Source organism: Psychrobacter sp. PAMC 21119 (assembly GCF_000247495.1).
Taxonomy (GTDB): Bacteria; Pseudomonadota; Gammaproteobacteria; order Pseudomonadales; family Moraxellaceae; genus Psychrobacter; species Psychrobacter glaciei.
Window position 1 is genome coordinate 1 of the sequence record NZ_AHVZ01000038.1, and the last position, 57,671, is coordinate 57,671.

The following is a 57,671-nucleotide window of genomic DNA, read 5'->3' on the forward strand; positions in this document are numbered from 1 at the left end:
AAGGTAATAAAAAATTAAAGTTTATATAGGGCGTGTTGAACATTCGACCATGGCACTGACAGAGACTATTTTTTAGACAGTTCGACGTTAAAAACAGTAAGTTTAGTCATTCTAAGCGTCTACTTTTAACCATGAAATGGCAAAAAATGACCTGTCTCTTCGAGCTGATTCGAAAACTGCCCTATGCTGCGTTGTAAACCTAGTTAAGGCATGAGCATTACCGTCGTTTTACGCCTTGTCTAGAACAGTTTTCGCAATCAGCAGTGCCTATTTGTGAATGTTCAACACGCCCTAATATAGTCAGTGAAAAGTAATATCGATACATCACGCACTACTGATATCAATTTTTCTTGCTTGCTGTGCCTTTGCAGACAGAGGCTACAAAAAACTGATATCAGCAGTATCGTAGCGTTTTTGGAATATTTTGACTATATTTCAAGATTAACTTCTAAAAATGAATAACCGTACGAATACTCTCCCCTTTATGCATCAAGTCAAACGCTTCGTTGATGTCTTCTAATGGCATGGTATGGGTAATGAAGTCTTGTAGTGGGATTTCGCCCGCTAGATAGCGCTCAACATAACCTGGCAATTCCGTACGACCTTTCACGCCGCCAAATGCTGAACCTTTCCAGACTCGACCAGTCACTAACTGGAACGGACGGGTTGAAATTTCTTTACCTGCACCAGCCACGCCGATAATAACCGACTCGCCCCAGCCTTTATGGCAGCACTCTAGCGCGGAACGCATCACATCGACGTTACCGATACATTCAAACGAATAATCAACGCCGCCATCGGTTAGCTCAACGATGACTTCCTGAATTGGTTTGTCATAATCTTTTGGATTAATGCAGTCAGTTGCGCCCAGTTTTTTGGCCAGCTCAAATTTGCTCTCGTTGATATCAACCGCAATGATACGGCTGGCTTTTGCCATCGCAGCACCAATCACTGCTGACAGACCAATACCGCCCATGCCAAAGATAGCGACCGTAGCACCTTCTTCGACTTTTGCAGTGTTCATGACCGCGCCCATACCAGTGGTGACGCCACAGCCAAACAAGCAAACTTCTTCTAATGGCGCTTCTTTATTGACTTTAGCCAATGAAATCTCTGGCAAGACCGTATATTCAGAAAAAGTTGAGCAACCCATATAATGGTAAATTGGCTGACCATCTTTATAAAAACGCGTTGTGCCGTCTGGCATAAGACCTTTACCTTGAGTCTCGCGCACTGCTGAGCATAGGTTGGTTTTACCCGAAAGGCAGAATTTACATTCACCACATTCTGCGGTGTATAGAGGAATGACATGGTCGCCAACTTGGACACTGGTGACGCCTTCACCAATTTGCTCAACAATACCACCACCTTCATGACCCAAAATCGCTGGGAATACACCTTCTGGGTCTTCACCAGATAAGGTAAAGGCATCGGTATGACAAACGCCACTAGCAATGATTTTCACTAGCACTTCACCTTTGCGCGGCAACATCACATCCACTTCTTCGATAGATAGCGGCTGATTTGGCCCCCAAGCAATGGCGGCTTTCGATTTGATAAATTTATCTGACATAAGAGTCTCTCTTTTTAATTAATTTTATCGCTTATTCAGCGCAGACCTATTCAGGTTATAGTGCGTGCCTAATAGAGGCAAGCTACAGTTGTAGCAGTCTGTAAAACATTTCATGCTATGTCGATAATTATAGTTGTTTCTGAGGTAATAACAATATGCTATATTTGCAAATATCTTTTACACAGTGGTAACAATCATGCGCTGGGATGGTATTAGCGAATTCGTTTGTGTGGCAGAATATGAGAGCTTCACGCGCGCCGCAAAAGAATTGAGCATCTCGACTGCGCAAGTCAGTCGGCAGATCAGCGCGTTAGAAAAGCGCTTGAATATAAAATTGCTATATCGAACCACGCGCAAGGTCTCACTCACCGAAGAAGGCCGCGTGTTTTATCAGCATTGCCGCGGTGTGCTTGATGGCTTGGATGCCGCTGAACAAGCAGTGAGCCACCTACAGTCAAAGCCACAAGGCAGGATTAAACTGACCGCTCCTGTCACTTATGGCGAGCAGCAATTATTACCACTGGTCAATGATTTTATGGTGCGATACAGCGATATCGAAGTAACGGCTTTTTTGAGCAATCAAAAAATGGACTTGATCGACGGTGGCTATGATTTGGCGATTCGTATTGGCAAATTAAGCGATTCAACCATGATGGCAAAAAAACTCAGCCGTCGTACGAATTTCGTCTGTGCCGCGCCAGCTTATCTTGAGAAACACGGTACACCGCACTCTTTGAGTGAGCTGAGTCAACATAATTGTCTGCTAGGCACACGTGACTATTGGCACTTTATAGAAGATAGCAAAATAGATTCTGGAAAAAATACTGACAAAGAAAAAAATCTACGTGTTTCTGGCAGCGTTCAATATAACAGTGGTCATAGCCTAGTTGATGCTGCGCTAAAAGGTTTGGGTATCGTGCAGCTACCGGATTATTATGTGCAGCAGTATTTAGCATCAGGTGAGCTGGTCAGCTTGTTGGATGACTATAGAGAGCCTGAAGAAAGTATCTGGGCTATCTATCCGCACAACCGTCATTTATCGCCAAAGATTCGATTACTGGTAGATTATCTATCGGAGCATTTAGCATGAACATATAAAGCCACTATTCGGTTTTACTTAAAATTCGGTTTTACTTAAAATGAATATTATCCACTATCATTAAGAAATATCTGTAATATTAGAAGAAGATCGCTTAACAAAACCAAGCATCACTCGCTAAATAAATTACCATAATAAAAGGAATTTTTATGATTAAGATTGTCTCTATCACTGCCTTAGCTTTGGCCATGTCCTCGTGTGCCAGCGTTGAAAATATTTTAAACGCACCGGATAAAATGCCATCAATGCCAGAAACGATGACTGCTATCAATGCTGAAAAGGGTTTGGTTACGATGCAAAGTAATCATTCCGTGCAAGATACTGCTGATAAGCTGGCAGCGATTATTGAAAGTAAAGGCATGAAAGTATTTGCGCGCGTCGATCATCAAAAAAATGCGCAAGGTGCCAATTTAACATTGAGACCAACGCAGGTAATTATGTTTGGTAACCCAAAAGCGGGTACGCCATTGATGAATTGCGAGCAAAGCGTCGCCATCGACTTACCACAAAAAATCCTTATCAGTGAAGATGCGGATAAAAAAGTCTGGTTGTCGTACAATAATCCTGAATATTTGAAAGACCGTCATAACATCAAAGGTTGTGATACCGAGATAGCTAACATCGCAAAAGCGCTTGATGGTGTCAGTAAGGCAGCTATTGCAAAATAAGCTATAGATGGAAATATGAACACAAAAAAGGTGGGATGCAAAAGCATAACCCACCTTTTTTATATCTTTAAAAGATTAACTTATTAGCCATTCTTAGACTGTGCGATTTGCTCGTGTAGCTCTATTTTTAACTTCTTAGCACATTCGATAATCTTTTTTCGACCGGCAGGGATAGCGCCATATTCAATCGCTGTCGCACGCATTTGTACCGTAACATCATAATGCGGGTAACTGGCATGACGGTGGAATAAGCGCTGATCTACTTCTATCAATAAGGCAAATTCATGCAGCTCTTGCAGCGTATCAGCCAACATATGACACCATTTATAGCCTTTAAATTCTATCTGCACAAAATCCACATATATTGCCATAGAGCCGCCTCCTTTATTACCCTTAACATCTTATCATGCGCTAAACCACGCTTTCACAAACAGTCATCAAAATAACTCACCGACATTTTTTTTGAGCTGTTTAAGCACTATTTGATATTCTTTATCACTGATTTCAAGTGCACTGAGACGCCCATAGCGTAGCTGACGATAGTCTTGTTGAATCTGCATGATTTTGGCTTGGACAATTTCTGAGTGACCGCTGTCTGTTAAACGGCTATCAGTACCACCTTCGGCATTTGAATCAATAGCCAGTGCCACGCGCTCAAGCCATGCCAGTTGGCCTTCACTGTCATCACGAGCCAGTGATTTATCCACTTTACCAATACGTCTTGATAGCTGTGCAAGCGGCAGATCGGCTAGATGCCAGCGTTTGCGGCGACGTTGCCAGATGACAAAGATTAAAATAGCCATGACGGTAATAGCACTCACTGCCAACCAAATAATTTGCTGCATAACTGAGCGGATGTTGAACCATTTGAGTAGCGAATCAGCTTGCTTATCCTGATCGTAACCGACGACGTCTTTTTGCCAATAGTAGCTGGCTTGATCTGAGAGGCGGCGCAAGGTTTGTAGCATTTGATATTGCTGATAGCTGATTTGTGCACTAGCACCATCACCGAACATCGCCGCTCCCTGCGACTGCGTCAGCGCATCCATCCCTTGCTCGACGCGCTCAGGCGCAACAAAAGCTGTCGGATCGACACGTACCCAGCCTTGACCCTCAAGCCAAACTTCCGTCCAAGCGTGCGCATCTTTCTGCCGAACTTCCCAAACATTCCCACTGCGGCTTAGCTCGCCACCTTGATAGCCTGCCACGACCCGTGCAGGTATGCCAGCTGCCCGCATCATAAACGTAAAGCTTGAAGAATAATGCTCACAAAATCCCGCTTTAGTCTCAAATAAAAACTCGTCAATACGGTTATTATTTAATCGTGGTGGCGATAAAGTATAACGAAATTCTGTTTGATTAATCCAGCGTTCAATAGCCGCTATATAGCGTGTAGGGTCTGAGCCAGATTGCGCAAATAATCGCTTTGCCAGTGCGCGTGCTTGTGGGTTGCCATCAGCTGGCAGAGCAAGATTCAGACGCCGCAACGCTTCAGACAGAACAGGGTCAATGCGCATCGGTGCAAATTGCAATACGTCATAACGGAACTGCTGAGTAACTGGCTGGTCTTTTAATAAGGTAAAGTTTGAAGTAATACTGATGTCTTGGCGCTGGGCAAAAGGATAATCGAGTCCAAATAGCCAGTTTTGTTGTGTGGGTTCTAGAATAACCTCATAGCTAGTAGGCGCAACTTTCACTTCATCGGGGATAGTAGCAAAGGCGTTCTCAATCCAAACAGGCATTTGCGGTGCAGGCCGCCATTGTTGTTGCTGAGGGCTAGGACGCCATGTAACCCCATCAAAATCGCTAAATACCAAGCCGCGCCAATACAGTTGCTGCTGCGGTGGGCGCTTATCTGCAAACTCTACCCGAAAAGCCAGCTCAGTCGATTGTCCCAAATTAGCAAAGTCACCGGGCGACATACTATCAGAGACGCCAGTGGTTGCTTGCTGACCCGATAGCTGCACTGACCATAGCGGTGGTAAGCGCGGGAAGAATAAAAACAATACAACCAATAATGGCAGTGCCCCAAGACCTAATACACCCAAAGTGCGCAGACGACCATCACCGCGAGTATTGCCATCGTCATTGAGTGCAATAAATGCCAACAAGATAATGACAGCACCGATGATTACTTCTAAAGTCGTAACAAGACCTTGATCCATCAAAAACAGCGCGGCAAGCACAAACAGTGATAAATTTAAGACCACATAAGCATCGCGCCGCTTATACAATTCCCACAGCTTACTGATGAGACATAGCACTAAAAATGCCACACCCATATCTAGTCCAAACGCTGTATTGTACGTCAGCCATAGACCGACAAGACCCAGCAAGAAGCCGAGCATTTGCATGCCTTGATAGACACGTTTTAGATGACGTAATTTTTTGAACTTAGCTTTGATGCGTGGTAGTTGGGCGGCGATACTAACCACAGCAAAGCCAATCAGCCATAAAGGCAAATGCGCGGCATGAGGTAAAATGACGATGATTTGGGCGATTAATACCCAATAATACGCTGGCAAGGCAAATAGCTTGCGAGTCCATTTAGCATCGCTAGCCTGCTCAGTATGAGAAGTGATATTTTGACCCAATGCCAACTGCTCAAAGCTTGCAGAATTTATAAAGTCTGATTTAGAAGAGCCAGTAAATACTTCTACCGGTTTCTTTGAGTCATCTATTTTAGAGATATTGGTCATGGCGTTTTTGCCAACCTTAGCAAGCACGCTTGCGCAAAACTATCACCTTCTCCCATCGGGGCAGCAGCAGAGGCATCACTCGGCAAACACATCTTAAACGGCACACCCAGCTCACCCAGCCTCATCGCCCCATACGTCATCTGAGCCAGCCTCTGCTCATGATGCGCCGCTGGCATATCGGCATAATCTAAGCTTTGTTCATGACCGACTGGATCAGCAAAGTGCTTGGTAAACATACCTTGACCGCGCGCCACATGACCCCAAGAAACCCGTGCCAGCGACTCACCTTCGATATAATTATCCAGCCGCTCAAAGTCATCTTGACCTTGCCGATATTGCCCGCCTGTTGGTAGATCCTCCTGACTTGCAACTGCATATTGCGCCTGCCAGTCAAATGCTTCAGGTTTTGGATAGACCCACGCCGTACGCGCAAAATAGACATAAGACCATGCCCGCATAATGCCCAAAGGATAAACGGTTTTTATTTTTAATCGTGGTAATTCAAACTGCCCACGACTATGCGTCTGTACTGGCAAACGAATAATCTGCTCACCTTGTAGCCGTGTGACGAGCACAGAATTTTGACTATCTACGTTAGGTTTGATTTTCTTACTGGATTTTTTATCCGTCTCTTTATCAACCTGCTCAAAGCCAAATAACAACTGCCGTCTTGGTTGGCGGCTCTCACTGCGCAGCTGCAAAGTCACCCAAACAGGCGCACCCGCTTCTGCCATGGTCGCTTCTATTAATTGTACTTTTAGACCTGAAATATGCGCAAAGGTCACATGAAAGCTGATCAGCCAGACACTGACCAAATAAAAACATAAGCCCAATACTAAGTTGTTGCCATAGTTGATGCCAGCAATAAAGGTAATGACCAATAAGACAGCAAATAGCATACCTTCACGGCTAAAAAAGATATAGACATTACGCAAATTAAGCGTAGCACTATCACTTTTAGGCGCACGCGAGGCAAACCAACGGCTTAATGCTGAAGTAGCTGGTACGGTTAAGGCTTTTGGCAAAAAGCTCATGACTACCCTATCCTTACCATAAAATTAATACTCTCATTCACAATTGAATAGCAGTTTTGGACATAAACGCACGCTATGAAAAATCAAACGGTTAAACAATAACAGCCACGTCTGCCAATATGCGTTGCGCGATGGTTTGTGTCGCCTGCCCTCCCGTCACGTACGCGGGCACAAAACGCTGACCGAGACGATGATCAGTGACCGCAGCGAACACCGCTTGAATATCTTCAGGCGTCATCTCCATATGCCCCGATACATAGGCATAAGCTTGTGCAGCACGCTGTAGTGACAGCACACCACGCGGTGATAAGCCATGATACTCTTGGCTTGCTCGTGTTTTTGCCACCAGTCTTTGTAGATAATCCAAAACCACGTCCGCGACATGAACTTGCTTGACCCCTTGCTGGGCTACTAAAACAGCGTCCGTATCTAGCACGGCATCCAACTCTTTTAATAGCTCGCGGCGATCCTGACCTTTTAAGAGCTCACGCTCTGCCGCAGGTGATGGGTAACCGAGTGACAAACATAGTAAGAATCGATCTAGCTGCGACTCAGGGAGTGGATAGACACCTGCTTGCTGCAAAGGATTTTGGGTTGCAATCACAAAAAACGGCTGCGGCAAAGGATAGGTTTTCCCATCTTGGGTGACTTGCCGCTCTTCCATCGCTTCTAATAATGCGCTTTGCGTCTTGGGGCTGGAGCGATTGATTTCATCTGCCAGTAACAGCTGAGTAAAGATAGGCCCAGAGCGAAACTCAAACTGCTGTTTACTTTGGTCATAGATACTCATGCCTAAAATATCTGCTGGCAGCATGTCGTTAGTAAACTGCACACGGCTAAAGCTCAAGCCCAATAACTGTGCCAATCCCTGCGCCAAGGTCGTCTTGCCCATACCCGGTATATCTTGCAGTAATAAATGACCACCTGCCAATATACCACTGAGCGCCAACTTAACGGCTTGAGGTTTGTCCAACACAATTTGGTTTAACTGTGCCATAAGCTGGGCGATTTTTTGCTGGTTATGGCGATAGTCGCTAGCACTAGGCGCAGATTGACTGAGTATCTCTGACGTTGACTGGCGTGTAGAGGAAAGGGACATGTCGATGGCTGTATGGGTCATAGTAATTATTGGCTCGTTTTTGGATAATGAGTATAAATCAGGAATTACTTTGCCTCATCTTCCACTAGGGGCGCGGCGGCACGAAGCGTTGACAGATAAGCGATCACATCCGCACGCTCTTTAGCATCAGGCATAGGGTTTGATAGCATCTTTGAATCTAGCATGGCTTTTTCCGCATCCGCAATATAAGGATCGAGCGTTTTTGCATCCCATATCCAACCTGATGATTTTAGGCCATCACTATAGGTGTAATCTTCTAGCTCTGCGGCGGGCGCACCATATATATTCATTAACTGCGGGCCTTTTTTATTGAGACCGGCATTGAGCTGATGACACTGACCACAAGCCTCTTTATAAATTAGGGCACCATTGGCAGCGTTACCTCCAGTATATAGTGGCAGCGTGACAGGCGCGCGATGATCAGGTGGTATACTTTCCCCGCAGGCGGTGAGCAGTAGAACAGCAGTAAAAATACCGCTCAATGATGACTTACTGATAATAGACATTTTTGACAATCTTTAGTTGAGGAGCACCAGCTATATAAGACGATATCGATAATAATGCGATGCGAAATCAGGCAAAATCGGTCGGTGCGCATAGATAGCTGTTTAAAAATAGAGCGTTATTTATCGGCATCTAAACCAATAAATAACGCTTAAGAAACGTCTAGGGTTATACCTGTATGGTCACACAAGATTAGGTGCTCTTATGTGCCACTAGCCACTTTTATTGTACTGCTTGGCTCTTCCAAATAATACCCTTGCAGATAGCGCGCACCCACACTCCAAGCAACAGACATGGTTGCCGCCTCTTCAATGTAAGGCATCAATACATCAATATTAACTGCGTTAGTACGCACGATAAGAGACTTAACGGCTTCTAAATTATCCGCAGAATCGATATCTTGCACGTAACTACGAGCCAAACGTACGATATCTGGCTGGACAACGCTGGCAATCTCAACAGACTTAGTAGACGAGCCAAAGTTAGTAATACCAAGCTGACAGCCCACTTGGTCAAGTGCTTCAAATTGAGACTTGGCAACCGTTAAATGATCAGCGATATCTTGTTCATTAAATTGTAGCGTCAATGCTCCTGCAGCACCGCCAACGGCATTAATTAGCTGACTGGCAACGTTTGGCAGCTTTTTATCAACCAGCGAAGCACTGGTCAATTGTATCAATAGTCGCGCTTCGGGATGGATCTTACGGACGTCATTTATCTTTTTACAGGCATTAATCAGTACCCAACGATCTATTTTTTCTAGCAATTGATGCGCTTTAGCAACCGCCATAAATTGTTGAGGCGTCAATACGGTATTGTCAGCATCTGCCAATGGCAGCCGCAGATAGACTTCAAAAAAGTCACTACGGTCATTATTGATGTCGTATATCGCCTGAAACGATAGCTCAAAGCGGTTATTGGCAATGGCATCGACTAGAGACTCAGCGAGCGCATGGTCATCACTATTGGCATGCTCACTGGGATCATACAAATGATAGGTGCCACCTTTATTGGAGGTCTCAGTCATAATCTGAGCAATGGCATCCATCGCTCGCTCTAATACAATCTTAGGCTCAGCGGTATTTTTTTCGATTTTGACAATACCAATACTAACGGTGGTGCTTGTCGTACGCTTATCGACTTCAATGAGCATCCCACTAATACGCGAGACAATATGCTCGGCAAGCTTTTCGAGATCGGCGGTTGTCTGATTCTCTACTAGTATCGCAAATGCTGTGTCACTAAAGCGGCTTACATAGCCTTCTGGCACCAGCTCGTCTAGGGTATAAGCTACCTGCTTGACCGTCGTATCAACACCTTGCAAACCCAAACTACTTCTAATTTTACCAATATTATCGAGCTGAATATACATTAGCCCAGCAGTCAGTTCGCCCGCGAGCGCTTGCTGGTGTAATGTCGTCAACTGCTCTTCAAAACCATGGCGGTTGTTGATTCCTGTCAAGCTGTCCTTGCGCTCAGCTTCTGCCAAGCGCTTGGCAACCTCAGCGCTATTACTGTTGTTTTGTTGAATAATAATCTGGGTAACCGGCTCACTATCCAAGGTGGCTGCTGCCAGCTGTAGTTTTGCCTCAAAGGTACTACCATCCGTACGTAGGCTTTCGAATTTGAACTCGACCTCTTCACGGCTACCCTTATCAAACTGTCGCAAAAACTGCTTAAAGGCTTTGACATTGTCGCCGCCTGCGATCAAATCAATAACGGGTACACCAATGATATCGTTCATTGATTCAAAACCAAATAGCTGAAGATAAGGGTCATTGGCAAAGATATGAATACCTTGGTCAAGATAGGCAACCGCACTTTTGGAGTTTTTGATTAAAATATTAGCGCGCTGCTCTGCTTCAGACAATACATGATGCAGAGCTTTTAACTGGCGGCGGCTACGCAAATTATCATGCTGTAAGCAAATCGCCATCACCACTGCTGTCTCTTGGTCTGCCCTAAGCGCCTTAACCATCGTACCATTCATTACAGAAGGCAAACCGTCTTCATTATGAGCAGTCACGGCCGTCTCTGTGCTCATCAGACAAATCATCGGCAGATCAATGCTCTGCTCTTGCACGATGCCCACCATGTCGGTAAAGCTCATATCATAGGCTTCGCCAAAAACTAAGACATCCCACGGCTGGCGGAGCGATTTGAGCAACTCTTCCTTGTCATCCAAAAAGCCTAGATTGATGCTGTCATAATAAGAATCTAGCAAATCCACCAGACGCTCAGCATAGAGCTGATCGGCATCGATAACTAGTAGATTTAAGACGGACTGAGTACGCATAGGAGGCCTTTTGAATCTTATGATCGTATTTATTTTTATCGCTTAATTTCGATACCTTGCTGCTTTTCCTAACATCAAAATAGCACGGCAAGTAAGCAAGCACTACAAGTATTAGGCTCAGCGGGTATTCAAAATACTGGTTTATTAATGCGGTCTAGGATGACTGACTTGGTAGATAGGTATTTCTAGACCATAAAAATGTAAGTCGCAGCATCTCTCATTATAGACAATAATTTAACCGACTGCAGATTAACTTAACTAGGACATGCTGAAGTATGGCAAATAGTAGACTTAGAGAGGCTGCCTATAGCACTATCCAAGTAAATACTTGCGCAGACTACAGTTGTACCACTTCATACTGGCTAAACTCATCGGTCACCAATAAGGGATGTAATAAACGTAACAATTTCTGTTTATTATGCAAGCGCATGATCACTCTATCATTGGTCTGAAAATGAAAGGTCGGCACTATTAAGCTGCAAGTCGTCTGTAGCTGATCATCGCCAGCAACAATAAAGGCTGGCACAAAATGCTGACTGCGTGACTTCCTATCCTCTAGACGCAGCCCGCAAGTGATTAACTTGTGACCAAGGACTTGCCACTCTACCTCTGGATTATGAGTATCAAGATTGAGCCAGCGTACAACCCCAATCGACCAGTCAGCGGTGGTCGTCTCAGAACGGCACAATAAAGAAAGACTCATTATTTGTAACGGTGGCGGAGCGGTAATGGTAGGACGGATATCAACATCAACAGGATTTACCATCAGCTGCAACGTGCGAAAAGGCGAAAGGGCTTTTTTACTGTCAAAAGTTTCAACGATTGATAAGTTACTGTTCACGGGTTTTTTTGGTACGGTATCATAACGAGGTCGCTCCCCATCCGGCAGCTCTTTGGTGCCGATCAAGCTTATCAATCCTTGCGCATGACTAGCATGATAATGAATGTCGTTAAATCCAATCACCATTGTGGCATCTTGCTTAGCGCTATACTTAGTCGGTACGGTTAATTGCGGCTGCATATAGCGATAGGTTATTGCCATTGCTATCTTATTCAGCAAGCAGCACTCAACGCCTTCGCTACCCTCATTGATTAATGCTTGCTGGCGTGATTTTAGATGCTCGATCACTGATGCCAGCTCAATGAAGAGACAGTCGTACTGGCTCTCATAGGGATTGATGCTAGAGTGGGCGGTCAAATAAGTAGGTGGATTCTCACTATGCAAGTTGACAAAGACGCGTGTCTCAGTTTGCGGCTCTATGGTCGCAACGATTGGTTCAGCCCACTCCGGTAATAAGCGATGGACCAGCAAGATATTAGAACGACGCAATCCGCGCACATTGAGCAAGCTGTGCAAACATATTTGACAATACAATCGATGTATACTGTCCGCGCGGTTGGTAACGACGTAAACACTTAAGTCAAGCGTTGCAGCATAGCGCTGACAGGCAAGATAATACAATCGGTTCAGTGCAGCCCAGACATATGATGGTGGCTTTTGATAACAAATGGCCTCTTCCATCAATAGTTTTTGGTACGTTAACATCGTCTGGTAAATAACGATAGCTAACGTTATTGGCGCAGATTTTTCGCCCGTAAAACGGCGCTGCCAGCCGCTACTTGCCAGCGTTTTTTGACTGTCTAACAATGATATTTCGCGGCGTATCACACCATCACAGACCAAAATAACAAGATAATATAAAGATTTTACTTGAGCAACACAGTCCAACTGAGCGTCACTCAGCGCCCCCGTCTCATGGACGTAAGACTGACGTAAAGCAGCAATCAGTCGATCGGCAGCATCAAGGACGATACGAATTAATTTGAAACGTTGCTGATCATCTACGTCAGCCACTCTCAACTCTGTGAGTACTTTTTCCAATTGCTCCGCTTGCTGCGCTTCTGTTTGCGATGGCAAAAGTGCCACCCACTTGCGCAAATGCTGCTCTTGACCATTGGTCGAGTGGCTAGAAGCAGGCAACAACGGCTCTGTCGAAGCCAGATGCTCTTGAAAATCCGATAAAGTTATCATTACTATCCTTAGTCATTACGCAGTGATAGCTGCACAAACTATTAGCAAGCGGGTAAGCGTTAGCTATCGATAGAAGGTCGTAATAACAGCTGCTTATGCACTTATTGGTCATTATTTGTCCATAAATAATATTGCTTCGTCATAATGCAACTTTTAAGCCCCATTGTAAATGTCAATCGGCACCTTAAACGGTCTATCTGGCAGCTCCCTGACCAGCTTAGGTACCAGATAACCGGGTAGTGCTGCCAATAATGACCAATAAAACGCGACTGCTGACCGCTCGTCGCTATCGAAATGCGCAGCTCCTGCCACTTTATCCAACACGTGCAGATAATAAGGCAATACGCCAGCGGCAAATAAGCGTTGGCTTAAAGCGATTTGAGCAGCAACGCTGTCATTAATGCCTTTTAAAAGTACGGCCTGATTTAATAAAGTCATGCCAGCTGCTCGCGCCCGCTGCAAATACTCTGCTGTGAGCACATCAATCTCATTAGCATGATTACAATGAATGACCATGACGATATGACAGCGACTTTGTGCCAGCCTCTCTAATAATGGCGCATCCAAACGTGCTGGAATCACTATTGGCAAACGAGTATGTAGCCGTATGGTGGTCAGTTGTGGGATGGCTTCCAAGGTATCTAACCAAGCAAACAACCGTCTATTGGTCACGTTTAAAGGATCACCGCCACTCAAGATCACCTCATTGATCTCAGGATGGGCAGTAATATAGTCGATAATGCTTTGTTTGGCATCGGCAGTGGGCATATTGGCACTGTAATCAAAATGCTGACGGAAACAGTAACGGCAATGAATCGCACAAGCACCTGTAATCGTTAACAGCACTCTTGATTGATATTTGTGCAACAAGCCTTTGGTCGGGTTATGGTCGTTTTCGGCTAAAGGATCTGCCACGTAGCCCGTCACTGTGGCTTGCTCTTGCTGGTCAGGTAGCACTTGCTTTAATAAAGGATCATGGCTATCGCCAACGGTCATTTTTGCGACAAAAGCACGTGGCACTCTTAGCTCAAAATGCTCAGGCACATAAACGTCAGCACGCAAGGATTCTAGTTTTAGGATACTAAGCAGCTCATCAATGCTGGTAATGCCTTCGGATAATTGCGTTTGCCAGTTTTTTTGTGTGATTAAATGGTTTATCATGACAACCTAGTACCTGTGCCTAAAAGGCGTCATTATACGCCCTTAGTGAGTACCCTATCAAAGCATACCAGTCATCCATGAATAGTTGGCGTGACGACAGCGCTTAGCACAGTTATCTCCACACCCAAATACTGATCATATATTCGCAACCTTTAGGAGTTTCTTGTGGCAAGTTTTTCTACTAATGAATTTAAAGCCGGTCTAAAAGTCATGCTCGATGGCAATCCTTGTGCCATTCTTGAAAATGAGTTTGTCAAACCTGGTAAAGGTCAAGCCTTTAACCGTGTCAAGTTGCGCAATCTTCGTAGTGGTAAAGTATTGGAGCAAACTTTCAAGTCAGGTGATAGCTTAGAGGCGGCTGATGTCATGGACACTGAAATGAACTATCTATACAACGATGGCGAGTTTTGGCATTTTATGCATCCTGAAAGCTTTGAGCAAATCCAAGCTGACAAAACAGCAATGGGCGACTCAGTACAATGGCTAAAAGAGAACAGCAATGCCATATGTACCATCACTCTATTTAATGGAAGTCCATTGTCGATCACGCCGCCCAACTTCGTTGAGTTACAAATCACGGAGACAGATCCTGGCGTACGTGGTGATACTTCAGGTGGTGGCGGCAAACCTGCTAAGTTAGAGACAGGCGCGGTTGTGCGTGTGCCATTGTTTGTTCAACAAGGTGAAGTTGTCCGTGTCGATACCCGTACTGGTGACTACCAAACTCGTGTTAACTAATCGCTCGACTTGATTTAGGGGGTGTCCTCATTTCAAAAATGGCGATAAAAATGAGATAAATTGCCGTCAAACGAGGAAAATAGCGCAGATAATATTGAGATATTGATAAGCTATTTGACGATGTTTGGCAAAATTTAGCCATTTTTAGCGCATTTAGAGAATGCTCGATTGAATTGAGGACACGCCCTAGTAACGCATAAAAAAAGCTTAACCATTATTAAATGGTTAAGCTTTTTTTATTACTTGTCAGAAAGTCATCGAAAAAACATCATAAACAAGCACTAAAACGGTTTTAACAATCAGCACAATAAAGAATGTATTTGTGAGATTTAGTAGATCTATAGTCAAAGAATTTTAGAATCACCACAAGGCGACCAACCGCAGATAGTACGCTACGTACATCTAGGATGGGTAACACCGTAGCGGTTTAAAAGTGCTCTGACTATATCTTGGCAAATTAGGTCTGCCTTACTCTCTTAATCAGCTGACGATTGCTTATGCATTAGCCAATATTGTACCAAGGCGTTTAGCTGCTCTTGTTTAAAGGGCTTGGTGCAATAATCCTGCATGCCCACATTGAGGTATTTTTCGCGCTCGCCATCCATTGCATTAGCGGTCAAAGCGATAATCGGTGGCAGCACTTGAGGATCATACAGTTCGTGTAACTTAATAGTTGCCTGTACGCCATCCATAATCGGCATATGATGGTCCATCAAAATGAGGTCATAACGCTCAGGGTACAACGCAAAAGTCTCAATCGCTTGCTGCCCATCCGTGACATGCGTGACCGTATGACCACTATTATTCAGAGCTTTTTTGGCTATCGTCGCGTTGACACTGTCATCTTCAACTAACAATATATGACCAGAACGCTCCTGAGTAGGCACTATCATAGTAAAGTCGTTTGAATCTTGCCAGCTCTCGTACTGCTCCTCACCGATAGTAGGTAGCGGCAACAATACCGTGAAGGTAGTCCCGACCCCGACCACACTATCTACATTAATGCACCCACCCATTAAATCCACCAGAGATTTACACACAGACAGTCCAAGACCTGTACCACCATACAGACGATGGGTCGATTTATCAGCTTGATTGTAAGCATCAAATATCGCGTCAACTGATTCAGGCTTGATACCGACGCCTGTATCGGTGACCTCAATATATAAGGTCATGTTTTCTTGGCTAGTGCTCTCTTCAATAATACTGTCACCACTAATGGTCTCATCAGTCAAAGCATTATCAGATTCATCATTTCTAGACTTGTCATTTTTGGACTTGTCATTGATATAGCAACAATTGGGCACGTGCTTAACATCGATACTCACTCGCCCACCTTCACGGGTGAATTTGATGGCATTATTGACAAGGTTGACCATGATTTGTTTGAGACGTACCGGATCCCCTTGCACATAAGGCGATAGCGATTCCATATAATGGTAGTCTAAAATCAAGCCGCGCTGTCGAGCTTTAATAGCAAAGAGACTGACCACTTCATTACATAAGGTGGACAAGTTCATCGGGATGGCATCAATGGTCATTTTGCCAGACTCAACTTTCGATAAATCCAAAATACCATTGATAATCGCTAGCAAGTGCTCATTTGAGACTTTTATATTGTCCACATACTCTTGTTGTTCTTGGCTGAGCTTGGTCTCGCTAAGCATCTCTACCATGCCGATAATGCCATTCATTGGTGTCCGTATTTCATGGCTCATGTTGGCCAAAAAGTCCGATTTCATCTCATTAGCATGCTTGGCGACACGTTGTTTATCTTGTAGTTGTAAAGCATCGGCAGCCATCATCGCGAACTGGGCCAATAATTTTTCTTGCTTAGCATCAAAGCCATGATAAGGCTCTGTATCCATCAGACAGAAAGAGCCTAGACGATACGTCTTATTGTCTTCATGCATGATAATGGGCGCACCCGCATAAAAGCGTAGATGGGTAGACTCTGTCACCAATGGGTTTTGATCAAAGCGACTGTCTTTTGACAAATCTGCGACCACAAACACCCCATCCGACAGCAAGGTATAGTTACAGATAGCCACTTCACGCGCCGTCGTACATGTATCAACAAGCCCATGCACAGATTTTAGATACTGAGTCTCCTCGTCCATAAAGGTAATAGTGACAACTGGCATGTTAAAAAACAACTTAGCAAGTTCAGTCAGACGAGAAAAAGCAGGCTCCTCATTATTGTTGAGCACCTGATATTTTTTGAGCTTGCTAATACGATCTACTTCATCTGCGGCGACTGGGTAGCTGCGCTTAGGTGAGTTGGGTATCGTCAAGGTGGACTCCATTCATTAGAATCAGACGTTCGTCTGCTTTATCAACAATTGTAACGCTTCACTCACCATCAGCATTGCCACGACCGATGTCACCACTACTGCTGAACCATAACCACCGCAATGTAAACCGCCCTTTTGACAGCTTTTGTCAACGCGTGGTGGTTCTGTAGAATAAACGCACTTGATGGCAAACTTTTCTTTTAGATCGCTGTTAATGCCTTTTTCGTGACGTAATTTGTTGCGAAGCTTGGCCAGTAGTGGATCTTGATAGCTATCACGCAAGTCACTCACCGTAATTTTACTAGGGTCTATCTTACCACCCGCACCGCCTGCACAGACCAATTTTAATTTATTGAAACGACAATGTAGGACGATAGCAAGTTTGGCCTGCATATCATCGACACAATCTAAAACGACAATAGGATGACCTTGGTCAATGGCAGCCTTTGCTTCTTCACGGCTCGGCAGGAGTGCGGCAACATTATCGACTGTCAGGAAGTCATCAATTAAGTTGATGGTGACCTTGGGGTTAATCTCAGCAATGCGCTGCCCCATCGCCGCAATTTTGCTTTGCCCAAAGGTACTGTCTAACGCTGGCAATTGCCGATTGACATTAGAAGCCACCAATATATCCAAATCAATCAGAGTAATAGTGCCAACTGCGGTACGAGCCAAGGCTTCTGCTGCCCAAGAACCAACGCCCCCGACGCCAATCACATACACATGCGCTGCCGCAAAAGTATCAACGGCTGAGCGGCCATAGAGGGTTTGCGTTCCTTGGAAACGCCGCTCATATTGCTCGCTTACTTCAGCGCTATCACTGTCATCATGAACGACAGAAAGCCCAACGGTATTAGGATCGGCAAGCGACTGGTCAAATAATTGTGCTTCACTCATAACAGATTAAACGCTCTTTTTAAAGGTGATAACTTAAGTTACTTTTACTTTATTCTCTATCACGTTACTTTTTACTGTTAGTAGCCATTACCCTTTTGACGGTATAGGATACTGCCAGTCAGTACGTAGGGCATCACAACTGTTTTGCCATAGTTGCTCGGCAAGGCGATGTGACGGTACATCGAGTAACTCACTTAGACTCAGCAGCACCCATGGCAAATTGGCGGGAACATTTCTATTATGAGCGGAAGTATCATCCCCTTCATTGTCTGAATTTTGCCCAAGCGCTGACTGACTATTGTTTAAATGCTGACACATAATGGGTGTCATGTCCGGACAGTCAGTTTCAATGACCAAGCACTCAAGACCATAACTATCAACGGCTGCTTGAATCGCGCGACGCAGTTTTTTAGCATTTGGATTGGTGACTTGTCCAGTAACGCCGAGCTTAAATCCTAGTTTTACAAAAGCCTTTGCCTCTTGCTCACCACCACTAAAACTATGCGCGACCCCGCCCAAATTATGCGCATTATAATCATGTGCTTTCAATATGGCTAACGCTTCAGCATGGGCTTTACGGATATGCAGCATCACCGGTAGCTGATGGGTCACTGCCATATCCAATTGTGCCTTAAAAAAATACTCTTGCTTAGCTAGCATATTAGGCTGTTTCATCTCATCTGTAAAAGTATCTAAGCCAATCTCACCGATTGCTAATGGACGCTCGTCAGCGATCATCTTTGCCATACTATCTAGATGTGCTTCTGTATGCTGCTTGATATAAAAAGGATGCAAACCCAGCGCAATATAAGCATCTAGAGACGAGTTGTTCTGATTAGCAACCTTAATTATCGATGATTGCACTATAGTTGCTTGCGCTGTAATCGATTGAAAATCTTCATTAATTAGGCGTTTAGTCTCATACAGACGATCGAAATGCTCATACAAATAGCCCACCAGCATAAGATGGCGCACCCCTTGCTCATGAGCGGCCTCGACTTGCACTGCTCTATCTGCATCAAAAATTGGCGCATCAAAATGCGTATGCGTGTCAATCAATGGCAAAGCAGACGATGAATGCGGCGCGATATATGGTGAGTCAAGAGCAGTCATTAACAGGTTCCAAACTTAATCGTTGTTAGGGCATGTCCTCAATCTGAACGAAAGTGCCTAAATAGGCAAAATCACCATGAGAAAAATCCACATTTAACATCTGAATGATCATGATGCGTTTTGTTTTTTAATCCCGCTTTGTGGGTGACTGTCTGTTTGTCGAATTTTACCTGTTTGGCGGCTGCTACGACGCGGTATTAGTAATAAAGCCGTACCAACTGCGCCTAACATAAGCCATTTTTTTTTGCTAATACGATGCGCCATTACCTCCACCCCCTTACAGCCTGTTTGTCTTTTAGAGTGTACTAAAACATCATTTTATCAATATTCGGTGTATTTAAATTACTTAGTATACTGGGATATAGTAATGGCTGTGTTTATCTGTGTTATGAATACGCAAACTTATGTACGGTGTCATATTTTCAATAAAACCGTACGAGACGATAGCTTGATTGAGCTGGTGTTTAACGCTTGAGAGGATAAGTCGTGATACCACTACTTGGACTATCTACTTTAGTAAAACCTTGTGACGTAGCTTTTGGTGTTTGATCGCGCTTAGGCACGAGCGGATTGAGTGGCATCAATTCGTAATCTGCATCGACATTGCCATCCCAGCCTTCTGTCCCACTTAAGGGCAACTGTTTAATCGTACCGTTTTTATCAATAACCAATTGCAGTACACGCATCTGATTGAACTTGCGTTCAGTCACACTCGCTACTGCGCCGCCATCACGCAAGATGGTTGGTTGTAAAAATATGATCAAGTTGCTCTTTTGCGTATTGTCATTGTCAGAACGGAACAATCGACCGATAAAGGGCACATTACCCAGACCTGGTACTTTTTGTTGACTGGTGGTGCTGTTGTCACGCATCAAGCCACCTAGGGCGATGGTTTGCTGATCGTCTGCTAGAATCGTCGTATTAATGAGGCTTTTATTAGTGATCAAGCCGTTTACACCGCTACTAGTAGGTGCAATGCTAGAAACTTCTTGTGATACTTCCAAGCGTACCGTGCCATTATCACCAATGTGAGGGATGACATTGAGATTAATACCGATATCTTGGCGATCAATCGTTTGAAATGGATTGTTTGAATTGTTGCCACTGGTAGTAAAGGAACCAGTCACAAAAGGCACGTTTTGACCAACCAAAATACTGGCTTTTTCATTATCCAATGTCAAAATAGACGGCATGGACAATAGATTGGCACTAGTAGATTTATCAAGCGCCTGCAAAATAGCGCCATAAAATTCCGTATTACCCTGACTGTCTTTTCGGCTATCACCAATCCCAACCAATGCACCAACGATAGAGCTGGCCGCCTGACTAAGCGCTGTTGCACCCGCGACACCGCTACCTGCTAATGCAGCACCTGCCAAGGTTGTCGCACTAGCACCAACATTGTTAAAGTTTACTACCCCATAACCACTGTTGGCATTACCCAGCGCCCACTGCACACCCAGCTGGGTCGCATCATCACCTGATACTTCGACAATAGCGGCTTGAATCAATACTTGTGCACGGCGACTGTCTAATTGGCTGACCGCGTCTTCAATCTCAAACATCAGCTCGGGTGCGGCATTGACGATCACTGCATTTTGCGTTTCATCAGCGATGATACTGAACGGCCGACCGCCCACTCCCGTACTTGTTCCACTTGCGCTGCTAGCAGGCACTAATGCTGTACCGCTATTACCAATGCTATCACTGGCTGCACCATTAATCGATGCACCTGTCGTACTTGCATCATTTAAAGAGGCGGACTCTAATGTCGAGGTTGCACCCGCGCTATTAATCGATTGATTGGCTAGCAATCCACGTAGCATATCTGCAATATGACCAGCACTGGCATACTTCAATCGAAAAACCCGTAACCCACTCAGGCGTCTTGTAGGTGTGGTATCCAGCTGATTGACCATTTCTTGTACTTTGGCGATCATTTCAGGACTGCCTTTGACCAGCAGCCTATCACTGGACGTATCGGCAATGACTTTCAGCTGATTATTGCCCCCTTGTGCTTGCCCACTACCGGCACTTGCCACCAAAGCACTGATCAACTCCATCATGCGCTCTGCATCGACATGTCGTAGTGGTATCACTTGCAAACTGTCATTAACGTTGCTGTCCAAATCGCGGATGAGCGCGGTTAATTGATTCAAGCTATCCGCGCGATCCGACAATACTAACGCATTAACACCAGGCACAGCAGCAGCATGGGCAGACTGTGGCATGAGTGGTCGTATGACTCCCAATACCTCTGCCGCTTGAGTATTGGTTAAATAAATGACCCGAGTTGCCAGTGCTTCACCGACACTATCGCCGCGCAAATCGACGGCCACACCAGACTGTTTGGCGACATTATCCGGCACCAGTTTAACAGTTGTACCTGAGTCAATCGCGGCAATACCATTGACTTGCATCACACTCAAAAACAGCTGATAAATCTCATCACGAGACAAAGCCTTATTGGAGATGACCGTCACATTGCCATTGATACGTGGATCAAGGACAAAGTTTTGATCGGTAATGGTCGCCACTTCATTAATAAAGGCTTTGATATCAGCATCTTGCAAGTTGACTTTCCAACTCTCGGCACTAACAAGACCTGTACTGGCCGCCCATAGCGGTACTGCTAGGCAAAGAGGACGGCATAGGCGCATCAAGCGCTGTAAGGTATGGTGCAAAGGCGTGACTGAAAATTTATGAGAACGTACCATATTGATAATTACCTACAGTGATGTCGCTTAGTATGTACTGAATATTGTCAGCTGGCGTGTTGCTACCATAGCCCCAACCAGATGGTCATTATTGACTTAAAACAGCCTAATAAGAAAGAGCTTACTAAAAAATTTCTTGCCTAAAATTGCTGGCGAATCGTAATCACTTGCTCGCCACGTTTGACTTCTATTTGTGCTTCGCCTGCTTGCTGTACTTGTTGCAGGATACCAGCATCTTGGCTAGGATTATTGCCCACACTTTGACCATTAACGGTCAAGACTTGATCACCCGGCTCTAATCCTAGACGATTGCGGAGTTTTGAAGGCATCGCTGCCGTCACCTGATAGTTTTCGCCTGAGGCCATGACACCCATCCTGCTCAGATAACTGGCTGGATTTTCTTTTAGCGCCGTGATGGCTTCATCAATAGCAGATTGCGGACTGCTCTCAGGATTCGTCTCTGCTGTGGACTCAGTGTTATCTTGTGCTGGCACTGGGGCACTGGGCAATGCGTTGCTGTTTGGCAAACGCTGATTGCTGACGGCACCTGCTAGCATATCGCTTTGGTCGAGTGGCATCGCCTCTGCCATTCTAATGACCGTTTGCTGATCACGGGCATCGGCGATGATGACGGCATTCCAGTCGACAGCGATCAGAGTATAGTCACTGTCTTTTAGACTGTCACCGATGCGATAGTTTTTGACCTCGCCATTGACGTCTAATAATGCAGACGACATGCTCTCTGGCACGGCTAGCAAAACCCCTTTTAAGCCAATATTAGGGGGTGGCTGTACCGCCGCGGCGACAGGATCGGGGTCAGCAAAAATGGCAAATAGACCACTGTAATCATCGCCAGATGTATTAGCGTTTTGTAGAGGAGCTAGCGGTAAAGCTGGTGCCAAAGGCGCAGCTAGCAACAACCACAATAGCCGTGCCGCCGTCCAGCACAGCCAAGCAATTGCTAATAGTAGCAGCCAACCAGCGCAGCGATTGAGAACATTGATGATGGGTTTTAAGGTAGCAGTAGACATCTAGCGCGCCCCCAAACCGGCTAACAATGGCTGGCGCACACTGACAACGGGCGTATCTTGCGGGGCTTGTCCTTTGTATTCAGGCATATTCTCTAATAAACGCTGGGTCAAGCTAACATCTAGCATATTATCGCCATCGACATACAGATCCCCTAAGCGCTTATCTTGATTATTTAATAAATTGACGTGCAGCAGATTTTTATCATTTTTTTGTTCCGTACTAAGCTCGGCACGCATCGCTGGCATAGTGATATAAAAAACCTTACCACCACTCGGATAACCTACTTCACCGCCAACCCAAGTCAACTGACCATCAGCTTCACTGAAACCAGAGGACTTTTTATTGGAGTCATTATCCGAACCGGTCTGCCGTTTTAACGATACAGCATTGACTTGAATCGGTGTGTTGGGCAGCTGCCAATCGACCACACTGGCCAATGTTTCCGGCGCAATCTTGCCGCTCATATCATCAATCTGCCATGCGCTGGTGCCCAGCTTTATTTGACCGTTCAATCTGGTCTGCTCTGTCGTGATATCGACTTCTGCACCTAACTTACCCAAAAATAATTGCCACGGCTGCCACGACCAATTCGCCGCACCTGTCAATGGCGTTGCTGACAAAGGCAGTTGCCAAATCGCTGAGCCTTGCCATAAGTTGCCCGACACGTGCTGCACATAAGGATTATTAGGTGCATATTTTTCAAGTAGCCACGACGCGGGCATTTGCAATAAGGCAAATAGCGCAAATAATATAAACCCAAATAGCCACCACAGCTTACGGGGACGCTTATGAGACGACGCAGAGACTTGGGCCACGGTTACACAACTCTTATATAAGGTAAAAACGTCATTATCATAACAAACAATAGCATACAGATGACAGAAAAAAAGCCAGTATCTTTTTACCAAAATATTGGCAATAAAGATACTGACTTCTGTCTACTAATGCACTTTTGACTCAATCGTTATGAAAGTCATAAGGACAAAGTAATGCCTAGCATTGCTATTCGAATCTTAACAGATTAAATAGCGAAATCTTCAATGTCACGACCTGCTGCTAGCGCATCAACCAACCATAGTGGCTTGCGACCGCGACCCGTCCACGTCTCTTCATTATTATCGGTGTTGCGATATTTGATGTTACGCTTTTTCTCTAACGTCTCACCAGCCTTTAAAATCTCTTCGATGGTGCTATTACTCTCTTCGGCAATCTTTTCAAACTGCATATAAGCATCATATAAACGCTGATGTTGCTTTTTAGCAATTAACTGTTGGGCGTTTTCAGTGATGGCACGTAGCTCATCGACGTTTAAGCTGTCTAAATCAAGGGCAGTACTGTTGTTCATAATAAATTCAACTTTTATATAAGGGATATAAACTTAATAAATATAATATTATCTATTAAGCGCTCAAGAGTGCCAATTCACAAATAACAAGTAGTAATACGAAATTTAATAGTCAATTTCATTTATTGCTTATCAAAACGTTATTATTAGTGACGTTGATAAGCTATTACCAGTGGCATTAATAAGTAGGGACAATATAAACAAAAACAGTATTCATAACAATAGGGAATTAATGAACTTTGTAGTCAATATGCAACAATATCAATATAATAAAACCAATCATGAGTTATATGACAATGCAGTCACCAAAATAACCATCGTAATAATTTTAGAGTGATCGGGCTATATCATACAAGATAACCAATAATGATCCCAATTTAATACTGTATCTTTTATCCACTTAAAAAACCTTTATCTGGGCCAATTTATGGATAAAGCCGATAAATAACAATATTATAAAAAACAATAATTAAACAACATTAGTCAATCCACTCAATACAGGTAAGCGCATTAATGCTATAAACAATAAACCTTCAGATAGTCGCTTCTGTTCAAATTGAGGACACGACTTAGGAAGGCGAAAAAAATTTATATGAGCAAAACGCCATTTTTAATGTCCCTCTTTTATTTTGAACTGCTTAAGTGTCATATTACTTAAGTACCATACTGCTTATTATTCGATGTTAATTCAACAGACTAAGCCCGTTGTGCACTAAGCTCAGTCATCAAATCAAGAGCGGATTCGGCATTTAATAAATACGGATTGAAATCAACTGTCGTAGAGTATTTGAGATAAATCGCGGCGTTAGATTCGGTTGGAGAAGCATAGTTCATTGACCATTTTGCCCATTTTCTATGCTTGAGCTCGCGTGTTTCAATCACCTGTAAATCGTGATGACGCTGATCGGCAATGAGAGCGTACAATAAACGATTAATCTGTGCTCTAGGTCCTTCAACCGTTTGCAAAAAATAGTCTTTATTAAAGGTCAACATACCCGTGATGCCATTTGCCGCATTATTGGCTTGGGCTTGCTGCAAAATCTCATTAAAGTCTTTCGCTGATACATCTGGGTTTGCACGGCTCACGTACGTCATACTCATTAAAATATGCGCATCTGAAGTTGATGATGTCATCTCTGGTCTCTTATGCAATGTGATAGGGTGTTGGCACCTTTATAAACGTCAATTAACTGATAGCAAACCAAGACTTCTTCTTGGTAGAAGCCTCTTTTTCTTCTTGCTCTTGAAGTTCTGACAATGTATCAATCAGCATCATGATTTGGTTGGCGCTCATCAGATAAGGATTGAACTGAGTGCTTGTCGAAAATTTAAGCGCCAGTCCTTTATTCTCATCACTTGGGATGAGATATTTCATCGACCACTTATTCCAGTGGCGCTGCTCAATCTCGCGACATTCAATAATCTGTAGGGAAAAATGCCGCTCGTCTTTTACAAGCTTGCGTAATAGCTCATTAATGACAGGTCTCGCTCCTTCAATGCTTTGAAGAAAGTAATTGTGATTGAATACCAATGCACCTGTAATGCCATTATGCTCATTATTCTGCTGCGCTTGCGCTAGGATACGCGTGACCTCCCCATTAGGGTTGTCTTTGTTATAACGGCTAATATAGGTCAAACGTGTAATAATATGCTCGCCATGTAGCATATTTGACTGGTTCTTTTCTGACAGCTCAGCGACGTCCATAACGCACTCCGATAAATTATTTAGATTTTCTTGTAAGCAATAGCCAAATGCATCGCTACGATGAGTGAGTAAAATTTAGAGTTTGATTCTTTTGGAAAACTCACCCACACCCTGCGATAAACCACCACTGGTAGAGCACTGGATCTTTTGTATGAGAGCCAATAATTGCGGGGCATCGGTACACTGCTCCAGATTTAGCAGGTAACCCCATACATCTTCAGATGGTGCATTTTTTTCGATATAAGTCGCCAATTCTGACTTTAATGTCTCAAAGTTAACATCAGCGGCTTTGCGCTTAAAATAGCCAGTAAAAGAAACTGCCTTTTTTGGCTTATCGTTGAAGGTAGCATCAAACTCAGCGGCACTATTGCTTTGCGATTGAATGGATTGGGGCTGAAGTGCTTTGCTGTCTTCGTTTGCTCGCGTCGTGGTCTGTATTTCAGCCACTTGCTGCTCAGTGACAGTACGTGGTGCCGCTGGTTGCGGGGTTACATACGATTGACTTGCAACGCTGGCATTATCATCTGCTATCAACTCAATACACTGAAACTCTTGTAACAACTCAAACAGAGGTGCTATCCCGCCAAACTCAGCGAACATCTTACTGTTATCAAGCGAATCAAGATATTGTTGATAAGTCTTTTTGCCATCAATCATGATTAACAATGTTCTCGCCTCTCGCGGCAACACACCTAGACTTTGCGTCTTAATTTCTTCTCGACCCAAGTCGCTTTTTCGAAATACATCGCTATTATTCATCTGATAAACCTAACGCTGATACTTAAGCAAACACGACCACAATACGGTGCTGCCTAAATAATTTTTGATACTTTGGGCTATAAATCCACCCTACCTTGAACTTTTATAAATTCTTTCAAAACCATTTCTTTTAAAAGATTTAAGGTGTAATTTTTGCTAAATCATTGGCGACTTTTGATTATATCAATACATTTAATGAAGCGTTAGTATTAGCAAAATCTAATAGAATGAACGGTTCATATAGCATATAAGTGGTCATTTGAATAAGTTCTAGCGAAAAAAATATAAAAATAGCCATGAATAATTTCGTTTATAGATATGGCTGATAGGATAAACAAGAAGATAAATAGCTAACAGAAATGAGGAGTTTTTCTTACTCTATCGTATTTCAAATTCACTTTTTTATGCTGTATAACATTATCTAAAGCAATAAAGTAATTGCAAAAATTATAAGCATTTTCTTCATTAACTATTTACGCTTACTTTATTACCTCCATAAAAAAAGGGCCTATTTACATAGGCCCTATCTAGCTTAATCAACACTACTTAATTATGTATAAATTAGAATGGAATATCATCATCGACAGGACCATCTGGCATTGCTGTCGGCTTTGATTGTGCAGGCTTTTGAGCAGGTTGATTAAACTGATTCTGTTGAGCAGGTGCACCTTGATTATTGTTAAAGCTGTTTTGACCACCGCTAGATTGGTTGTAACCACCTTGCTGAGCAGGTTGATTGTTTGCTTGCTGACCAAAATTATTCTGGTTACTTTGACCGCCTTGGTTGCCGTAGCCTTGATTTTGGCCACCTTGGTTATTATTACTGAAGCCGCCATTATCCTGACCACCCGTTGCGCCATCCAGCATTTGCATTTGCTCAGCGCGAATCTCGGTAATATAGCGGTCTTGACCATTGGGATCTTGATATTTGCGGGTACGCAAACTGCCTTCGATATAGACCTTACTGCCTTTACGCAGATACTGCGCGGCGATTTCGCCTAGACGATTAAAGAGTGAAATGCGATGCCATTCGGTGGCTTCTTTCTTTTCACCGCTTTGCTTGTCTGTCCACTGCTCTGACGTCGCAACCGAGATATTGGTCACGCTACCGCCGTTACTAAATTGACGTGCCTCAGGGTCTGCTCCAAGGTTACCGATGATGATAACTTTATTAACTCCGCGCATAGTTCCGTCCTCTTACTTATGAATAATTTAATTACGAGCTTTAATCGAGTCTTTAATATAAACCATTAATTCTATCAGTAATATGGCTTTACTTTAACTATTTTCTTTTAAAATATCTAGTCACTGTATACAGCAAACGACATGCTACGTCGTGCAGTGTTGAGGCTTTATCTTTATCACTATTAAAAATCAGCTTCCCTCTGTGCAATACTATTCATTATTTTGAAGTATCAACATCTTAGCGAGGATTATAAATAGAAAGGACTCCTTAGAGACCTGAAAAACACCATAAAATATCAGTAATGCCAACGATTATTTATTATTACGATGCATACTGAGAGTGACGCTACCCAGCTCTACACCAAACTTTTTCATGACTGAACGATTGAGCATGACATCGTCATTAATAAGATACATCCAATCATCAAAATTCACTTTGTACGTCTTGTCTTCAACGGGCAACTCTAATACGTAATTCCAATGCAAGGTATTGCCAACCACTTCCCCTGTCGCCTCGCCAATGACATCGCCTGCCGTACCTTTCCAACTGCCATCCATTTGCTTGGTCAGTCGCCATATACGCTGCGATTTTGTGCCATCTGCCCAGTCAAACTTCTCATCCAATACAATGACATTATCGCCTTCATGAGTGGCATCAATATCGACGTAAAAGCGTTTTTTGACCTCGCCATTGCGACCTTGAAACATGCCCCAGCCATCAATCTGACCGGAGAAAAATTCATGCATATCAAGCGTTGGTGTGCTGTTTTGATAAGCCTGAATATTTTGGGTGGCGCAGCCAGAGGTCAAAAGCGTGGCAGATAGCCCAAAACCTATCGCCAGCTTGACCATTGCTCGGGGAGCAACATCTTTACCAAAAAAAGCACCATTCAACAGCATTTTAAACTGACTCATATTAATTCCTTTTAAACAGAGATGAATTTTTAGTTTTCACTTATTAGGGTCTGTCTACGCGGTTATTGTCTACTCAGTTTTGCCCATTTAGGCTTATTTCTATAACCTTTAGATTGTTGCATAGTTAATCTATTAAAGATCTAATGGACTTTGCGCCAAGCTCGATAGCTGCTGCCGTGAATCCTCTGTCAACTGGGTCTTATCCAGCTTTAAATAAGCCACTTGTTCTTTTGCCATAACCACCAGTTCATCAACGCCGTCGACTGCTAGCACTTGCCGCGACCAATCTTGTATGTTGATATTTTTGGGAATCGTAACGGTCGTACTTGATAAATACGGTGGATCAGCAATTGGGATAATAAGCAGCAACGAAATGCCCATAATGATAGCCAATATCCCCCACGCCAGCAGATTAGGCTGACTCAGTAACAAGCCACCCATTGCCCCGCCCACAAATGCACCAAAGAACTGACTGGAAGAATTCAGCCCCATAGCCGTGGCTTTATTGGCGACTGGTGCGCGCTTGGATATCCACGAAGGAATTGTTGCTTCAAGCAAGTTAAAGCCCATAAAGTACAGCAGCAATCCTAAAATAATACCGACGCCGACCTGACTACCCAATGCTAGCACTGCTAAGGCGACGGTCATCAAGGCAATCGCACCCAAGAATACTTGGCGCATTTTGCGTTTCTTTTCGGCAACGATAATAAAAGGAATCGCGACGGCAAAACCGATAAATAGCAAAGGCAAATAAACCAAACCCTGCTGACGTACCGATAGACCCATCACCTCATTGAGCTGATGCGGCAATATGACAAATATCGCCGTCATGGTCAGATGAAGGGCAAAGATACCGATATGCAAGCGGTTTAAATCGCCGATTTTTAGTACCGTCGCTAACTGCTGACCAATCGATTTATTATCTAAGTTATGCTTGAGCACTCGTAGCGGCGTCGGTACGAAAAAAAGCAGCAGCATCGCTAGAATAGCAAACCCTGAGGTCAACCAAAATAACCCAGAAATACCAAGCGAACCGACCAATAGCGGACCGAAAGCAAAAGCAAGCATGATGGAAGTCGCAATGGTTAAACCCATCGTGGCCATCGCTTTGGTGCGCATCTCTTCGCGCGTCACATCAGCGAGTAGCGCCATCAATACCGCAGAGACCGCGCCACTACCTGCCAGCGCCCGACCGATAATGACTTCATAAATATCCGTGGCATTGGCGGCGATGATACCGCCAAGAGCAAATAGCACCAGACCCAAAAAGATAATCGGTTTACGCGGAAACTTATCAGCAGCAAGACTCATCGGTATCTGAAAGATCGCCTGCCCTAGCCCATAAATACCGACCGCTAAGCCAATTAGAAATGGTGTCGCATGCGCATAATTGTCGCCATACACAGAAAACACGGGCACAATCATAAACAAACCAATCATCCGCAAGGCAAATATACCACCGACCCCGAGAATTGCCCGTTTTTCTACGCTATTCATACTTGCCTCACTGGTTCGTCATTGCTGATTTATCACTACTGCGCTGCTTATACTATTGTGACTCTATCAAGGCTTTAGCTATAAATTAAGCCCACTAGTATAAGACATTCGCCATCAGGTTGCCGAGACTTTTGTCTTTTTACGCTTCCTTTGACCATTCCTGCGCTCACCTGTAGGAGTGACACCATAATTTTGTTACCAAGTGCATCTGATGGGTCACCATACCTTGAATAATCCCTCCATCATGACAATAAAGCAAGGCAGCGCAGACATTGTTGCCTAAACAGCACTTATGACGCATGTCCTTATAAAAAGGCATATCCTAAAGTGACACAGCTTGAACTGATACAGCTTGGATAAATTTATAACAAACCCTCCCTATTAGTTAACACTGATTTGATTTAGATTTGCTTATTAAAGTCAAAACAAAGCACAAAATAAAAACAGTTATTCATATTGTTCGATACAACGCTTAACTTTTATCAAACGATATGCATTTGAGAACTATCCACGCTTTTGTTTAACCCATAAACTCACCTTAAATTACCCATAGTCATTAGTTACTCATATTAGTTACTCATATTATTATTGAACGACGACCATCTTTTTTAAATACCATTTTAGCAAATAGGAAACCTATCACCGATGGCACATGACCATATCGCAATACGCGGCGCACGTACTCATAATTTAAAAAATGTCGACTTAGACATTCCACGAGATAAATTCGTGGTCATTACTGGCTTATCAGGTTCTGGTAAATCTTCATTGGCATTCGATACCTTGTATGCCGAAGGGCAACGTCGTTATGTCGAGAGCTTGTCGGCGTATGCGCGTCAGTTCCTCTCGCAAATGGAGAAGCCTGACGTCGATAGTATCGAGGGTCTATCCCCTGCGATTGCTATCGAGCAAAAATCAACCAACCATAACCCGCGCTCTACGGTCGGTACGATTACTGAAATTTATGACTATCTGCGCCTGCTGTATGCGCGTATTGGTACGCCGTTTTGCCCTGAGCATGGCGAGCCAATGGTCGCGCAGTCGGTGACTGAGATGGTTGATCAAGTCATGGCACTACCAGATGACACCAAGATTATGATTTTGGCACCCGTCATACGTGAGCGTAAAGGTGAGCATACGGTCTTACTTGAGCAGCTCATTGGCCAAGGCTTTGTCCGTGTGCGCGTCGACGGTGATGTTTATGACACCGATGAGCTACCAACACTCGATAAGAAGAAAAAACACACCATCGAAGTGGTGGTTGACCGCTTTAAAGTTCGTGATGATTTGGGCAACCGCGTCGCTGAAAGTTTGGAGACTGCTCTACGCTTAGGCCAAGGTTTGGTGACGCTACACTTTATGGATGGCAATCCAAAAGAAGGCGGCGATGAAAACCAAGTCATGTCAGCCAAGCATTCTTGCCCTGTTTGTGATCGTGCCGTGTCTGAGCTTGAGCCGCGCATGTTCAGTTTTAACAATCCGTATGGTGCTTGCCCAAGCTGTGATGGTCTTGGTAAACGTCAGTATTTCTCTGCTGAGAAACTGATTACCCATCATGAAAAATCGCTTAATCAAGGTGCCATCAATGGTTGGGATAAGCGTCACGCTTATTACTTTGGTTTGCTCTCTACTGTCTGCAAGCACTTTAAAATTGACATGGATGCACCGTGGCAAGATCTGCCCAACGCGCAGCAAGACCTTATTATGAATGGCTCTGGTAAAGAAAAGCTGACCTTTAACTTTACCGATGAGCGCGGTCGCAAGACTAACAAGACCGTACCATTTGAAGGTGTACTGCCTTATCTGGAGCGTCGTTATGCTAAAACGCAAAGTAATCTCGTCCGTGACGAGCTAGCCAAATATTTGGCTGATACCACTTGTAACGTCTGTGATGGTGCGCGTCTCAATGAGATTTCACGCAATGTCCGTGTCGATGAGCACACCATTGCTGAAATCGTCAAAATGTCTATCGGTGATGCGGCTGATTATTATAAAACACTAAAAATTGGTGGTCATAAAGGTGAAGTCGCGGAAAAAATCTTTAAAGAGATTAATGAGCGTCTAAACTTCCTCGTCAGTGTCGGACTTGATTATCTATCCCTTGCCCGCTCTGCTGAAACGCTATCGGGCGGTGAAGCACAGCGTATTCGTCTTGCTAGCCAAATTGGCGCAGGTCTGATGGGCGTGATGTATGTGCTTGATGAGCCATCAATCGGTCTGCATCAACGTGATAATGATCGTCTATTAAAAACCTTAACGCGCTTGCGTGATTTGGGTAATACGGTATTGGTCGTTGAGCACGATGAAGACGCCATTCGCCAAGCGGATCACGTTATCGATATCGGTGTCGGTGCAGGCGTACATGGCGGTCATATCATCGCTCAAGGTACGGTCGATGACATCATGGCCAATAAAGAATCACTGACTGGACAATATATGTCTGGTAAGAAAAGAATCGAGATTCCAGCGATTCGTCACAAAGCCAAAACGATAGAGGTTGAGGAAAAAGGTAAAGCCAAACCGAAAAAAGTACCGATGACCATTGAACTAAAAGGTGCGTCTGGTAACAACTTACACGATGTTGATTTGTCTTTACCAATCGGTATCATGACCTGTATCACAGGTGTTTCAGGTTCTGGTAAATCGACCTTGATTAACCGTACTTTGATGCCACTTGCCGCGACTCAGTTAAACAATGCTTCGACGCTCATCGCGGATAAGCATGACAGCATCAGCGGTCTTGAGCATTTGGATAAAATGGTCGATATCGATCAAAGCCCGATTGGTCGTACGCCGCGCTCAAACCCAGCGACGTATACGGGCGTGTTTACCCCAGTACGTGAAATGTTTGCACAAACCCAAGAAGCGCGCGCTCGTGGTTATAAAGCTGGTCGCTTTAGCTTCAATGTCAAAGGCGGACGCTGTGAGATGTGTCAAGGTGATGGTCTTATTAAAGTTGAGATGCATTTCTTACCGGATATGTATGTGCCGTGTGATACTTGTGAAGGCAAGCGCTATAACCGCGAGACTTTAGAAATTCACTATAAAGGCAAAACCATCGCTGATGTGCTCGATATGACAGTCGAAGATGCCACTGAGTTCTTCTCAGCCATTCCAGCGATTTATCGTCGCCTGCAAGCACTCATGGATGTTGGTCTGAGCTATATTCGCTTGGGTCAGTCTGCACCCACGCTATCAGGTGGTGAAGCGCAGCGTGTTAAACTGGCGCGCGAGCTGGCTAAACGCGATACGGGACAGACGCTCTATATTTTGGATGAGCCAACCACTGGCTTGCATTTCCATGATATCGATAAGCTGCTCAATATCTTGCATGCGCTACGTGATAAGGGTAATACCATCGTGGTCATCGAACACAATCTTGACGTCATTAAAACGGCGGATTGGGTGATTGATCTTGGCCCTGAAGGTGGTAAAGGTGGTGGACTGATCATCGCTGAAGGTACGCCTGAAGAAGTAGCGGAAGTCAAAGAGTCCTACACGGGTATATTCTTGAAGCCGATGCTTGAGCAAGCGATGAAAGAAGTAAGCTGATACAAACTGGTTAATCGTTGATAAAAGGCTACTCTTTAGGGGGTGGCCTTTTTTGTTGGATGCAATTGTATTATTAGTAGTTAATTTAAAGTTGAATCTACACGTCAAATAGTGTCGCCTATCTTCGTTAAATACTTCTGCTAACAATCTTTTTACTATAAAGTGGTTCTCAACAAAATTTAATTTCCTATGAGAGAATAATAAATGTTTGAAATTAAATGCTTGAATGCGTTAGAAGATGAATTGATTGAACTAGAACAGTTTATGACTGAGTTTGATGAAGGATTAGGAACATTCAAACTTAATTCCCGAGACTCAGAGAGTGTTAATAAAGTCATTAAAGAGATGGAGAAAATGGTGGATAACAAGGTTCTGAAATACTCTTCTAATGCTAGAGTGATGAATATGGTTAGCGAAATTAAAGCTAATCTTAAGCAACAAGTTATTAGCAAAGCTGACGACTATAATATTAAAACAAGTACAGAATAAAAACTTTATATTTTTCATGTATAGAAAACTAACGATTCTAAATATAATTCTATTCTTAAGAGGGCATCATGGCTACTACTGTAATTCAAGCATTTAATGAATTTATGAAAGAAACGGTAAATTTAGACCAAGCACGAGTTGCTAAAGCACGAAGCAGTAGAAACTGGCTTTTAAGTAAAATTGCTCTTTTTCCTACGAACGATACGTCATTCCCATTTCTACATGGAGCCTATAATTTAAATTATGGGTCATTCGAACGTAAAACAAAGACTAGACCTCTCGATGACATTGACACAATGATGGGTATCAATGCGGATGGTTGCAGTTATCTTGAATCGACAGTTGATAACATTAAAATTTATTTCCCAGACAATTATAATGGTCGCCTTAATAATTTTAGACATACAACTTTAGGAAAAGAAAATACTCTAAGCTCAACCAGAATAGTAAATAAGTTTGTAAAAAACCTTGGTGAAATAGACCAATATGCTAAAGCTGAAATCAAGCGAACAGGTGAAGCTGCAACCTTGAAATTAACCTCATATGAATGGAATTTTGACCTTTTACCATGTTTCATGACTTCAGAAGAAGCTGATGGTCGGAACTATTATTTGATTCCAAATGGAAACGGCGATTGGAGAAAAACAGACCCTAGAAAAGATCGAGTAAGACTAAGCTCAATCAACCAAGCATGTAGCGGAAATATATTAAATGTCATACGAGCTTTAAAGTATTGGAACCAGCGTACCTATCAAGTAACAATACCCTCTTACCTACTCGAAACAATGATTAGTGATTATTATCAAAATGAGATTAACTTATCAAAAAATAATGATGTTTCAGAATTCGTAGACATAGAAATTATAAAAGTTCTTGAATATTTAACGAACAACATTTTTATGACTGTCAACGATCCTAAAGGTATTTCCTATAATATCAATGCATTAAGCTTTGAACAGCAGTTAGCGATTCAAAATAGAATGAATAATTCATTGGAAAAGGCTAGACTGGCTAGACAATATGAATTTGATGGAAAACAAAAAGAAAGTATCAAAAAGTGGCAAGATTTTTTTGGTGGTACCTTTCCTGACTATACTGGATAATAAGTATGACAAATATATCTGAACGCCAGAACGAGCCAGAAAATATCAAAAAGTTACAAGCTCAAAGCCAATTGTATACTGAAATAAAGTTTATAATGATTTTAAACAGTTTAATTGGAGTTGGACTTCCAGTTATCGTTTCTTTCTTAATATTCGTAATCAGTAACTATCCTTCATTCAATCTTGTAAATTTTGATAAAAACTACGCAACATATATATCGGCTTTCATAGGTTTTATTTCCGTTACTTCTATTCTAGTCCTTAATCAAATTTTAAAATCCTTGAAAGGAAATGCTGCGAAAGTTCAGGAGATGTTTGATACTAACGTTTTTGATTTACCTTGGGATAATATAAATATTGGTAAAAAACCTAACACTGAACTAATATTTAAGAAAAGCAGCAAGTTTGCTAATCGTAATCCTAACTATACAGGTTTTACAGATTGGTACACTGCTAAGGCTGCCAGCTTTGAATATCCTAGGGCTATTGCATTTTGTCAACAGCAAAATCTTTGTTGGGATACATCATTAAGAAATATTGTTATCGTCATATCGACCATCTTACTAATTCTTATACTTTTAATAGTATTTATATTGGGTTGGTTCAACAATGTCACGCTAAGAAATTTTATTACAAATTTTGTTTTAATATCATTACCTATTTGCGTTTTTTTCTTCAATATTATTGTGGAACATAAAGAGACAATTAGCGAGATAGATCGACTAAGAGAAATCAACGAAAACTTAATAGACTCTACCACTTCTAATAATTTACTTAATGGTGACTTTAAATCGGAGTGCCGTAAACTACAAACAGCTATTTATATTCATAGAAAAACTGCACGACCTATACCTGATTGGTTACATAGAATATATAAAGATGATCATGAGGGAGAATCTGACGATAGAATGCAGCAATATCTTAATGATCATCAATAATTACAATATTAGAATTTATACTTCCCTATCGGCAAGTTCTTATATGCTTAAATAAATATAAAAATTTCAAAAAAAATAGTTAATTGGATAGTCATTAATGAATAGCGATAATTCAGACCAAACACCTACTAACCCACTGAGTAATAAGTTAATTGGTCTATTAAAAGAGAAATCTTGGGCTATTCTTAGTGGTTTGCTTGGCAGTACAATAATTGCCTACCTTTCATCACGCTTTTTTATTAAGTTTTACCTGTTGGAAATTGGCTACCCTTCCCTAACTTACAGTGCTTTGCTAGATAATAGCACTGTGTCAGCATTAACGTTCGGAATTTTCGCTGTTCTGACTGGCTTCCTTTTCGCTTTTTGTATCGCTCCAACAATTCTAAGACTATTGTATACTGAACAATTGGAGCTATATGAAGAAACTCATCAGAAATATAAGCGACCAATTATTATATTTCTGTCTATTTGTCTATCGTCACCACTACTTATACTCATACCTACAGAAATATCCAACCTTATAAAAACAAAATATTTAGTATATTTAATATTTTCATCTTCACTTTTATTCATTTTTTTATTATTTGACACGTGGGAGAAAACAAGTAATAAAGAAAGGTATAAAATAGTATTTAATGGCTTTATGTTTGGATTTGTTTCTTTTCTCGCTTTTACACCTTTTTTAATACTTATCAATGCATTAAATTACTCTAGCATTCCGAATTTTTTTGCATATCTTATTATTGTACTAATCTGGATACCTTATAGCATTTTCAATAGTGTCAGAGTCGCTTCTCAAGAAGTTGTTAACTACTTTATTGATATTAGTATTGGTGTGTTAGCTCTATTAGAAATCATGATATTGAGCTCAAACACTATTAAGGTTCCTATAGCTGATTTTGTAGGTATCAAGGATACTGAAGCTCAAATTTATGAGATTTCACAGACAGATTATGAGGAACTAAATCAAAAAATCATTAGATTTTGGAATATCAGTACAACTTGTAGTCCTGATGATAAATGCACAATAATAAGCGCGGACTACGATACAGACTGTATCGAAGATTGCAAAAATCCTGTCTATTTACATGGCCAGGTTATCTTTCGAGACTTAACAAATGCAATTATATGCCCGCCAAACTATAAATTTGGCAAAGGTATGAATGATCACTGCGTATTGGTTGAACAATCAAAAATTAAGCCCACATCACAAACTGCTAAATCATTAAAAGAAAACAGCCACATTGTCGTCAACTCTTTTGTTCTAGATTAGAGATTACCGACCCTTATCTAAACAAACTCTCTTTCAATATTCATCACCCTTGCATCCACCGTACGTTCTAGCTTTTCCTCAATTTGACTACATTGCGACTCAACCTCACGTTTAGACAGTCCAACGATCACAAACGTCCACTCACTGGCATCATGCCGATCACGTTCACCGCTCTCACATACCGCGATGCTTGGCGTATTGCCAAAGCGCGCATGCAAGCCGCCCATGCGTTGGCGCTTTTCTTTTAGCGAGCTGCATCCAGGCAATGAAAACGTCAATGTCAAAATAGCGATATGCATTTTATGCTCCTTGCCAAAAAAGTTTATACTTTATAGTAGCATCAAACATAATATCCGATAATGTCTGCGCGTCAGCATCCAGACCCTTTATAATAACGTATCAATACCAACCAACCTGCGTATCTCGCCCATGACTTCTATCAGCTACGTAAAGCAGCAGCACATTACTCGACTATGCGTGCGCTGCGGCTTACTCCTTATGCAGTATGGCGCTGAGTCTGCCGTGGTGGTGGACTTATCCAAACGCTTAGGGCTTGCCTTAGGGATGAACAGCGTCGAATGTTCGCTGAACTTTAATGCCATTACCCTGACGACCATCTGTGATGAGCGCTGTATCACTACCACCAGAGACACGATCAATCAGAGCATCAATGTTAATTTATTGGTGCAGATCCAGCAAATAATCAATAAAACCGAAACCACTGTCAATCATAATGACTTGATTGACCGCACTACTCTTGCCTTTGATGAGTTAGATAAAACAGTGTATCCAACATGGCTAGTCAGCGTATTTGTTGGGGCGTCATGTGCGGCGTTTGCTTATCTTAATGGCGGCAGCTGGTCGATTACGGCGGTGACATTCATCGCAGGTATGGTGGCGATGCTCACTCGTATTTACCTGTCCAAGCACCACTTCAACCCTTTTATCACCGTTATTGTGACGGCCTTTATTGCCTCGCTCATTGGGGCGACGACCTATTATTTTGATATTGGTAACAATGCAGATATCGCCGTGGCCTCTAGCGTGCTGCTACTGGTGCCAAGCTTTCCTTTGATTAATTCTTTATCCGATATCTTAAAAGGCTATGTCAATATTGGCGTTGGGCGTGCGGTCTTTACTTATATGCTCACCTTGTCTGCATGCGTTGGCATCGTGATGGCACTGGTTTTAATGCAAATACAGCACTGGGGGTTTTGAGATGTGGTTCATTGAGACCGTTGTGCTGTCGTGTATTATCACTCTTGGTTGGACGCTGATGTTTAGCGTCCCCAAACGCTATATCTTACCGTGTTTGCTGATGACCGCTTTTGGCTTTGGACTAAAGACGGCTCTTGTTTATCAACATGTGCATCTCGTGGTTGCTAGCTTTTTTGGGGCGATGCTTGCCAGCTTTTTGGGCGTGTATTTTTCCAAGAAATACACGCTACCGCCCAAAGCGTTAATTTCGCCCAGTGTCATTTGTATGATGCCCGGTATCGCTGCTTATAAGGCGATGGTGAGTATGGTACAGATTGGCTATTTTGGTTTTTCAGATGAATTGTTTAGCCAAATGATGGTGTATTTGTTTGAGGCATTGTTTGTGACTTCAGGATTGGTACTGGGCTTGTCCATTCCCGGGCTGCTATTTTATAGACGTCGTGCCATTGTTTAAATAGGTTTAGGCGGGTTTAGGCGGGTTTAGGCATTTAAATGTTAGGCTGTTTTTAGTGAGATACTAACCACATCGAAGCGACTTAACATACCCTAACCACAAAAAACTTGTAAGATGGATGATAAGACCCATTACGGTAGAGTCCAAGATAGCACCAATAACAACTTAATAAAGAGATTCATTATGACCAAACATTATGACTATATCGCCATTGGCGGCGGTAGCGGTGGCATTGCTTCCATCAACCGTGCGGCGAGCTATGGCAAAAAATGCGCCATTATCGAAGCCAACCAATTGGGCGGTACTTGTGTGAACTTGGGCTGTGTACCCAAAAAGGTAATGTGGTATGGCGCGCAAGTTGCCGAGGCTATTCATAAATATGCGCCAGACTATGGCTTTGATGTGGATGTTAAAGGTTTTGACTTCCAAAAATTGGTGCAGAGCCGTCAACAATATATCGAAAATATTCACCGCTCTTATGATAATAATTTGGCCAAAAACGGTGTAGAAGTGATCAAAGGCTTTGCCAAATTTGTCGATACCAATACCGTAGAAGTGAATGGCGAGCTGATTACCGCTGACCATATTTTGATTGCCACGGGCGGTCACCCGATTCAGCCAGATATTAAAGGCGCAGAATACGGCATCGACTCTGATGGGTTTTTTGCGTTGAACCATTTGCCAAAACGCGTAGCAATTGTGGGCGCAGGCTATATCGCTGTCGAGATCGCAGGCGTGTTAAACAGTTTGGGCGCTGAGGTACATTTATACGTACGCCAGCACTCGCCGCTACGCTCATTTGATCACAGTGTGGTAGAGGCATTACTCATAGAGATGGAGCAAGACGGTATTCAATTGCATACCAATACCACGCTCACGGAAGTCCATAAAAATGAAGATGGTAGCCTGACTTTATGTACTGAAAATGGCAGCTTAGACGCGACAGATTGCTTGATTTGGGCGATTGGTCGTGCGCCATCGACAGACAATATCAACCTGCAAGTAACGGGTGTGGAAACAAACGAAATTGGCAAAATCAAAGTCGATAAGTTCCAAAACACCAATGTTGCAAATATCTATGCGGTCGGTGATATTATCGAAGATAGTGTGGATTTGACCCCAGTGGCGATTGCCGCAGGTCGCCGTCTGTCCGAGCGCCTATTTAACAACAAGCCTAATGAGCATTTAGACTATACGTTGATACCGACGGTTATCTTCACCCACCCTGCTATCGGTACGATTGGCTTGTCTGAAATCGACGCGGTTGAGCGCTATGGTAAAGACAATATCAAATGCTATAACTCAACATTTACCTCGATGTATAGCGCGGTAACCCAGCATCGTCAGAAATGTATGATGAAACTGGTGTGCTTGGGCGATGATGAAAAAGTTATTGGTCTACACGGTCTTGGCTTTGGTGTCGATGAGATGATTCAAGGCTTTGCGGTCGCGATCAAAATGGGCGCGACTAAAGCGGACTTTGATAATACCGTTGCCATTCATCCAACTGGCTCAGAAGAATTTGTGACGATGCGTTAGTTTGATAGATTGGAATATATTAAAAAAGGCTACCCTTAACGAGGTAGCCTTTCTTTATAGATAGTGACTTGCACTACTTGCTACAAGTCCCTTTTATTCCGAGTTTGAGGTCAGCGATTGCTTCCCTGCCTTCACTTTCAGGTACCAGTTTAACACCCGCACCACCAACAATTAAACCTGGCTTAATATATTGTTTTACAAAGTAGTTATTACCCGCTGTAGTATCAATCATTAAATCGTTAGGAGAAAATTCAGATTCGGTAGAAACTTTGTGCGGCATATTGCCTAGTACTTCATGATAGAAGAAAGTGCCTCGTGCAGTTTCACCAATACATTCATCATCTACCCACACATCTTTCTTTAAAGCCCCACCCACCAAACTATTGCTACGATAAATATATAGACCAGCATTGTTGGCACTAGGTGCTTTCACTTGCTTGAGTACGCTAGATACTTCGATATTTTCAGTGGGTACAGAAGCACAACCGGCAAATAGTATTGATGTAATCGTTAGAAAAGCGATTTTTTTTAGCATGTTATCTCTCTAAGAATAAGGGTGGCTTTATTTAATATATTTCAATGACTTTATTATGAATAAGTTATAGGAACATGGCTCAGTTTCAATAGTCAAAACCAACTCATCACTCGCTCGATAAACCTTAAAACTGGTTTTGCAAGTGCCTCAATTATCAGTAATAGCCATGTGATATCTATATGACTATTACTGATAATTGAGATTTTCGTTGATTATTTATCACTAATCCCCTCGTTCTTAATGTATCTATAAAGTTACTAAAACTATATAGAATTATATCTTAGAATCCAACTTAGTTTCTCGATATTTGCCTATTTTTATTCAATATCTATTTTCTATACTTGAATCACCTCTATTCTAATAGCTCTGGGAAATTTAAGTGAAGTCACGTTCATACTGACAGCACAATCCCGATACTGCTATGATGCAATTAATACTGACCGTTGAGAGATGACTGTGTGGCAGGTGTACTTATTTATATTACCGATTGGTATTGGGATCATGACATTGGCAGCAAGCTTGTTGTTTTTGTTTGCTTATCTCATGTCTGATGACAATGCCACGCGCTTGCCAGCATTTAACTGGTTTAAGCGCTTAATTATCGTGGCATTTATACTGCTAAGTGTTGGGCTGTTTATGACCTTTGGACATTTTTGGGGTTAATAAAATCAACCTTTGAACATTCAAGATTTTTTAATGAACCATTTTTTCTAACTCCAATAATTCTAAATCCTCACGTTTTGGCTCGCCATTATTGCCATCGTTTGGAAATGGCATTTTATTACCATTTAACTGATAGCCGCGGCGCTGATAGTAAGCCAAAAGCTCAGGACGATGGCTCAAGATAGACATGGTCAAACGCGCAGGGTTTTTATCAGCTACTTGCCCATCTGACGATAAGTGACGAGTAGCGAAGGTTTCTGCTGCTTGCAAAATCACATTGCCAACGCCCTGCCCTTGTAGCACAGGATGTACTGCAAACATACCTATATAAGCTTTTTTATTTGAGTTAGCATCGGTTTTGATATCGACCGCGATACAACCGAGTAGCTCACCCGTTTCTTCTGCCTCACCTTCACCACTGGTTGTTTTTGGATACACAAACAGATAGTGTTTGGGATTTGCGATGGTATTAGCCAGCTCATCTGGCGTGATACGAATACCGCCGACCAAATCTGCCTCATTGGTCCAGCCTGCCGTTTCCCGATAACAGCAGTTTAATAACTGCTCCAGTGCGCCAATATCACTTGCTTCCGCCTGACGCAAAAATACCGAGTCTTTGCTCAAGTAATCTTTATTCATAGTGTTTTTATTCATATTATAATTTTTCCTTTTATTAGCTATAGTGGATTTACTTTAAAAAGAATACATTACTGCTGGGATGAATTTTTCGAAGCCTCTGGAATGCAAAGCACACAGCAAGCGAGAGAAACTCATCCCAGCTGGATGTTTGTATTTGTCATATATTTTTTATATTGAACTGACTATGTGTATTAAAAAAGCTGACCCAAATTAATAGGCCAGCCTTAATAGTAATACGTATACATTTTGAGTGCTAGGGCGATAACGCCTGCGCTTGATCGATAATATTAAATCCAGCGTTAATCTGTGCACGCGTCGGCGCATGACCACGGCGAAGTAGCTCAGAAAAAGCAACCAGTTCTTTATCACGCCCTAAAGTGCTAGCCGCACTAGCACGTGTGTCTTCCTTATGATCATCAAAGTAATATTCGATATAATCTAACGTATCTGGTGAACCGAATAAGATACTGTTATCAGGTGTCGCGGCATGACCACTATAGCGTAGGCTCTTACCATATTGCATCGTCCAAAAGAAAGGAATGCGCTCTGCTAGTGAGTTGACATTGGGGTCGTTTAAGATAGTGGCAGCAGTGACCAAGCCATGCTGTAAGGCCACCCGCCAATGTTCGATACGCATGCGTCCCATTTGTCCAGAAGCTTTCGCAATATCGCCCAATGCATAAACCCCATCGCGTAGCTGCAAATGGTCATCCACTTGCACGCCATCTGGCGCGTTTACTTCTTCGAACATTTCTGTACGTGGTGCTACACCAGTCCCTAAAATCACGATGTCTGCATCAACTTGCTCACCATTTGCTAGTTTAATACCGCCAACTTGCGAAAAATTGCTGTCACTAGTCTCATCTGCTTTTTTTACCTCAACGATTTCGGTCACACTGGCATCAAAGACAAACTGAATGCCTTTTTCCTCATGCAGCTTAATCAGCGCATTACTGACCGTTTCGGAGACAATATTTCCCATCACCCGATGATCTTGTCCGATGACCGTAATAGAAGCCGTCGTGCCTGCTTGTGCCAATGCGGAAGCGACCTCCATACCGATAAAGCCAGTACCGACAATCACTACACGCTGATCGTGACTGGCCGCTTTGATCAATTTGGCATCATCCATACTGCGCAGTGTATAAACGCCATCAAGCTCAGTCCCTTTAAAGGGTGGAATATTTGGCTCAGCGCCTGTTGCGACCACTAAGAAATCAGCGGTTTGTGTGTCGCTATGACCATTTTTATCTTTGATGACAATCGTACGTTCATTGGGCATTACTTCGCTGACGGTTTTATTTAAGAGTAAGTTAATATCGTGTTTGCTCGCCCAATCTGCACCGCCCAGGAGCAGCTTTTCTTCAGGCATATTGCCCGCTAAAAATGCTTTGGACAATAATGGACGGTTATAAGGGGCTTTGTCATCAGCACTAATCAAGGTGATTTTGCCACCATAGCCAGTGTTACGCAGTTGATGCGCTGTCATAAAACCAGCCGCACCGCCGCCCACGATGAGGGTATGTGTATCGATAAGCTTATCATTGGCAATCTGTTTATCTATCTTCGCTGAGGTATTCACCGTCAAGCTATCGCCGTTATCGGTCACTTTGTATTGAGTTAGGCCTTCGGTCGCTATTGGCTCTAATAGCGTCCCATCGCGGCTATCAAACGTCGCATGATGCCAAGGACAGACCACGCGATTGCCACAACGCAAGCCTGTGCCTAAATCTGCGCCTGCGTGCGGGCATTTACCATCGAACGCCTGAAAATCATCGTCGTCGCGGGTAATTAAGATGATACTATCATCATCTTGCTTGTACGATTTCATGCCGCCACTGGCAATATCGGCCTTATTAATAGTCACTGTGTAAATCGTTGCATTGGTCATAAGTCTTCCTTAACAGTTATAATGGTTTCCTGAATCAAACGTGTTGAAAATAACCCTATCGCATCAGTCAGTCTCAACGAAAAACATTATTTTCTCTCTGTTTTTTTAATGCTGTTTTAAAACGCTATGCATTGATAGTAGCAAGACCCTTTCGCACACGCTGTTTTTTTGTATGTTTACTGCGTTGCAAAACGTAATCTTTAATGGTTAATCCTTATCTTGAACGCTTCTTTTTAAAATTTATCCTCAAAATAAAAGACGATTTTATGACTTCTTCTAATGCCATCACAGATATTAATACTAGCCCTCAATCCGCTCTTGAAAGTACTCAAGATAATGAGCAGTTTGATATAGCAAGCATCGATATTACCGCAGCGACGGATACTGCGCAGTTACCCCAGCCTATTCAACCACCTGTACAGCAAGCAACCTATAAAGCCAACGCAACTGATTTCATCGTTAATGAGCTATTGCCGCTCGAATTCACAGGTGAAGGTGAGCATTTATGGCTGCATATCCAAAAATCAGGGATGAACACCGCATATCTGGCAAAACTGCTGTCAGAGTGGGCAGAAATTCCTCTGCGCGATGTTGGCTATTCAGGTCTGAAAGATCGCCATGCATTGACAACGCAGTGGTTCAGCTTACGGATACCTAAAAAGCAGTTGCCAACTGTTGAGTTTGCACCGATAGATATCGGAGCCAATGAATCGGTCACTATCCTCGATCAGCAATGGCACAATAAAAAGCTCAATCGCGGCACGCATCGTGCCAACCAATTCATCATTACCTTGCGTGATATCCAATTTACTGATTTTGATACGATATCGCCAACACCTGAGCAATTAGCATTGGCAAAGCAAGGTGTCGAGCAGCATTTAGCAAACATCGGCACAACTGGCGTGCCCAACTATTTTGGTCCTCAACGCTTCGGACGTAATGGCAATAATATTAGAGAAGCATTATCGCTGTTCGCGCGTCCACCGCAACAAAGCCGACCACAATCCAAAAAGAGCAAAAGTAAGCGCGTACCACGAGAGCAAAACAGCATGGAGTTGTCTGCTGCACGTAGTCTAATTTTCAATGAGATATTGGCAGCACGAGTGTGTGATGGCAGCTGGAATACTGGATTGGCAGGCGAAGTGTTTAACTTAGATGGTTCAGGGTCAATATTTACTAGCGAAGAGATAGACGATACGTTGCGTACACGCCTTGAGACGGGTGATATCCATCCCACTGCTGTGCTATGGGGTAAGGATAACGATAAAGTCAGCGGTGTGGCGGCAGATATCGAGAATGACCTGATTCAGCAAAAACCGCTATTGGCTCGCTTGGCAAATGGCTTAGAGCAGCGTGATGTAAAAGCACAACGACGCGCGCTACGCCTACCTATTGAAGCGCTGTCTTGGGAATGGCAGGATAAAGGTGAGACGCAAATCTTGGTACTAAATTTTACTTTAACGACAGGCAGCTTTGCCACCAGTGTTTTGGCAAGCATAACAAAACAATTAATACACTAAAGCGTATGCGGTCCTTCGACTATGGTCGCTAGTCATGTGCCGTAGAGCACCTTAATATTATTATTTTCTGCTGCCAACATCTCGTTGGCACTCACCACTTTATTACGACCACAGCCTTTGGCTTCGTATAAAGCCTTGTCCGCCATACAAATTAAGCGCTGGCAAATATCATGCGGTAGCTGCGCTGTGGGAGTTTGAAGATTCGCTCGTTTACTGCTGTACGATTTAATGATCCGCGGTATTACAAGCGACTGCGACGCTTCTTTTTGGATGGGTGTTTTGCACGCTTGCTTTATGCAATTGCGCTCGTCATGCGTCAGCGTATATAGCCCTAAGCTGGTAGTCACATTAAAACTTATATTGTCATCGACAATGATGTTTTGCTTAGCAATGCTTAGCCGTAGTTGTTCAGCAATGATCATAGCCGTGTCGTGATTCGTATCTGGCAATACAATCAAAAACTCTTCCCCGCCATAGCGACTAATGATGGTTTCATCAGTTAAAGACTGCAAGAGCGTCTGTGCGACCTCCACTAAAACTCGGTCTCCTATCTCATGACCGTAATTGTCATTGACTTCTTTAAACCAATCCAAATCCAATAAAATAACGCTGATATCTTGATGGTCTTCTACTGATTTCAGCACCTGCTTCATTTGCGTCAAACCATAACGGCGGTTTTTCAGCTTGGTCAATTCGTCTTGATTGGCATGTAGCAGCACTTCTTTTTTGCTGTCGTCCAATATCAACAGCAAGGTGCGAAACATATAAACGATAAAAATCGCTTTGGGCAATGCCAAAAACACATGGGTTAATCGCCAAAAAAATGTTGCAGAGAGCTGTAATTCACTCATGCTGTCCCAGTCCAATGTCGCACTTTCAAAAGCGGAGGCGGCAATGGCATTTTCGATAGCCATGACTTCGTTATAATTTAAATAACTTGAAGTATCAAGCATGGGATAAATCACCGTTAGCTGACGCAAGCTAGGCAAATCAATACCAAGATAAGGCGATACAATAGCCAACAAAATCAGAAAAACTTGCAGCAAAAATACTCGCCAAGCATAACGACGCTTGATCAACACCATTCCTAGCATCGCACCGCCGACCAGCGATACCCCTGCAAACAAACTGCTGTAGCCTATCATCACGATGATCACGGCAATATAAATGGTATAAGGCACCATTAACATTATTTGCCATCTATCCAAGTCTTTACCGTTGTTTCCACTATGAGATAAGCAGCCGATCAGCCACCAAATGAACAATCCTGTTACCGTCACCCCTAACCATAGTGGATATAACAGTTGGATATTGACATAATCATGGAGCGCATCTCGACACCACCAGACCATCAAGCACCATAGCCAATGGGAAAACACTTCTATCAACACAAATAAGGCCAGCAGCGACGCCCTATCGGCCGCCTGCCATTCAAAAATAACTCGGGAGAGTTTTTTATAGCCTAAATGAGATATCTTTACAGCCATAATTGGGCTACCGCAGATAGTAAAAGTGATTGAGCTAAAACCAAATAAAAGGGATAACTTATATTAAACCCAAACTGTCGCATTTAGTGTGGCAATCTTTCCTTCAACTATCAATCTGTTTAAGTGATTTATACGTTAATATCTGGCATCTTGTTTTATGGCGTGGCTTTGCGTCATGGCGTTACTTCATAATTGCGAGTCAAATTTTAACGATTATTATCATTCATGACTTAATATAATCAAGAGTTGTCCTTTGAAAATATTAAATAACATTTAAGCATTATTAAACAAAGCTAGTTTAACTTATCTATTGGGTCTGAGTGATAGCTCATTTTGGACTAAGTCAATGCCGTAAAAGACTGCCAAATACCTTGCTGTTCAGGGTGCAACGTCGGTACATCCCCTATCCGTCGCCACGGCATATTACTACCATGGAAGTCGCTCCCTATCGAGGTGACAAGCTCGTGCTCGGCTATGCTGCGATCGACCATTCTACGAGTGCTAATCGGCTCGCTATTCGCAGGCAGCTCACAAGCGTCACCGCCCAGTTGAGCAAATTCTTCGATAAGCTTACGCACTCGCGTCGCTGAGAGCTGATAACGCGTTGGATGCGCCAGTACTGCTTTGCCGCCGCACGCGTGAATCAGCTCAATCCCATGCTGCATCGTCAAGGCTTCGATTGCCACATAAGCGGGCTTGTTGTCTGCCAAGTATTTATCAAAGGCTTTTTGTACCGTTTTCACTTCACCGCGCTCAAACAACACTTGACCGATATGTGCACGCCCAACTGCTTGTGGATTACCGCTCGCTTTATCCAGTACCGCTTGCCACAGCTCATCATAGTTGATATCTAATAGCTCGCTGAGCTTTTCAGTGATTCGTTGACCACGCGTGGCGCGGCTATCCTGTAATTGCTGCAGCGTTGCATGCATTTTTTCGCGATCGGTAAAATCCAGTCCCAGCACATGAATAATCTTGTTGGTGGATTTATTTTTACCGTAACCACCACTCAGCGTATGTTCACAACTGATTTCAACACCATTGATAAGCGTCATACCACAGGCAGTGGCAGTGGCTCTCGCGTCATCGATACCCAATAATGTATCGTGGTCTGTCAATGCCAATACATCGACGCCAGCCGCATGGGCTCGTTGCACTACTTCCGTTGGCGCATAAGTGCCATCTGAGCAGGTACTGTGACAATGTAAGTCGATTTTCATATAAAGTGGCCTTAAGGTTTTGAATGTGATAACGCTTATGAGTATGGTATCAATAAAATGCCAAAAAATGGCTAAGGGATGTCATATAAAACGATTATCGTGTTGATTGCTTTTTTTTGGCGCAGTAGACGTGTAAACTACCCCATACGTTTCGTTGGACATGCCACACGCTATGAAAGCCCTATTAGACTTTGTTCCCTTGATCGCTTTTTTTATTGTCGCCCGTACCCAAGGTATTTTGGCGGCAGCAGGCGCTTTACTGATTGCCACTATTGTTGTCTACGCCATTCATTTTATCCGCCAAAAAGGCAAATTTGATAAGCAGCAATGGGTGGTTTTATTATTGACCATCGTATTTTGTGGCGGTACGCTTTTGCTACGCGATGACATTTACTTGCGTTGGAAATCACCGATTATTAATGGCATTTTTGCTTTGACACTGCTTGTCAGTGCCGCTATCAATAAGCCGTTGATGCAGCTAGCGATGAAAGAAGTCTTTACCTTGACGCTTAGCGGTTGGAAAAAACTAACCGTCGCTTGGGCGCTGTTTTTTGCCTTTATGGGTGTACTGCATTATATCACGGCATTTACCATGTCGGATGAGGCTTGGATCAACTTCAAAACTTATGGCTGGATTCCTATTATGTTGGTGTTCGTAGTCGCTCAGTTTGCGCTGCTAAAAAAACATATCAATCCAGCGCTGACCGATAAAACGGCTAAATAAGCGCTAGATAAGTAGCCGCTAGGTAAGTAATTGCTAAATAAGTAGCCGCTAGAATGATCCAACACTCATCATTCGGTATGCAAGTTTACTGTCTTATAATAACTCATTACTGCAAAATCCTAATATTGATAATGATTACTCATTAATGATGATACGATTTATTATTACTATTTATTAAGGAATTATTATGTCTTTATTTGCCATTATTGGTCATGACGTTGCTAATAGTAGCGCACAACGGCAGACTACCCGTGCAGAGCACGTCGAGCGCCTGCAAGCATTAGACAGCGAACAACGGTTAATTATCGCCGGTCCGACACCTATTGAACATGGTAAAAGCGAGATGTCAGGCAGCTTAATCATTGCTGACTTTGACTCTCTTGAAGCAGCACAGACATGGGCGAACGCTGAGCCTTACTTGCGTGACGGTGTGTACAGTCATGTCGATATCAGACCCTTTATCCATACCTTACCCAAGCCCGATGACAGCGTATCAGACAAAGTAGCACAGTCGTGAATCAGTGCGCATCCTTGTCAAAAAGTCGCCACTATCAATGTAGCCTTGCTGCCGTCATGCTAATCGCGGCTATGTCAGCGCACGCTGCCCCCACCGTTACCAATACGAGTGCGAATACAGGTACGACTGATCCGTTGGCGGAACAAGCGGCTACCGCGCCAGTAACGACCCCAAACTCAAGCCTTGATATTAACAATACCTTGGCGGCACAGCTGCAACCCTCCAACAAGGCGCTAAATACCGCCAATCAAGAGTTACTCAGTCGTAATGCCCAACTCCAACGACAGGTCAATGACTTGCAAACCCAAGCCAATGTTTTGGTCTATGAGAGTAAAGGTCAGCTGTTTTTATATGGCGCATTCACGGTGTTAATCAGCTTATTGGTGGGTATTTTTGTGTCTTGGTTGGTGTTTGTACGCCGCGAACGTTGGTAATATCTGTTTTTATTGATTAAAGTTATTTGATTGTCTGTCTATACTTAACGGCACTTGGCTTAACGACACTTGATGGAATTCAATTTTTCTGACTCTTCACATATACAGTCAACCTAAAATAATATCCACAACAAAAACCGAGTGTAAGCCATACATGAGTATGGTCAGCGAGGTTAACGCTGTAGTGATTTTATTTTGGTCAGGCTGTAGCTAGCAACGCTCTTAAGAACTTCGCCATGTCTAACGCTCAACTAAATAACGCTGAACAGCAAAACGTCATTAGCCCTGCCAAGATTCACTGGCAGATGGATGATACGGGTAATAAAGTGCCTGTATCGGGCGAGTTTGGTGATGTTTACTTTTCAAATGCTGATGGTTTAGCAGAGTCACGTCATGTGTTTTTAGCGCACAATCAACTGCCAGAGCGACTAGCAAACCTTGTAGAAAAGCAGTGCTTTACGATCGCTGAACTGGGTTTTGGTACTGGGTTAAACCTCTTAGCGACTTGGCAGCTATGGCGACAGCTGCGGGACATGTACCCTCAATTAGCGACTGCTCGCCTGCATTTTATAACGACTGAAAAATATCCCATCCCGCTTGCAGATTTAACGCAGATCCTTGCCCTATGGGGACAGCGTGCACCTGAGCTTGCTGAATTCATTGAGCCACTACTAACAGCATACCCACCTCTCATCGCTGGCTGTCATCGTCTAAACTTCTTTGAGGACAATCTGACCGTCGATATATGGTTGGGTGATGCCGCCGATAGCTTAACCAAATTAGCCTTAGATACGTCTATTAAGCCTGCGCCCTACGTCAATGCTTGGTTTTTAGATGGCTTTGCGCCTTCCTGCAATAGTACCTTGTGGACAGATAGTATTTTTGCACAAATGCAGCGTTTATCGCGACCAACGACCACCGCTGCCACATATAGCTGTGCCGGTATCGTAAAACGTGGGCTGCAAAACTGTGGCTTTCAGATTAAAAAAGTGAAAGGCTTTGGTCGTAAGAATGAAATGCTAACGGCAATCATGCTAGATACTATAAATTTAAACGATGATAATAGCGATAGCGAGTCTGCCAAACCCACTAGCAACCTGCCCGCCCATACCATCGTTATTGGTGCTGGTGTCTCTGGGCTATTAATGGCTTGGTCGCTGGTCAATCGAGGTATTCAGGTCACCTTATTAGATAAATCAGCCCCCTTAGCAGGCGCTTCAGGTAACCCGCGCGCCTTGCTCGCTCCCAAGATGACACCCATTCATCATGTCGACGAACATCTGCATACCATAGGTTATCTCTATAGCAGCAGACTGTATCGAGCGCTCAATCAGACCGCCATGCAGCTCAGCAGAGCACCGATACTGGAACCGACTGGCGCGCTCGATTTATTAATCAAAGCCAATATCGGTACAGAGCAAATCGCTGATTATCCTGACGACATGGCAACCACGCTATTCTGCGAACAGGCGCAAGATGCGAGCGGCCTCAAAGCACAAGATTTATCAGAGAATTTGTACTTACCACAGTCTGGCTTGGTCAATCCACAAGCATTAAAGGATACTATCCTGACGCATCCGCTCATCCACTTTCAGCAGTTAGACGTTAAGAGTATTAGCGAAACAGAAGAAAGTGTCTGTATCGAAGGCGATAATCAGGATAAACAGATAATATCCATTAGCGCTGAAAATGTGGTAATTTGCGCTGCTTTTGAGAGTCATGAGCTGGACAAGCGTATTTTTGATTGCCGTAAAATTCGCGGTCAGCTTTCTTGGTTTACGCCCACAGTCGCACAGCTCACAAGCCTACCCAAAATTCCGCTCAAATATAGTGGCTACTGTGCATTATTTACCGCGCAAACAGATGATGAAACTTTAAATAATGTGATAGTGGGTGCGCCGTATTTATTACTAGGCGCGAGCTTTATACGTAATGATACAGACACGGATATTCGCGAGGAAGAGCATCAGATTAGCCGCGATAAACTAGTGACTGCCATTCCTGAGATGGACTCTGTCATTCCAACAAATCTCAGTTTGTGGCAAGGACGGGCGGGTATTCGCACTCAAACGCCGGATTATCATCCAATCGTTGGACAATTAGATCAAAGCAAACGGATGTGGGTCATGAGTGCGATGGGTGCTAAAGGGTATGCCATTGCACCAATATGTGCTGAAGCGCTGACAGATATGATGTTAGGAGCTTTTACCCCCTTATCAGCAGCGATGCTTGCGCGCCTGTCACCAAATCGTACGCGTTTACAAACACCGTTGACTTGAAAATTTTAGTCAAAGGTTTTAATCACCGCTTTCCATTCTAGATTTAACCGCACCAAAAAGTGATTTTCCAGACTCAGAGTGGTTCCTAATTTCTTTAGTAATATCTATTTCACTATTCTCATTAAATCCTGTTATAGGTGTAATCAGTTTGCGAACTTGCTCCTCATCACGAGTGTTTTTTTGAATGGTGACGGCTGCAAATAAGCTCAGCGTAAACGCCATCATATAAAAACCTCTCTCACTCAATATTAGCCCATCTGCATTTACGAGTCCAATCACAATGAGGGCAATAGATAATCCCAAAGCAGCCCAACTTATCATGTAATACAAATTAGTCGTTGGAATGCCTTCTGCACGATCACGAAGTGTTTTTTGTAAACTAATGGCTGCATACAAACCAAGCGCTAAAACAGCTAGATAGTAGCCTTTTTCATTTATCAACATGCTTTGTGCATTCCATAACCCAATCAAATATGCCAATACGCCTATTAGCATCGCACCCCAAGAGATACCTACATAAGTAGCTGTTGGCTTATAAGCTTCTAGCTGACTTCTAGTAGTTGTGTCGTTATTCATTACTATTCCTAAGTGTATGTAGACTAACATTTAATAACGAAGCACGACATTTATCGACCTCCGTTTTCTTTAACATAACACAATCGTATTATGTTGTAAGCTAAAATGTCTACTGATAAATCAAATACCGATTCATAAGTCAAACTAGATACCCGATGTTTTATGATAAAACATTCATAATAACAGCTCATCATATTGAGTATCACTCTATATCAATATGTCCAGACGCCTTGTTAATCGATTCTAAAAACTTGCCATTTGAAACAGTTTTGACCATTATACTTATTAACGACACATTGATACTCGACAATTAGTAAGAGACTTACTTAAATAAGCATAGATATTTTATTAAAAAGTATGGTGGTGAGCTAAAGTTAGTTATTATGATCAATACTTAATATACAAACTGACTCGTACCATTTACTGTGCGTAAATAAAGCACACTTATTGGATAATCACCTTATTATGAACAACCTTACTTTAACCCCACTAAAATCCAAATCCTACTATAAAGTAATTCCTGTTGTTCTCTTTAGTGCACTGCTATTGAGTGCCTGTCAAAAAACACCAGAACCTGAGACAGATAACGAGACAATCGCTGAGGTAGCAGTACAAACCACACCCGTGACTACCAATATTAATGTTAATACGGCCGCTGATAATGGTGAGGATACCGCAAAGCCTGAAGTAAATTCAGAACAAGATGTAAGCTTAACTGAGCTAGAAAATGACCTTGGTGCAACTGAGCCGTCAGTGAATAATGCTGGCATAGCGCCCAGTCCTGAACAAGCCATTAAAGGCGCGCAAATCACTGATGTTCGTTATAAAAATGCGGCTGGCGAATCACTCTCTGTCGTTTTTGAGACCTCGGCAGCGGGCGTGCTCAATGCTATCGTCACCTTACCGAACAAACCAAAAATGATTTTAAGCGCGCCTGAAGGTCAAGGCAATAACCCAACTTATCGATCAAGCGATGGCAGTATTCAGCTGGTCAGTCATGCGGGTGGCGGCACTATTGATCTTATTCGGAATAATAAAGTCACTAGCTTCGATGCTGTCAGTGCTGAAGCAGAGGTCATCACTGAGTAATATCTGAGACTGAATACTTATAAAAATTTGTCATAAAAAAGGCGACGCACGTTAATATTAGATAGTAACGTGTGCCGCTTTTTTTGGTCTTTTTACTTTCCTCTAGCCAAAACCAGTGGTCTTGCCAAACAGACTCACGAGCCAGCTAATCATTGCCCACAGTCCCCAGCCAATCACCACAATGACCATTACGCCGAGCATATCAGGGATATGTAAATACAACCAAGCAACAACTGGATTGCGCCAAAAAAAACCAAAGCGACTGCGCTGTTGCTTGTCTTCTAGTGATTGATGCAAAAACGGTCGATCCAGATGCATGGTTTCAGTGATGCCGTATTCGTCCTGTAGATGCTCATGCACGATACCTAAGGTTTTGCGACTGGGACGAATAAAGATATCGAGTAGCGTCCCAATACCAGGTACGATGCCAACCACCATATCGATGAGTGCCAATCTGACAGCTGGCGTCATTTTGTGCGCAGGCACACCCAGTTGACGACCTAATATAAAGGCATAGCTGGTTAATGCCAATCCTGCTAAATCTCCTGCCAGCGGAATGGTCGAAAGCGCCGCATCGGCACCCATTCCTTGTTTGGTAAAAGGCACACGTACGAGCGAATCCATCGTATTAGCAAACTTGGCCAATTTACGCTCAGTCGCGATGACTTGTGCGCGTGTTAGACCATGCTCAGCCAGCTTTGCCTGATAATCGATGACAGGTGCATTAGTATCAGCGCCCTTTTTCGCTTTTGACTTTGAGAGCTTCTTAAACTTATCCATTAAAAGTCGTCCATATACAAGCGATTGCTATGAGAGCAAAGACATAACGTCCCACCCATATATTGGCTAAAAATGCCTGAAAGCAAGCCAAAGCATTGCGACTGGCACAAGCGCTGTTTTGTTTGGAAAACATCATCGCCACTAACGCGAGCCCAAATACTGGTGTTATGCCTAACGTTGTCGGTGCAAAATAATGCCACATGACCGCGCCCATGATCAATAAAAACAGCATTTGAAGTATTGATATGATAATCACATCATAACGACCAAATAATATGGCCGTTGATTTGACCCCAATCTGCACATCATCCTCGCGGTCAGCCATGGCGTACTGAGTATCATAAGCCACTGTCCAGCACATGTAGGCGATAAACAACAGCCAGCACCAAACATCAGGAGCACCTTGTACCGCTACGTAAGCCATTGGTATCGCCCAGCCAAAAGCCGCTGCCAAAAACACTTGTGGCAAATGGGTAAAACGCTTCATAAATGGATAAATGAATGCCAATAACACTGCGCCAAGTGACCAGTAAAATACGGCTATCGGCAAAAAGAATAGCAAACTGGCACTGAGTAATACCAATACTAAAAAAGCAGCGATTGCTTCTTTAGCAGACAGACGCCCATCAGCGAGCGGGCGTCCTTTGGTGCGGGTTACATGACCATCCACCTTACGATCGGCAAAATCATTAATCGCACAACCTGCCGCCCGCATAAAAATCGCGCCGAGGGCAAAAAGCAAAAACATTTTAAGACTTGGCAGACCTGCCGTCGCTCCGTTCTGCTGCGCCTGACCCATGGCGGCCAACAGTACACCCCATAGCGTCGGCCACAGTAGCAGCTCAATACCTACAGGCTTATCAAAGCGCGTCAGCTGCATATAGGCATATAGCTTTTCTTTAAAACTCAAAGCGGAGTGAGTGTTAGTCATTGCAGTGTCATCTCTAAATATTCAGTATCTGAGCGTAATATCTCTACGCGTGGCAATTAGGCTTATTAAATAAGTAGACTTGTCATCGTCAAAAATCCATCAAACAAAATAGCCATCAAAACGTACGGCTTCATTATGCCAGCTTTCACTTGCTGGCTGATGCGCAAGTTGTGGTGCAAGTTGTGGACGCTTAACAACCACACGGCCCTGTACTTGTGTGTTTCGCCCATTTTGATGGACGACTGCTTGCGCAGATTGTAGCAATTGCAGCTCTTCGTCTGCTGTGGGCGGGAGCGCTAATTGGTGTAGTGCTTGCATATGCTTGCCTACTTTAGCGCCTTTACCTGTTTTGCTATCTTGATAGCTATTCTCTGGAAACATAGGATCCAAATAAACCACATCGATCAGCTTACTCTGATCAGCCGCTGATACATTATTCAAGCTGTCAAAATAACTGCGCGCATCGTTATTGATAATCTGCAAACGGCTCATCAGCTTTTGCCAATTTGCTAGCCCACTCATACGCTGCTGTTCTACTAACAATAACAATGCCATTAAAGGCTGTTGCTCTAGCATAATGACCTGTGCACCCGTGCTGGCCAATATCAAGCTGTCATGACCAAAACCAGCCGTCGCATCAATGACTATACTATTCGATGTGACTTTGGCCGCTTGCAATAATAGCTCAGACTTACGCCCCGCACTCACTACACGGCGTTGTAATTTATCCCATTCTGGCGCAACGCTCAATCCATCACTCAGCCATGAAAGCTTGTTTTTCTCATCTAACAAGAGAATAGGTTGAATTGATGTCTGGCTTAATTGCTGGCGACGTTTCTGATTGAGCTTATCAGTAAACAGCTCAACGTCTAAAATAATTGACAGTTGATGTACCGCAATCAGCGCTTGTATGCGCTCGACTTGGGCTTGCTGAGACTCGCTAACGTAGAGAAATTGGCAATGCATAAAGGTATTAGTTTTTTTAGACTCTTGGTGTAAAACGGTCATAACTGCTCCACCCTATTTACTGCTTCTAAGGCTAAAAAATATAGTGAAAATCTAGCCAGCCATTTGATAGCCAAAACCCCAAGCAGCGACCAAAACGATGACGCCAGTGATGATACGTAACCATGCAAATATTTTGAAATCACGACGACTGACCCAAGCGACCAGCAGGCGAATACAAAGTAAAGCCACCACAAATGATACGATCGTACCTATGCCTAAAACCAACCAGTCTTCACTATTAGTCAACACATCGTGGTGCTTGAGCAAATCCAATAATGCCGCACCGATAATGACCGGAATACCTAAAAAGAAGGAAAACTCAGCGGAAGCCTTACGCGATACACCCAACCATAGCGCGCCAATAATCGTCGCGCCTGAACGTGATGTCCCCGGTATCAATGCCAGACATTGCAGCAGACCAATCATCAA

General features: G+C 43.2%; 51 protein-coding genes (1 of these 51 running past the window's edge). 18 read left to right on the plus strand and 33 right to left on the minus strand.

The window, feature by feature from the left end; genetic code table 11:
• Positions 1-448: 448 nt before the first annotated feature.
• Positions 449-1,573, minus strand: coding sequence for an S-(hydroxymethyl)glutathione dehydrogenase/class III alcohol dehydrogenase (locus RH96_RS12020; RefSeq protein WP_010201309.1), 1,125 nt, complete (start codon positions 1,571-1,573; stop codon positions 449-451).
• 196 nt (positions 1,574-1,769) lie between these two features.
• On the opposite strand from RH96_RS12020, the gene RH96_RS12025 reads away from it, so the two are divergent.
• Both RH96_RS12025 and RH96_RS12030 read left to right on the plus strand, forming a co-directional pair.
• A complete protein-coding gene (locus RH96_RS12025; protein ID WP_010201311.1) occupies positions 1,770-2,663 on the plus strand; it encodes a LysR family transcriptional regulator in 894 nt (297 codons plus the stop codon).
• Positions 2,664-2,821: 158 nt separating this feature from the next.
• Positions 2,822-3,340, plus strand: a complete 519-nt coding sequence (locus tag RH96_RS12030; RefSeq protein WP_010201313.1) for a DUF302 domain-containing protein — start codon at positions 2,822-2,824, stop codon at positions 3,338-3,340.
• Between the two features lie 83 nt (positions 3,341-3,423).
• Here the strand turns inward: RH96_RS12030 and RH96_RS12035 are convergent, their stop codons facing one another.
• The 8 genes from RH96_RS12035 to epmB all read right to left on the minus strand — a co-directional run bounded on the left by RH96_RS12035 (position 3,424) and on the right by epmB (position 14,186).
• Positions 3,424-3,711 carry a DUF4031 domain-containing protein gene (locus RH96_RS12035; RefSeq protein WP_010201315.1) on the minus strand — a complete coding sequence of 96 codons (288 nt, stop codon included), beginning with the start codon at positions 3,709-3,711 and terminating at the stop codon, positions 3,424-3,426.
• A 66-nt stretch (positions 3,712-3,777) separates the two neighbouring features.
• The gene (locus RH96_RS12040) at positions 3,778-6,039 is read right to left on the minus strand and encodes a transglutaminaseTgpA domain-containing protein (protein ID WP_010201317.1); all 2,262 of its coding nucleotides are present in this window, start codon (positions 6,037-6,039) and stop codon (positions 3,778-3,780) included.
• Complete coding sequence (locus tag RH96_RS12045; RefSeq protein WP_010201319.1) at positions 6,036-7,073, minus strand: hypothetical protein; 1,038 nt, start codon at positions 7,071-7,073, stop codon at positions 6,036-6,038. The genes RH96_RS12040 and RH96_RS12045 overlap by 4 nt, the downstream gene beginning before the upstream one ends.
• 91 nt (positions 7,074-7,164) lie before the next feature.
• The gene (locus tag RH96_RS12050; protein WP_026037341.1) at positions 7,165-8,172 is read right to left on the minus strand and encodes an AAA family ATPase; all 1,008 of its coding nucleotides are present in this window, start codon (positions 8,170-8,172) and stop codon (positions 7,165-7,167) included.
• A gap of 65 nt (positions 8,173-8,237) precedes the next feature.
• Positions 8,238-8,699: a c-type cytochrome gene (locus RH96_RS12055; RefSeq protein ID WP_010201324.1), complete on the minus strand. Its 462-nt coding sequence runs from the start codon at positions 8,697-8,699 to the stop codon at positions 8,238-8,240.
• Between the two features lie 200 nt (positions 8,700-8,899).
• Positions 8,900-10,993 (minus strand): EAL domain-containing protein, encoded by a 2,094-nt coding sequence (locus RH96_RS12060; RefSeq protein ID WP_010201327.1) that lies wholly within the window; start codon positions 10,991-10,993, stop codon positions 8,900-8,902.
• 337 nt (positions 10,994-11,330) lie between these two features.
• Complete coding sequence (locus RH96_RS12065) at positions 11,331-13,025, minus strand: hypothetical protein (protein ID WP_010201329.1); 1,695 nt, start codon at positions 13,023-13,025, stop codon at positions 11,331-11,333.
• Between the two features lie 153 nt (positions 13,026-13,178).
• The gene (epmB, locus tag RH96_RS12070; protein WP_010201330.1) at positions 13,179-14,186 is read right to left on the minus strand and encodes an EF-P beta-lysylation protein EpmB; all 1,008 of its coding nucleotides are present in this window, start codon (positions 14,184-14,186) and stop codon (positions 13,179-13,181) included.
• Between the two features lie 165 nt (positions 14,187-14,351).
• Between epmB and efp the strand changes: the two genes are divergently transcribed.
• The gene (gene efp, locus RH96_RS12075; protein WP_010201332.1) at positions 14,352-14,924 is read left to right on the plus strand and encodes an elongation factor P; all 573 of its coding nucleotides are present in this window, start codon (positions 14,352-14,354) and stop codon (positions 14,922-14,924) included.
• A gap of 476 nt (positions 14,925-15,400) precedes the next feature.
• Here the strand turns inward: efp and RH96_RS12080 are convergent, their stop codons facing one another.
• The 13 genes from RH96_RS12080 to RH96_RS12140 all read right to left on the minus strand — a co-directional run bounded on the left by RH96_RS12080 (position 15,401) and on the right by RH96_RS12140 (position 30,383).
• Positions 15,401-17,218 (minus strand): GAF domain-containing hybrid sensor histidine kinase/response regulator, encoded by a 1,818-nt coding sequence (locus RH96_RS12080; protein ID WP_227500967.1) that lies wholly within the window; start codon positions 17,216-17,218, stop codon positions 15,401-15,403.
• Positions 17,219-17,239: 21 nt separating this feature from the next.
• On the minus strand, positions 17,240-18,115 hold the full coding sequence (locus RH96_RS12085; RefSeq protein WP_010201334.1) for a ThiF family adenylyltransferase: 876 nt from the start codon (positions 18,113-18,115) through the stop codon (positions 17,240-17,242).
• Between the two features lie 87 nt (positions 18,116-18,202).
• Complete coding sequence (locus tag RH96_RS12090; RefSeq protein WP_010201335.1) at positions 18,203-19,228, minus strand: TatD family hydrolase; 1,026 nt, start codon at positions 19,226-19,228, stop codon at positions 18,203-18,205.
• Positions 19,229-19,692: 464 nt separating this feature from the next.
• Positions 19,693-21,945 carry a type II secretion system secretin GspD gene (gene gspD / locus RH96_RS12095; RefSeq protein WP_010201336.1) on the minus strand — a complete coding sequence of 751 codons (2,253 nt, stop codon included), beginning with the start codon at positions 21,943-21,945 and terminating at the stop codon, positions 19,693-19,695.
• A 140-nt stretch (positions 21,946-22,085) separates the two neighbouring features.
• Positions 22,086-22,976, minus strand: a complete 891-nt coding sequence (locus tag RH96_RS12100; RefSeq protein WP_010201337.1) for a type II secretion system protein N — start codon at positions 22,974-22,976, stop codon at positions 22,086-22,088.
• On the minus strand, positions 22,977-23,792 hold the full coding sequence (gene gspN / locus RH96_RS12105; protein ID WP_010201338.1) for a type II secretion system protein N: 816 nt from the start codon (positions 23,790-23,792) through the stop codon (positions 22,977-22,979).
• A gap of 206 nt (positions 23,793-23,998) precedes the next feature.
• A complete protein-coding gene (locus tag RH96_RS12110) occupies positions 23,999-24,322 on the minus strand; it encodes an H-NS family nucleoid-associated regulatory protein (RefSeq protein WP_010201339.1) in 324 nt (107 codons plus the stop codon).
• Between the two features lie 696 nt (positions 24,323-25,018).
• A complete protein-coding gene (locus tag RH96_RS12115; protein WP_010201340.1) occupies positions 25,019-25,456 on the minus strand; it encodes a BLUF domain-containing protein in 438 nt (145 codons plus the stop codon).
• A 52-nt stretch (positions 25,457-25,508) separates the two neighbouring features.
• The gene (locus RH96_RS12120; protein ID WP_010201341.1) at positions 25,509-26,027 is read right to left on the minus strand and encodes a BLUF domain-containing protein; all 519 of its coding nucleotides are present in this window, start codon (positions 26,025-26,027) and stop codon (positions 25,509-25,511) included.
• Positions 26,028-26,102: 75 nt separating this feature from the next.
• Complete coding sequence (locus tag RH96_RS12125; RefSeq protein WP_010201342.1) at positions 26,103-26,786, minus strand: hypothetical protein; 684 nt, start codon at positions 26,784-26,786, stop codon at positions 26,103-26,105.
• Positions 26,787-27,347: 561 nt separating this feature from the next.
• Positions 27,348-27,971: a single-stranded DNA-binding protein gene (gene ssb / locus RH96_RS12130; protein ID WP_010201344.1), complete on the minus strand. Its 624-nt coding sequence runs from the start codon at positions 27,969-27,971 to the stop codon at positions 27,348-27,350.
• 312 nt (positions 27,972-28,283) lie between these two features.
• Entirely contained in the window at positions 28,284-28,886 is a 603-nt protein-coding gene (locus RH96_RS12135; RefSeq protein ID WP_010201345.1) for a DUF3833 domain-containing protein, read from the minus strand.
• Between the two features lie 132 nt (positions 28,887-29,018).
• A complete protein-coding gene (locus tag RH96_RS12140) occupies positions 29,019-30,383 on the minus strand; it encodes an MFS transporter (protein ID WP_010201347.1) in 1,365 nt (454 codons plus the stop codon).
• A 645-nt stretch (positions 30,384-31,028) separates the two neighbouring features.
• Here RH96_RS12140 and uvrA point away from each other — a divergent pair.
• The 5 genes from uvrA (at position 31,029) to RH96_RS12165 (ending at position 37,738) form a co-directional block, all read left to right on the plus strand.
• Positions 31,029-33,935: an excinuclease ABC subunit UvrA gene (gene uvrA / locus RH96_RS12145; protein ID WP_010201350.1), complete on the plus strand. Its 2,907-nt coding sequence runs from the start codon at positions 31,029-31,031 to the stop codon at positions 33,933-33,935.
• Positions 33,936-34,139: 204 nt separating this feature from the next.
• Positions 34,140-34,424 (plus strand): hypothetical protein, encoded by a 285-nt coding sequence (locus tag RH96_RS12150; protein WP_010201352.1) that lies wholly within the window; start codon positions 34,140-34,142, stop codon positions 34,422-34,424.
• Between the two features lie 68 nt (positions 34,425-34,492).
• Complete coding sequence (locus RH96_RS12155; RefSeq protein WP_010201354.1) at positions 34,493-35,527, plus strand: hypothetical protein; 1,035 nt, start codon at positions 34,493-34,495, stop codon at positions 35,525-35,527.
• 5 nt (positions 35,528-35,532) lie between these two features.
• A complete protein-coding gene (locus RH96_RS12160) occupies positions 35,533-36,465 on the plus strand; it encodes an S-4TM family putative pore-forming effector (RefSeq protein WP_010201355.1) in 933 nt (310 codons plus the stop codon).
• A gap of 97 nt (positions 36,466-36,562) precedes the next feature.
• Positions 36,563-37,738, plus strand: a complete 1,176-nt coding sequence (locus RH96_RS12165) for a hypothetical protein (RefSeq protein ID WP_010201356.1) — start codon at positions 36,563-36,565, stop codon at positions 37,736-37,738.
• A gap of 17 nt (positions 37,739-37,755) precedes the next feature.
• Here the strand turns inward: RH96_RS12165 and RH96_RS12170 are convergent, their stop codons facing one another.
• Positions 37,756-38,037: a DUF503 domain-containing protein gene (locus RH96_RS12170; RefSeq protein WP_010201357.1), complete on the minus strand. Its 282-nt coding sequence runs from the start codon at positions 38,035-38,037 to the stop codon at positions 37,756-37,758.
• Between the two features lie 130 nt (positions 38,038-38,167).
• On the opposite strand from RH96_RS12170, the gene RH96_RS12175 reads away from it, so the two are divergent.
• From RH96_RS12175 to gorA, 3 genes are all read left to right on the plus strand, one after another.
• Positions 38,168-38,956, plus strand: coding sequence for a threonine/serine ThrE exporter family protein (locus RH96_RS12175; RefSeq protein WP_026037344.1), 789 nt, complete (start codon positions 38,168-38,170; stop codon positions 38,954-38,956).
• 1 nt (position 38,957) lies between these two features.
• A complete protein-coding gene (locus RH96_RS12180; protein WP_010201359.1) occupies positions 38,958-39,410 on the plus strand; it encodes a threonine/serine exporter family protein in 453 nt (150 codons plus the stop codon).
• A gap of 183 nt (positions 39,411-39,593) precedes the next feature.
• Entirely contained in the window at positions 39,594-40,949 is a 1,356-nt protein-coding gene (gene gorA, locus RH96_RS12185) for a glutathione-disulfide reductase (RefSeq protein WP_010201360.1), read from the plus strand.
• Between the two features lie 73 nt (positions 40,950-41,022).
• Here the strand turns inward: gorA and RH96_RS12190 are convergent, their stop codons facing one another.
• On the minus strand, positions 41,023-41,484 hold the full coding sequence (locus RH96_RS12190) for a DUF2846 domain-containing protein (RefSeq protein WP_010201361.1): 462 nt from the start codon (positions 41,482-41,484) through the stop codon (positions 41,023-41,025).
• A 465-nt stretch (positions 41,485-41,949) separates the two neighbouring features.
• Between RH96_RS12190 and RH96_RS12195 the strand changes: the two genes are divergently transcribed.
• Positions 41,950-42,147, plus strand: coding sequence for a hypothetical protein (locus tag RH96_RS12195; RefSeq protein ID WP_227500968.1), 198 nt, complete (start codon positions 41,950-41,952; stop codon positions 42,145-42,147).
• A gap of 30 nt (positions 42,148-42,177) precedes the next feature.
• Here the strand turns inward: RH96_RS12195 and RH96_RS12200 are convergent, their stop codons facing one another.
• Both RH96_RS12200 and RH96_RS12205 read right to left on the minus strand, forming a co-directional pair.
• On the minus strand, positions 42,178-42,801 hold the full coding sequence (locus RH96_RS12200; RefSeq protein ID WP_010201368.1) for a GNAT family N-acetyltransferase: 624 nt from the start codon (positions 42,799-42,801) through the stop codon (positions 42,178-42,180).
• 238 nt (positions 42,802-43,039) lie between these two features.
• The gene (locus RH96_RS12205; RefSeq protein WP_010201370.1) at positions 43,040-44,677 is read right to left on the minus strand and encodes an FAD-dependent oxidoreductase; all 1,638 of its coding nucleotides are present in this window, start codon (positions 44,675-44,677) and stop codon (positions 43,040-43,042) included.
• Between the two features lie 203 nt (positions 44,678-44,880).
• On the opposite strand from RH96_RS12205, the gene truD reads away from it, so the two are divergent.
• Complete coding sequence (truD, locus tag RH96_RS12210; RefSeq protein WP_010201371.1) at positions 44,881-46,197, plus strand: tRNA pseudouridine(13) synthase TruD; 1,317 nt, start codon at positions 44,881-44,883, stop codon at positions 46,195-46,197.
• 32 nt (positions 46,198-46,229) lie between these two features.
• Here the strand turns inward: truD and RH96_RS12215 are convergent, their stop codons facing one another.
• Entirely contained in the window at positions 46,230-47,684 is a 1,455-nt protein-coding gene (locus RH96_RS12215; RefSeq protein WP_141629757.1) for a sensor domain-containing diguanylate cyclase, read from the minus strand.
• Positions 47,685-48,022: 338 nt separating this feature from the next.
• Positions 48,023-48,904 carry a PHP domain-containing protein gene (locus RH96_RS12220; RefSeq protein ID WP_010201374.1) on the minus strand — a complete coding sequence of 294 codons (882 nt, stop codon included), beginning with the start codon at positions 48,902-48,904 and terminating at the stop codon, positions 48,023-48,025.
• 172 nt (positions 48,905-49,076) lie between these two features.
• Between RH96_RS12220 and ispZ the strand changes: the two genes are divergently transcribed.
• The 4 genes from ispZ to mnmD all read left to right on the plus strand — a co-directional run bounded on the left by ispZ (position 49,077) and on the right by mnmD (position 52,858).
• Positions 49,077-49,628 (plus strand): septation protein IspZ, encoded by a 552-nt coding sequence (gene ispZ, locus RH96_RS12225; protein ID WP_010201375.1) that lies wholly within the window; start codon positions 49,077-49,079, stop codon positions 49,626-49,628.
• Between the two features lie 187 nt (positions 49,629-49,815).
• Positions 49,816-50,145, plus strand: coding sequence for a YciI family protein (locus RH96_RS12230; protein WP_010201376.1), 330 nt, complete (start codon positions 49,816-49,818; stop codon positions 50,143-50,145).
• A 14-nt stretch (positions 50,146-50,159) separates the two neighbouring features.
• Entirely contained in the window at positions 50,160-50,579 is a 420-nt protein-coding gene (locus tag RH96_RS12235; protein ID WP_227500969.1) for a hypothetical protein, read from the plus strand.
• Positions 50,580-50,815: 236 nt separating this feature from the next.
• Positions 50,816-52,858: a tRNA (5-methylaminomethyl-2-thiouridine)(34)-methyltransferase MnmD gene (gene mnmD / locus RH96_RS12240; RefSeq protein ID WP_010201381.1), complete on the plus strand. Its 2,043-nt coding sequence runs from the start codon at positions 50,816-50,818 to the stop codon at positions 52,856-52,858.
• A gap of 18 nt (positions 52,859-52,876) precedes the next feature.
• Here the strand turns inward: mnmD and yiaA are convergent, their stop codons facing one another.
• Positions 52,877-53,434 carry an inner membrane protein YiaA gene (gene yiaA, locus RH96_RS12245; RefSeq protein WP_010201382.1) on the minus strand — a complete coding sequence of 186 codons (558 nt, stop codon included), beginning with the start codon at positions 53,432-53,434 and terminating at the stop codon, positions 52,877-52,879.
• Positions 53,435-53,899: 465 nt separating this feature from the next.
• Between yiaA and RH96_RS12250 the strand changes: the two genes are divergently transcribed.
• Positions 53,900-54,523, plus strand: a complete 624-nt coding sequence (locus RH96_RS12250) for a hypothetical protein (protein WP_010201384.1) — start codon at positions 53,900-53,902, stop codon at positions 54,521-54,523.
• A 102-nt stretch (positions 54,524-54,625) separates the two neighbouring features.
• On the opposite strand, the gene RH96_RS12255 is transcribed toward RH96_RS12250, so the two are convergent.
• The 4 genes from RH96_RS12255 to RH96_RS12270 form a co-directional block, all read right to left on the minus strand.
• Positions 54,626-55,303 carry a DUF4112 domain-containing protein gene (locus RH96_RS12255; protein ID WP_010201386.1) on the minus strand — a complete coding sequence of 226 codons (678 nt, stop codon included), beginning with the start codon at positions 55,301-55,303 and terminating at the stop codon, positions 54,626-54,628.
• Positions 55,296-56,234: a 4-hydroxybenzoate octaprenyltransferase gene (gene ubiA / locus RH96_RS12260; protein ID WP_010201391.1), complete on the minus strand. Its 939-nt coding sequence runs from the start codon at positions 56,232-56,234 to the stop codon at positions 55,296-55,298. Before ubiA ends, RH96_RS12255 begins: the two co-directional genes overlap by 8 nt.
• 99 nt (positions 56,235-56,333) lie before the next feature.
• Positions 56,334-57,242 carry a class I SAM-dependent methyltransferase gene (locus tag RH96_RS12265; RefSeq protein WP_010201392.1) on the minus strand — a complete coding sequence of 303 codons (909 nt, stop codon included), beginning with the start codon at positions 57,240-57,242 and terminating at the stop codon, positions 56,334-56,336.
• 51 nt (positions 57,243-57,293) lie between these two features.
• A protein-coding gene (locus RH96_RS12270; RefSeq protein WP_010201393.1) for an undecaprenyl-diphosphate phosphatase crosses the window boundary here: on the minus strand, positions 57,294-57,671 show its 3' end. The gene runs 465 nt beyond the window's last position; the window shows 378 of its 843 coding nt (coding positions 466-843); its start codon lies off the right edge, out of view; its stop codon occupies positions 57,294-57,296.

What these genes read in the sequence shown, in the direction of transcription:
- RH96_RS12020 (WP_010201309.1), bottom strand. Translation starts at nt 1,573, where the DNA reads ATGTCAGATAAATTTATCAAATCGAAAGCCGCCATTGCTTGGGGGCCA.
- RH96_RS12025 (WP_010201311.1), top strand. Translation starts at nt 1,770, where the DNA reads ATGCGCTGGGATGGTATTAGCGAATTCGTTTGTGTGGCAGAATATGAG.
- RH96_RS12030 (WP_010201313.1), top strand. Translation starts at nt 2,822, where the DNA reads ATGATTAAGATTGTCTCTATCACTGCCTTAGCTTTGGCCATGTCCTCG.
- RH96_RS12035 (WP_010201315.1), bottom strand. Translation starts at nt 3,711, where the DNA reads ATGGCAATATATGTGGATTTTGTGCAGATAGAATTTAAAGGCTATAAA.
- RH96_RS12040 (WP_010201317.1), bottom strand. Translation starts at nt 6,039, where the DNA reads ATGACCAATATCTCTAAAATAGATGACTCAAAGAAACCGGTAGAAGTA.
- RH96_RS12045 (WP_010201319.1), bottom strand. Translation starts at nt 7,073, where the DNA reads ATGAGCTTTTTGCCAAAAGCCTTAACCGTACCAGCTACTTCAGCATTA.
- RH96_RS12050 (WP_026037341.1), bottom strand. Translation starts at nt 8,172, where the DNA reads ATGTCCCTTTCCTCTACACGCCAGTCAACGTCAGAGATACTCAGTCAA.
- RH96_RS12055 (WP_010201324.1), bottom strand. Translation starts at nt 8,699, where the DNA reads ATGTCTATTATCAGTAAGTCATCATTGAGCGGTATTTTTACTGCTGTT.
- RH96_RS12060 (WP_010201327.1), bottom strand. Translation starts at nt 10,993, where the DNA reads ATGCGTACTCAGTCCGTCTTAAATCTACTAGTTATCGATGCCGATCAG.
- RH96_RS12065 (WP_010201329.1), bottom strand. Translation starts at nt 13,025, where the DNA reads ATGATAACTTTATCGGATTTTCAAGAGCATCTGGCTTCGACAGAGCCG.
- epmB (WP_010201330.1), bottom strand. Translation starts at nt 14,186, where the DNA reads ATGATAAACCATTTAATCACACAAAAAAACTGGCAAACGCAATTATCC.
- RH96_RS12085 (WP_010201334.1), bottom strand. Translation starts at nt 18,115, where the DNA reads ATGAGTGAAGCACAATTATTTGACCAGTCGCTTGCCGATCCTAATACC.
- RH96_RS12090 (WP_010201335.1), bottom strand. Translation starts at nt 19,228, where the DNA reads ATGACTGCTCTTGACTCACCATATATCGCGCCGCATTCATCGTCTGCT.
- gspD (WP_010201336.1), bottom strand. Translation starts at nt 21,945, where the DNA reads ATGGTACGTTCTCATAAATTTTCAGTCACGCCTTTGCACCATACCTTA.
- RH96_RS12100 (WP_010201337.1), bottom strand. Translation starts at nt 22,976, where the DNA reads ATGTCTACTGCTACCTTAAAACCCATCATCAATGTTCTCAATCGCTGC.
- RH96_RS12110 (WP_010201339.1), bottom strand. Translation starts at nt 24,322, where the DNA reads ATGAACAACAGTACTGCCCTTGATTTAGACAGCTTAAACGTCGATGAG.
- RH96_RS12115 (WP_010201340.1), bottom strand. Translation starts at nt 25,456, where the DNA reads ATGACATCATCAACTTCAGATGCGCATATTTTAATGAGTATGACGTAC.
- RH96_RS12120 (WP_010201341.1), bottom strand. Translation starts at nt 26,027, where the DNA reads ATGGACGTCGCTGAGCTGTCAGAAAAGAACCAGTCAAATATGCTACAT.
- RH96_RS12125 (WP_010201342.1), bottom strand. Translation starts at nt 26,786, where the DNA reads ATGAATAATAGCGATGTATTTCGAAAAAGCGACTTGGGTCGAGAAGAA.
- ssb (WP_010201344.1), bottom strand. Translation starts at nt 27,971, where the DNA reads ATGCGCGGAGTTAATAAAGTTATCATCATCGGTAACCTTGGAGCAGAC.
- RH96_RS12135 (WP_010201345.1), bottom strand. Translation starts at nt 28,886, where the DNA reads ATGAGTCAGTTTAAAATGCTGTTGAATGGTGCTTTTTTTGGTAAAGAT.
- RH96_RS12140 (WP_010201347.1), bottom strand. Translation starts at nt 30,383, where the DNA reads ATGAATAGCGTAGAAAAACGGGCAATTCTCGGGGTCGGTGGTATATTT.
- uvrA (WP_010201350.1), top strand. Translation starts at nt 31,029, where the DNA reads ATGGCACATGACCATATCGCAATACGCGGCGCACGTACTCATAATTTA.
- RH96_RS12150 (WP_010201352.1), top strand. Translation starts at nt 34,140, where the DNA reads ATGTTTGAAATTAAATGCTTGAATGCGTTAGAAGATGAATTGATTGAA.
- RH96_RS12155 (WP_010201354.1), top strand. Translation starts at nt 34,493, where the DNA reads ATGGCTACTACTGTAATTCAAGCATTTAATGAATTTATGAAAGAAACG.
- RH96_RS12160 (WP_010201355.1), top strand. Translation starts at nt 35,533, where the DNA reads ATGACAAATATATCTGAACGCCAGAACGAGCCAGAAAATATCAAAAAG.
- RH96_RS12165 (WP_010201356.1), top strand. Translation starts at nt 36,563, where the DNA reads ATGAATAGCGATAATTCAGACCAAACACCTACTAACCCACTGAGTAAT.
- RH96_RS12170 (WP_010201357.1), bottom strand. Translation starts at nt 38,037, where the DNA reads ATGCATATCGCTATTTTGACATTGACGTTTTCATTGCCTGGATGCAGC.
- RH96_RS12175 (WP_026037344.1), top strand. Translation starts at nt 38,168, where the DNA reads ATGACTTCTATCAGCTACGTAAAGCAGCAGCACATTACTCGACTATGC.
- RH96_RS12180 (WP_010201359.1), top strand. Translation starts at nt 38,958, where the DNA reads ATGTGGTTCATTGAGACCGTTGTGCTGTCGTGTATTATCACTCTTGGT.
- gorA (WP_010201360.1), top strand. Translation starts at nt 39,594, where the DNA reads ATGACCAAACATTATGACTATATCGCCATTGGCGGCGGTAGCGGTGGC.
- RH96_RS12190 (WP_010201361.1), bottom strand. Translation starts at nt 41,484, where the DNA reads ATGCTAAAAAAAATCGCTTTTCTAACGATTACATCAATACTATTTGCC.
- RH96_RS12200 (WP_010201368.1), bottom strand. Translation starts at nt 42,801, where the DNA reads ATGAATAAAAACACTATGAATAAAGATTACTTGAGCAAAGACTCGGTA.
- RH96_RS12205 (WP_010201370.1), bottom strand. Translation starts at nt 44,677, where the DNA reads ATGACCAATGCAACGATTTACACAGTGACTATTAATAAGGCCGATATT.
- truD (WP_010201371.1), top strand. Translation starts at nt 44,881, where the DNA reads ATGGTTAATCCTTATCTTGAACGCTTCTTTTTAAAATTTATCCTCAAA.
- RH96_RS12215 (WP_141629757.1), bottom strand. Translation starts at nt 47,684, where the DNA reads ATGGCTGTAAAGATATCTCATTTAGGCTATAAAAAACTCTCCCGAGTT.
- RH96_RS12220 (WP_010201374.1), bottom strand. Translation starts at nt 48,904, where the DNA reads ATGAAAATCGACTTACATTGTCACAGTACCTGCTCAGATGGCACTTAT.
- ispZ (WP_010201375.1), top strand. Translation starts at nt 49,077, where the DNA reads ATGAAAGCCCTATTAGACTTTGTTCCCTTGATCGCTTTTTTTATTGTC.
- RH96_RS12230 (WP_010201376.1), top strand. Translation starts at nt 49,816, where the DNA reads ATGTCTTTATTTGCCATTATTGGTCATGACGTTGCTAATAGTAGCGCA.
- mnmD (WP_010201381.1), top strand. Translation starts at nt 50,816, where the DNA reads ATGTCTAACGCTCAACTAAATAACGCTGAACAGCAAAACGTCATTAGC.
- yiaA (WP_010201382.1), bottom strand. Translation starts at nt 53,434, where the DNA reads ATGAATAACGACACAACTACTAGAAGTCAGCTAGAAGCTTATAAGCCA.
- RH96_RS12250 (WP_010201384.1), top strand. Translation starts at nt 53,900, where the DNA reads ATGAACAACCTTACTTTAACCCCACTAAAATCCAAATCCTACTATAAA.
- RH96_RS12255 (WP_010201386.1), bottom strand. Translation starts at nt 55,303, where the DNA reads ATGGATAAGTTTAAGAAGCTCTCAAAGTCAAAAGCGAAAAAGGGCGCT.
- ubiA (WP_010201391.1), bottom strand. Translation starts at nt 56,234, where the DNA reads ATGACTAACACTCACTCCGCTTTGAGTTTTAAAGAAAAGCTATATGCC.
- RH96_RS12265 (WP_010201392.1), bottom strand. Translation starts at nt 57,242, where the DNA reads ATGACCGTTTTACACCAAGAGTCTAAAAAAACTAATACCTTTATGCAT.